The following is a 50,238-nucleotide window of genomic DNA, read 5'->3' as shown; positions in this document are numbered from 1 at the left end:
GACGGCGCTGGCGGGCAATAACCTGGCGGGCGCGCTGGCGAGCGGTGCCTCGCCGTATCTGGCGACGGAAATCAAGAAACGGGTCGGTGAAGACAACATCGCCGCCAACGCAATGGCGCATGCAGTGCTGGGTGCGGTGACGGCGCAGCTGAACAATCAGTCAGCTACCGCAGGGGGGCTGGGTGCGGGCGGGGGGGAACTGGCGGCGCGCTACATTTCGTGGATTTTTGGAGCCTTAAGAATGACTAATAAACATCAATTAAAAATTATTGTATCTAGTGATGTTGATTATGAAAAATTAATAGCTGAAATCTACTGTGATGAAGAGTTTATCGCGCTTTTACAGCAAGAGGATGGTGACAATAACATTAAAGTTGAGTTTTCACCGAATATTGGGGTGGTAGATTTTGATTGGCTTCAACAAGCATTATTGGAAGCCAGAAGAACCTTACTAAATAAGTAGTCGCACAACCCTGACCGCTTAGGGGGGAGACCCTAAATCCTTGCACTTCACGCCGCTACGGTGCGGCGTTGGTAGAATTGTGTAACGGGCTGAAAAATCGTGTCCGGGATAAAAGTTGACGGTGCCTGATCGCATAGGCAAAAATGGTATTTAACCTACTGACTGAACAGGGAAAATAGAGATCGCCACCGGACTGTAGAAAATGCAAAGCAGATTATTGTTAACAGCAGAAAAATAGCGGATGTGGATAATGTTCCAGAACTTATATTGAATGAGATCGGTCGAAGAGGCCTGTTAGGCAGACAAGGGATAACACCGCTGCGGCAGTCCGTTGTACGGTGAGGTGGAGGCGAATGCCGCCGCAAACGCAACGTCTTCTGCTGAGGGGTAACGGCCCAACCCCTTAAGCAGCGCATTGCTCAAGAGGCCGGCCGTTTCTCCTAACGGCGAGACTCAGCCGCGGCCGGTCTCCTCTCGCAGCGCGGCGCTTACCTCGTGCGCCGTCGGGTGTTCGGCACGCAGCGCCCGGCGGATCGCGAAGAAGGCGGCAATCAGCATGGTTACCGCCACCAGCATAAAGAACCCGCACAGCGCGGCGTTGATTTGGTTGCTGAAAACGATGGTTTCCATGTCTTTGAGCGATTTGGCCGGCGCAATGATCGTGCCTTGCTCGATGCCGGTGGAGAATTTCTTCGCCTGCGCCAGGAAACCGATGCTCGGTTTCTCGTGGAAGATCTTCTGCCAGCCGGCGGTCATGGAGGTCACGAACAGCCAGGCGGTCGGCAGGATGGTAACCCAGGCGTAACGCTGTTTTTTCATCTTGAACAGCACCACGGTGCCGAGGATCAGCGCCATCGACGCCAGCATCTGGTTGCCGATGCCGAACAGCGGCCACAGGGTATTGATGCCGCCGAGCGGATCGACCACGCCTTGATACACGAAGAAGCCCCAGCCGGCCACCGCCACCGTGGTGCCGGCGAGGTTGCCGAACCAGGAACGGTTGTTGGCCAGCTGTGGCACCGCCACGCCCACCAGATCCTGCACCATAAAGCGGCAGGCGCGGGTACCGGCGTCGACGGCGGTCAGGATGAACAGCGCTTCGAACAGAATGGCGAAGTGGTACCAGAAGGCCATCATCGCCCGGCTGTTGAACACCTCGCTGATGATGTGCGCCATGCCCACGGCGAAGGTCGGGGCGCCACCGGCGCGCGACAGGATGGAGTTCTCGCCCACCTCTTTGGCGATCAGCGCCAGCGTTTCCGGTGTGACGATAAAGCCCCAGCTGTTGATGACCTGCGAAGCATTTTCCACCGTGGTGCCGATCAGTGCCGCCGGCGAGTTCATGGCGAAGTAAACGCCCGGATCCAGCACCGAGGCGCAGATCAGCGCCATGATGGCGACGAACGACTCCATCAGCATGGCGCCGTAACCGATAAAGCGGATGTGGCTTTCGCGTTCTACCAGCTTGGGCGTGGTGCCGCTGGAGACCAGCGCGTGGAAGCCGGAAATGGCGCCGCAGGCGATGGTGATGAACAGGAACGGGAACAGGGCGCCGGCAAACACCGGGCCGCTGCCGTCGATGAAGCGCGAGACCGCCGGCATTTTCATCTCCGGCATGGCGAAGACGATGCCGATGGCCAGCCCGATGATGACGCCGATTTTCATAAAGGTGGAAAGATAGTCGCGCGGCGCCAGCAGCAGCCACACCGGCAGCACCGAGGCAACGAAGCCGTAGATCACCAGCACCCAGGTCAGGGTGGTGCCGTGCAGCGTGAAGAACGGCCCCCAGTAGGGGTCTTGCGCCACATTGCCGCCGTAAATGATCGCCAGCAGCATCAGCACGAAGCCGATCACCGAGATTTCAGCGATCTTGCCCGGCCGAATAAAGCGCATATAGATGCCCATGAACAGGGCGATCGGGATGGTGGCGGCGATGGTGAACAGCCCCCATGGGCTGTCGGCCAGCGCTTTTACCACCACCAGCGCCAACGCCGACAGGATGATGATCATCACCCCCAGCGCGCCGAGCATGGTGATCACCCCGGCGAATGCCCCCAGCTCTTGCTTGGCCATTTCCCCCAGCGAACGTCCGTCGCGGCGCGTGGAGATGAACAGTACCAGGAAGTCCTGCACCGCGCCGGCCAGCATAACGCCGACCAGGATCCAGATGGTTCCCGGCAGGAAGCCCATCTGCGCGGCCAGAATCGGCCCCACCAGCGGCCCGGCGCCGGCGATGGCGGCAAAGTGGTGGCCGAACAGCACCCATTTGTTGGTGGGCACGTAGTCCAGGCCGTCGTTGTGGCGTTCTGCCGGGGTCAGACGGCGGTCGTCCAGTTCAAAGACCTTGTCGGCAATGAACCGGCTGTAGAAGCGGTAGGCGATGCTGTAGCAGGCGACGGCGGCGACCACCAGCCAGACGGCGTTGACGTGTTCGCCGCGGCTGAGCGCCAGCATGGCGAAGGCGAAGGCGCCGACCAACGCCACCAGCAGCCAGATAAGTCCTGACCTGATGTTTTTCATGAAACAACTCCTTGGCGTACAGAGGTAAAAATCGACGTTGTTATTAGGAATGACGTTTTAACAGTAGAAGTTTTGCCGCCTAACCGCGGCAGGTCGGATGAGAAATGTGAAGCAGGTGGGGTTTTAGTGTAAAAACAACGTGATGAAACTGCATTGGCGCAGGCTGTCGCTCACGCAATCCTCAGCAGTTATTCATTCTGCATTTTCACGGCGCGCACAGCGAATCATCGTCGTTTTTTATTCGGGCACGGCGTCTGGCGAATTATTATTTTATCTGTCGAGGCGTGCCGAAATAAAATCATCCGTGCCGTGTTATACCTTTATTTCAACCCGCAGGTTTAATCATTCATAAAATAAATAATAAAGTCACTAAAGGAATTTAATTATGATAAATAAAATCATCGAAGGGTATTTACCGCAGCTCACGGCCATTCGGCACGATATTCATCAACACCCTGAACTGGGTTTCGAAGAGTTTCGCACCAGCGATCTGGTGGCGGATTATCTGAATTCGTGGGGCTATGAGGTGCACCGCGGATTGGCGGGCACCGGCGTGGTGGGCACGCTGCGGGTGGGCGACGGCGTTAAACGCCTAGGATTGCGTGCCGATATGGACGCCTTGCCGATCGAGGAGAGCAACGGCAAGCCCTGGCGCAGCAGCGTGGCCAACCGCATGCACGCCTGTGGCCATGACGGCCACACCACCATGCTGCTCGGTGCCGCCCGTTACCTGGCGCAAACGCGCAATTTCAACGGCACGCTGCACCTGATTTTCCAACCGGCGGAAGAGATGTTGAACGGCGGTGCGCGCATGGTGGAACAGGGGCTGTTCGAGCGCTTTCCTTGCGACGCCATCTTCGCCATGCACAACATGCCGGGGATGCCGCTCGGCGAATTCTTCTTCCAGCACGGCCCGTTTATGGCCTCGATGGATCAGTTCAACGTGCGGGTGCAGGGGCGTGGCGGCCACGGCGCCATCCCGCAGCTGACGGTCGATCCGGTGCTGGTGGCCTCGCATATCACCGTCGCGCTGCAGAGCATCGTTTCGCGCAATATCGATCCGCTGGAGGCGGCGGTGATCACCGTCGGCAGCATCAAGGCCGGTGAAGCGGCCAACGTGATCCCGGACAGCGCGGAGATGAAGCTCAGCGTGCGCTCGCTGGATCGCCAGGCGCGCGCCACCTTGCTGGCACGTATTCCGGCGCTGATCGAGGCGCAGGCGGCAAGCTTCGGCGCGCATGCGGTGGTGGAACACGTTAACGGCACGCCGGTACTGGTCAACGACGAAGCGATGACCCGTTTCGCCCACCGCGTGGCGGAGCAGCAGTTCGGCGCCGCCCGCGCGCACTACGGTGCCCGGCCGCTGATGGGCAGCGAAGATTTCGCCTTCATGCTCGATGCGCATCCGCGGGGCTGCTACCTGATCGTAGGCAACGGCGATGGCGAAGGCAGCTGCATGGTGCATAACCCGGGATATGACTTTAACGACGGCTGCCTGGCGGCCGGCAGCCAGTATTGGGGAGCGTTGGCGGAAGCGTATTTAAAATAAACGCGAAAAATAATAACAGGGAAGGTCATGATGAGTGAAAATACGGCTGAAACCCAAGCGGAAATAATATCGGCCCCGAAGGTCGGTGGCAAAAAGGTCATATTCGCCGCCTCCTTCGGCAATGCGCTGGAGTTTTTCGATTTCGGTATTTATAACTTCTTCGTTATTTATATCAGCGTATTGTTCTTTCCGCCATCCAGCGATCCGCATCTGGCGTTGCTGTTGGCGTTTGCCACGTTCGGCGTCAGCTTCTTCATGCGGCCGCTGGGCGGCATTCTGATTGGCGCCTATGCCGATCGCCATGGCCGCAAGCCGGCGATGATCCTGACGATTTCCTTGATGAGCCTGGGCACGGCGATGATCGGCTTTGCGCCGACCTACGCCAGCGCCGGCTATTGGGGAACCGTCACGCTGGTGGCGGCGCGCCTGATCCAGGGCGTGGCGGCGGGCGGCGAGGTGGGGGCATCGATGTCGTTGCTGGTGGAGTCGGCGCCGCCCAATCGGCGCGGTTTCTATTCCAGCTGGTCACTGGCGACGCAGGGCATCGCCACCGTGGTTGGCGGCGTCACCGCGCTGGCGCTCAGCGCGGCCTTGCCGGTACTTTCCGGCGAGCCGAACGCTATGGCCGAGTGGGGATGGCGCATTCCTTTCTTTATCGGCGTAGCGCTGGCACCGCTCGGTTGCTGGCTGCGTCTCGGGCTGGAAAGCGATCGGCCGTCGGTATCGCGGGCTCACGAGCCGCCTGCTCAGCTGCGCCAGCACTCGCGGGCGGTGGTGCTCGGCGTGATGCTGACCATTGGCGCCACCGTCGCCACTTACATCTCGATGTATTATCTCGGGACCTACGCGGTGAAATACCTGGGGATGGCGCAGGCCTACGGCTATGCCGCGATGCTGCTGGCGGGGCTCGTCACTTTCGGCGGCAGTCTGCTGGTCGGGCACTGGTGCGATCGTTACGGCCGTCTGCCGCTGATCCGTGGCTCGCGGATCGCGATTCTGATCGTGGCCCTGCCGGCGTTTTGGTGGCTGAGCGCGGTGCCGCATCCGGCGGTGCTGCTGCTGATCGTCGCGGTGCTGGTCGGGTTGACCACGCTCGGGTCGGTGCCGACCATGCTGATGATTTCGGAGCTGTTCCCGCAGCGCATTCGGGCACTGGGGTTCGCCTTGGTCTACAGCCTCGGGGGGGCGATCTTCGGCGGCTTCGCCCAGTACATCGCTTCGCAGTCGATCGCGCTGAGCGGTTCGCTGCTGGCGCCCGCCGTCTATCTGATGCTGGCGACGCTGGCTTCGCTGGCGGTACTGCCATTGCTGCGTGAAACCGGCGGCGAGCCGCTGCGCTAGCGAGCGCCCGCCGAAAAAAAGCGCCGGCGGTTTTCACCGTCGGCGCTTTGCGTTGCGACCGTTTCAGGTTGGCGTTCAGGCCGCCGGACGGGCGATCACGCTGCGGGTTTCCATGCGCACTTCGGCAATGGTGACCTGCAAGGTATCGCTCTGGCGGTAAACCACTTCGCCTTTAATCTGCACGGTGCCGGTTTCTTGGCTGCACTGCATCTCGTCACGCACCGCGTGAATGAACGGTGCCGGGATGAAGGCAACCGCGCCGTTGTCCAGCAGGCGCACACGCAGGCCGCCACGGGTCACGTCGATGATCTCGGCGTTGAAGCGGGTATCGGTACCGGCCTTGTCCTGCAGGAAGCGGGCGTACAGCCAGTCGCCGACGTCGCGCTCCGCCATGCGGTTCAGGCGGCGGCGTTCCGCCAGCTGCACCGTGACGTCATCCTGCGGTTTTTCTGCAGGCTGCTGGTTGATGATCGCCTTCAGCAGACGATGGTTGACCATATCGCCGTATTTACGGATCGGCGATGTCCAGGTGGCGTAAGCCTCCAGACCCAGACCGAAGTGTGGCCCCGGCGTGGTGCTGATCTCGGCGAAGGTCTGGAAGCGGCGGATGCGGCTGTCGAGGAACTGGGTCGGCTGCGCGTCCAGGTGGCGGCGCAGTTCGCAGAAACCGTCGAGGGTCAGCAGCTTGTCGGCTTCGGCTTCCACGCCGTTGGCCTGCAATACGGTGACGGCTTGTTCAACCAGCGCAGGATCGAAACCGGTGTGCACGTTGTACACGCCGAAGCCCAGGCGATCGCGCAGCACGATGGCAGCGCAGACGTTGGCGGCGATCATGCACTCTTCAACGATGCGGTTGGCGCTGCGGCGTTGCTCGGTAACGATCTCCAGCACGTCGCCTTTTTCACCCAGCACGAAGCGGTAGTCCGGGCGATCTTTGAACACCAGCGCATGCTGGTGGCGCCAGGCGTTGCGCGCGTCGCAAACGCGCTTCAGCAGGGTGATTTGTTGCGCGATGGCGTCGCTCGGCGGTTGCCAGCCGGCAATGCCGTCCAGCCAGTCGGAGACTTCGTCGTACACCAGTTTGGCTTTGGATTCGATCTCGGCGGCGAAGAACTGAATATCGTCGCCCAGCGCGCCGTCGGCGGCGATGGTCACGCGGCAAGCCAGCACCTGGCGGCGCTCGTTCGGGCGCAGCGAGCACAGGTTGTCCGACAGATCGCGCGGCAGCATCGGGATGTTGAAGCCCGGCAGGTAGTTGGTGAAGGCGCGCACGCGGGCGATATCGTCCAGCTTGCTGCCTTGTTCGACGTAGGCAGTCGGATCGGCAATGGCGATGGTCAACTGCAGCGAACCGTCACCGTTGTCGGTCACATACAGCGCATCATCCATGTCTTCGGTGCTGGCGCTGTCGATGGTGACGAATTCAAGCGCGGTCAGGTCTTCACGCACCAGCGCAGCGGCCGGTTCGCTGAGCGCCTGCATCTCCGGCGCTTCTTTCTCCAGGTTGTGACGCGCCAGCGTCACCCACCACGGAGCGAAATGGTCTTCGCCTTCGGTGATAAAGTGGGTCAGATCGGCGTTGAAGCCGCGATCGCCTTTCAGCGGGTGACGGCGCATTTCCGCGACTGCCCAGTCGCCGGCCTGGAAGTTGTGGGTCAATTCACGCACCGGGCGGCACGGAATCGCATCTTTCAGCAACGGATGATCGGGCACGATGGACAAACGATCGTCGCGCTTTTGCACGCGGCCGACAAAACGCGACAGGAACGGCTCGACCAGGGTTTCCGGCTCGGCGATTTCGCGCTCTTTCTCGGTGTGCAGGGTGGCGATAATGCGATCCCCGTGCATGACTTTCTTCATGTACGGCGGCGGAATGAAGTAACTTTTTTGACCGTCTACTTCAAGAAAGCCAAAGCCTTTCTCGGTCCCTTTCACGACGCCTTCAACGCGCGGGGTCTGAGAGTGAAGTTGCTGTTTAAGCTGCGCCAGCAGCGGGTTATCTTGAAACATATCGTCCAGTGAATGGGTTGTGAGTGGCAAGATTTGCGGCTGACAGTTTTACGCGAATCACCCGCTGCGAGCAAGCCTAACGTCACGGAACCCCGCGTTGCCACGCGATTTTGCGCAAGAATGGTCAATCGAAGTGCTATCGATGGAAAACCCCGGCGCGAAGGCCGGGGTGAAGGGCGGGGGGCGATCAGTCCTGCAGCGGCGTCGGCTGCAGGATTTCAATCCAGTAATCGTCCGGATCGCGAATGAACGCCACGTAGTTCATGCGGCCTTCGTGCAGGCGTTTCTGGAAGGTAACGCCCAGGCGCTCAAAACGCTCGCAGGCGGCGCGCACGTCCGGCACCGTGACGCACAGGTGGCCAAAGCCGCGCGGCTCGCCGTTGCCGTTGTGGTAGTGAAAATCCGCCTGATTTTCGGTGCCGTGGTTATGGGTCAGTTCGAGAATGCCCGGCTGGCTCAGCGCCCAGCGTTTGCGCTCGTCGTCGTCCTGCGGGATCTGTTCGCGCGGGCTGCGCGTCAGGTAGCAGATGGTGAAGGCGGCTTCTTCGAACGTTTCCAGATAGACCGGGGTAAAACCCAACACGCGGGTGTAGAAATCCAGCGCGGTGGTCAGATCCTTCACGCGGATCATGGTGTGGTTGAACACGTAACCGTCGGTTACCGCGTCCGGTTGGGCTGCCACGCCGGGCAGCGTCAGTAGGTCATTCAGTGGCATCAGAGATCCTCCTCAGGGTGTCGGCAGACTGTAGGTGAAATCAATGCTAATCTAAAGTGATTGTTTTTAACTAAAACACTAACTAAAAGTGAATGATAGATGAAGCTGAGCCAGCTGAAGTTTTTCTGCACCGTGGTGGAGCGCAAAACCATCGCCGCCGCCGCGCGCGAGTTGCACTGCGTGCCTTCCAACGTCACGCTGCGGCTGCGCGAGCTGGAGGAGTCGCTGGGCGGCGAGCTGTTTTTCCGCGACAAGAACCGGCTGTACGTCAATCCCAAAGGGCGGCTGTTCTATCAGCAGGCGCGCGACATCGTGGCGCAGGCGGAGCGCAGCAAGCAGCTGTTCGCCGGCGAACATCAGCATGGGCTGCTGAACCTCGGGGCGCTGGATTTCTCGTTGGTCAGCCATTTACCGGCGCGTATTGCGCGGCTGCGCCGTTTACAGCCTCATCTGCACATCAACGTGCTGAGCCGCGACTCGCTGGTGCTGGAACGCATGCTGATCGACAGCGATCTCGACCTGGCGATCACCGACGGCCCGATTGAGCATCCGTTATTGGCCAGCCAAAAGGCATTCGATGAACGGCTGGTATTGCTGATGCCGGCCGATGCCGGGGAACCCGACGCCGCCACGCTGGCGCCGCTGGAGTTTTACACGTTCAGCCGCGAATGTTCGTTTCGCCTGAAGGTGGATCACTGGCTGGCCTCGCGCGGGCTGAAACCGCGCATGACGCTGGAAATGGAGTCTTATGCCGCGATGGCGGCCTGCGTGCAGGCCGGTTGCGGCGTTGCCTGCGTCCCCGGCTCGTTGCTGCCGCTGATCTTGCCGGCGCCAGGGCTGAAGGTGGTGGAAATGGGCGAGGAGGGGGTGAGCGATCTGTACTTCGTCTGGCGACGGCATCAGCTGTCCGACGAATTACAGACTGTCCTGGAAATATTGGCGCGCCCGGCGTGAACCGGGCGCGCATTTTCAGGCGATGCGCAGCGAAGGTTGCTGCTCGCTGCGGCGGATCGCCACCGGAATCGACTTCGAGGTCGGGGTACCGGTGCCGTCGCCGAAGCTGGCCAGCGGCACCAGCGGGTTAGTTTCCGGATAGTAGGCCGCCAGGTTGCCACGCGGAATGTCGTAACTCACCAGCTTGAACCCGTCCACTTTACGCACCACGCCATCGTTCCACAGGGTTTCAATCTCTACCCGTTCGCCATCCTGCAGGCCCAACGCCGCCAGATCCTCCGGATGGATGAACAGCACTTCGCGTTGGCCGTAAACGCCGCGATAGCGGTCATCCAGACCATAGATGGTGGTGTTGTACTGATCGTGCGAGCGCAGCGTCTGCAGGGTAAACGGCGCTTGCTCGCCGCCCAGCTGCGGGAACAGGGTGGTCGGCAGCGCGGCGGCGCTGAATTCCGCCTTGCCGCTCGGCGTGGCGAAGCGCAGTTCGGCGGCGGCATTACCGAGGTAGAAACCGCCGGGCTGGTCGCAGCGCCGGTTGAAATCCTCGAAGCCGGGAATGGTGGCGGCGATATGATCGCGGATCAGCGAATAGTCGTCGGCCAGTTCCAGCCAGTCCAGCTGTTGCGTGCCCAGCACCGCGTCGGCGATGCCGCAGACGATCGCCGTTTCCGAAAGTTGGGTCTCCGCCAGCGGTTTGCCGATGCCTTCCGAGGCGTGCACCATGCTGAATGAATCCTCGACCGTGATGTACTGCGAGCCGCTGGCCTGCATGTCCAGTTCGGTGCGGCCGAGCGTCGGCAGGATCAGCGCGTCTTTGCCGGTCACCAGATGGCTGCGGTTAAGTTTGGTGCTGATATGCACCGTCAAATCGCAGTTGCGCAGGGCGCGGGCGGTGCGCTCGGTGTCCGGCGCCGCGGCGGCCAGGTTGCCGCCCAGTGCGATCAGCACTTTCACTTCGCCGCGCAGCATCGCCTCAATCGCTTCCACCGTGTTGTGGCCCAGCGCGCGATTGGCGGTGAAGTTAAAGTGACGTTCCAGGCTGTCGAGCAGCGCCTTCGGCGACTTCTCATCGATCCCCATGGTGCGGTTACCCTGGACGTTGCTGTGGCCGCGCACCGGACACAGGCCGGCGCCGGGTTTGCCCAGTTGCCCGAACAGCAGCTGCAGGTTGGTGATTTCACGCACCGTCGCAATAGAGTGTTTATGCTGCGTCACGCCCATCGCCCAGGTGCAGATCACCCGCTCGGCGCCCTGGTAGGTGGCCGCCGCCTGGCGCAATTGCGCTTCGCTCAGGCCCGACTGCGCGGTAATGGTCTGCCACTCGGTCGCGTCCACCTGCGCCAGATAAGCCTCCACGCCGACGCTGTGCTGTTCAATAAATGCCAGGTCGAACAGGGCGGGTTCACCGGCGGCCAGACGCTGGCGATGGGTTTCCAGCAGCGCTTTCACCATGCCGCGCACCGCCGCCATATCGCCGCCCAGATTCGGTTGGTAATAGGAAGAGCTGATCGGTGAGGATTTTGGCGTCAGCATTTGTACCGGATCCTGCGGATCGGCGAACCTTTCCAGCCCACGTTCGCGCAGGGTGTTGAAACTGACGATGCGCGCGCCGCGTCGGGCGGCGTTTTTCAGGCTGTGCAGCATGCGCGGGTGGTTGGTGCCGGGGTTTTGGCCAAACACGAAGATGGCGTCGGCCTTTTCGAAGTCATCGATGCGGATGGTGCCTTTGCCAACGCCGATGCTCTGCTTCAGCCCGACGCCGCTCGCTTCGTGACACATGTTGGAGCAGTCGGGGAAATTGCTGGTGCCGAGCATGCGGCCGAACAGCTGATAAAGGTACGACGCTTCGTTGCTGGCGCGGCCCGAGGTATACAGCTCGATCTGGCTCGGGTTGTCCATGCCGTTGATGTGTTTGGCGATCAGCGCCAGCGCGTCCGGCCAATGGATAGGCTCATAGTGGTCGGTTTCGGCGTTATAGCGCATCGGATGGGTCAGGCGACCCTGATACTCGAGGAAATAGTCGCTCTGCTGCTGCAGGGTGCTGACGCTGTGGGCGGCGAAGAACTCAGGCTCGACGGCGCTGCGCGTCGCTTCCCAACTGACCGCTTTGGCGCCGTTTTCGCAGAAGCTGAAGGTGCTGTGGTTGTCGTCGCCCCAGGCGCAACCGGGGCAGTCGAAGCCGCGTGCCTTGTTGACGCGCATCAGGTTGCGCATGTTTTTTAGCGTTTGTTTGCTGTCGAGGACAAAGCGGGTGGTGGCTTCAAGCGAACCCCAGCCGCCCGCCGGGCCGGTATAAGGCTTGATTGACGGTTTGAATTTCATGGTGACACTTCGCAGGTGGTTGTAGCTAAAAAGTAAACGCTTTTTTATGCGTCTTGCGTATTTATGTCACAAGTTTAGGGGCGCTGCGGGACGGCGTCTAATCGAATGAGGCAATGGCGGCATAGAGCGCATCTATCGCCGGCGGGCAGTGCCGTAAACAAATGGTTGCATAAAGACACCCGCTGCAAAAGAGTAATGGTTTCGTCTGAAAGTGAATTCATGCAGTCTATCCCGCGGATTATATTGGCATTTTATTCAGCCTCCGGGCCTGAGGAACACAGCGTGAAGCGTTCAGTATCAGTGGTGATCGGCGGTATATTACTGCCTTTAGCGGCGCAGGCGGCGGAAACGACGCCCCATTTTCCCACCATGACCCCACCGGCGATAGACGCCGCCTCTTACGTTTTGATGGATTACACCACCGGCCAGGTGTTGGCTGCCGGCAATGCCGACGAACGGCGCAACCCGGCCAGCCTGACCAAACTCATGACCGGGTTGGTGATCGACCACGCGCTCGATCAGCACAAGATAGGCCTCGACGATGTCGTCACCGTGGGGAAAGACGCCTGGGCGCAGGGCAACCCGGTGTTCAAAGGATCTTCGTTGATGTTCCTGAAGCCAGGTGACAGGGTCACGGTACGCGATCTCAGCCGCGGTATCATCATCGATTCCGGCAACGACGCCTGCGTGGCGATGGCGGACTATGTGGCGGGCAGCCAGGCCAACTTCGTCAAGCTGATGAACGAGAAGAGCGCGCAGCTGGGCCTGCAGAACACCCATTTCGAAACGGTACACGGGCTGGATGCGCCGGGGCAGTTTACCACCGCCGGCGATCTGGCGGTGATTGCCCGTGCCATCATCATGAGTGAACCGGCGGAATACCATATGTACAGCGAGAAGTCTCTGACCTGGAATGGCATCACGCAGCAGAATCGCAATGGCCTGCTGTGGGATAAGACGCTGCACGTCGATGGGTTGAAAACCGGGCACACCGCCTCGGCCGGCTTCAACATCATTGCCTCCGCCACCGAAGGGGATCGCCGCCTGATCGCTGTGGTGATGGGCGGCAAAAGCTCGAAAGGGCGTGAGGAGCAGGCGCGTAAGCTGTTGACTTGGGGGCTGCGCGACTTTACTACCGTACATCTGTTCAGCGCCGGCCAAAGCCTGGGGGAAGAGCCAGTCTGGTACGGCGAGAATCATCGGTTACCGGTCGGTAGCGCGCAAGAGCAGTCGCTCAGCCTGCCAAAAAACGAAGCGGACAAGCTGAAGGCGCAGTATGTACTCAACGTCGCGCGGCTGGAAGCGCCGGTGAATAAAGGACAAACCGTTGGTGAGATCCGTATCAGCGACAATGGCCAGGTGGTGAAAACCCTGCCGCTGGTGGCGCTGCAGGCGGTGCCGCAGGGCGGCGCATTCTCGCGCCTGATGGATTACGTGAAGCTCAAACTCTGACTCACCGGGCGGGCGGCGGCGCCCGGTGGTATACTGAGCGCGAATGCCGATCATTGAGCCGCGCTATGGATATTAAACAACTGATTTATTTGTGTAATTTAGAACGGGAACGCCACTTCGGCCGGGCGGCGGAGGCCAGCTTCGTTAGCCAGCCAACGCTGTCCATGCGATTGAAAAACCTGGAAAAAGAGCTGGGCGTTTCGCTGATTAACCGCGGCAACCATTTCGGGGGTTTTACCGCCGAAGGCGAGCGGGTGTTGGCGTGGGCGCGTGAGATCGTCTCGGTTTACCAGGGGCTGAAGCTGGAGGTGGAGTCGCTCAAGCACGGCTTGCACGGCACGTTGCGTCTTGGCGTGGTGCCGCAGTGCAGTATCTCGGTATCGGAAATGCTCAAGGCGGTCAGCGAGCGTTACCCGCATCTCGATTACCGGCTGGCGGTGCTGAGCGCCGATCAGCTGCTGGAGGCGCTGACGGCGCATACCGTCGACATCGGCATCGGCTTTTTCGAGCTGTCGACGTTGAAGGAGCTGCATTTCCAATCGCAACCGCTGGTGGAAACCGGCGTCGAGCTGGTGTTTCATCCGCAGCATTTCCCGAAGCTGGTGGGCGATACGCCGATGCCGCTGGAAGCGGTGGCCGCCTTGCCGCTGTGTCTGGCCGAGCCGACGCGTTATTTCCGTCGTTATCTCGATCAACACTTCCGCGACGCCGGGTTGACGCTGCACACACGGCTTGAGACCGCGTCGATCTTCCAACTGCTGGAAGGGATTTTCGTCGGCCTGGGCTGCGGGCTATTCCCGCGCGGCCAGCTGCAATCCCCGCTGATGCCGGCGTTGCAGCGGCGCCCGGTGGCCATCGGCGCCATGCCGCGTCATGCGGCGGTGGTGGTCGATATGGCGGAGCGCGCCACGCCGTTGGCGCAAAAATTCTTCGACGCCGCCAGCGAGTGGCTGCGTCAGCAGAATGTCTAAAACGCGACGTAATGCGGCCGCTAATAAGGCCGCGTAGCGGTCTTCAGTCGGCGGCGATGAAAGGTTCGGCATCGCCCAGCGTTTGGCGCAGGCGATTTTCCCAGGCATAGAGCGCGGCGGTGAGGATCACTTCCAGCGCCTGTGCCTGATTCAGGCCGCTGTTGAACAATGGCTGCACGCTCTGTGGGGTGAATTTTTCCGGTGCGCGCGTCAGCTCGGCGGCAGTGTGGATTACCGCGCGTTTGACCGTATCCTCGGTAGAGGCCAATCCCTGAGTCAGCCCGGTGAACAGCGTCTGTACCAATCCGTCATCCTGCAATTCATGCGCCACCGTGGCCGCGCAGTAACGGCTGCCGTTGATGCGCGAAACCACCAGCGTCGCCAGCGCCTTCAGGCGGCTCGATAACCCATACCCTTCGGCATTGATGCCATTGAACACCCCGTTGCGCTCGCGCAGGGCGGCGGCATCGTGCGCCAACAGCAGGTAATAAGATTCGGCGCGCGCCTGCGGGTGGCTCTGATCCAGCACGTCAAGCTGTTCGGCGGCGGCGGCTTCCGTGTCGATTGGCGGCAGTCGCGCAGTCCAGCTCAACTCTTCGGCACTGAAAGCGACGCCATCGGCGTCTTCGACGTTCGGGAAACCGGGCACTACCACCGCCGGTCGGCCGGCCAACGCCGCTACGCCCGCCACCACGCGCGCTTGGTAGCTGACAAAACCGATGATTTGCGAAAAGGTGACGATATCCGCTGGGCTCAGCCCGACGTCGCCAAGCTGCTGCAGCGCCCTGCGGCAAATCAGCGTAGGCTGGCTGGCGAGCTGGCGGGCATATTGGGTGATCTGGGCGAGGCGTATATTGCTTTCCCGGGAGGCGTCAGGGCTATGCAGCGGGGCGAGGCGGGCGGCGTAGTGGCTACAGAGCGACTGCACGCCCGTCACCTGAGCGACGGTCAACGCGGTGCTGAGGCGATCGTAGGGTGACAGCGTCACGTATCGTGATAGCGGCACCTGGTCGGGAAACAGGGCATGGTAACCGGCCAACGAGGCGCTGAACACTCCGGAGCGGGCGCTGAGCGCACTGTTTAACGCTTCATCGGCGAAGGCACCCAGCCCCAGCAAAAAACGATCGCGCAGGGTGGCCGCCTGCGGCTCCAAAGGCGTATCACCCCTCACGCTGCTTTGGGTTTCGTGATACCACTGGGCGTTATGTTGTCGACGGAGTCGTTCCATAGGGTCAATCCTTAATCATGATCAGCAGCCACCGCTGCGTACGGCAGCGGCGGCTGGACAAAGAGGCAACATGCCCGCAGGTGGGGCGAAAGGCGGATTTAGCGCAGCTCATCACAGCACAGGGCGTGGCCGTAAACAGAGAAACCGGCTGCCAGGGTGAGCAGAAACTGCGTGAGGCGGCGATGGCGAATGCTGTTCATCAGTGCGATATCCTGTCGTATGAGAAGCGCAACGTAGGGGATATCCTCACCGATCGCCCTGGCGAGATAAAATAATGTTACGGACTAATCAATAACTGAAAGGAATAAAATATAAGGATATATAACAAGAATGTAATTTGTATGTGCGCTTTCTTGCTAAACGGCAGGCGTGTACGGCAATAAAAAACCCGCCGCAGCGGGTGTGTTGCCGGCCAGGATGGGGCTCAAAAACGGCCGCCGTCGCGTCGCCAGGCGTCGGCGGTCAGCGCCTCGCCGAAGTGGCTGGCGATAAGGCGCTTGGTCAATTCGTGCAGCGGCGCCGCCAACACCTCGGCGGTGCTGCCGCGTTCGACGATTTCCCCTTCGTGCATCACCAGCACCTGGTCGCTGATATGCTTCATCATGCCGAGGTGTTGGGTGACATAGATATAGGAAATACCGTGCTTTTCTTGCAGCTCCAGCATCAGGTTGATGATTTGCGAGCGCATCGACATGTCCAGCGAGGCCAGCGCCTCATCGGCGACGATCACTTTCGGCTGCAGGATCAACGCACGGGCCAGCGCGACGCGCTGTTTCTGCCCGGAAGCCAGCATGTGCGGATAGTAGAAGGCGTGATCCGGCAGCATGCCGACCTGGCGCAGCGTCTGGTTGATGCGCTGCTCGCGCTCGGCGGGCTCCAGACTGGTGTTCAGCCGCAGCGGCGCGTCAAGCAGCTGGCCGATGCGCTGGCGTGGGTTGAGCGAGGTGCTCGGATCCTGAAAAATCATGCGAATGCGCTGGCTGCGGTAGCGATAATCGCCGAATTCCAGCGGGTGATCGTCGATCAGCAGTTCGCCGGCGGTCGGTTCCACCATGCCGGAGAGCATCTTCGCCAGCGTGGATTTGCCGGAGCCGTTCTCGCCGATCACCGCCAGCGTCTGGCCTTCGCGCAGGGTAAAGCTGACCGATTTCACCGCCTCGACGTGCTGGCGGCGGAACAGCCCGGTGCGGTAGCGGTAGGTTTTGCTCAGGTTGCGCACTTCCAACAGCGTTTCCATGTTATTGCTCCTCCATGTTCAGCGGGAAGTGGCAGGCGAAGAAGTGGTTTTTGACCGGACGCAGGCGCGGCGTTTCGATGCACTTCTTCTGCGCGTAAGGGCAGCGCGGCCCCAGACGGCAGCCGATCGGCAGGTGTTCCAGCGAAGGAATGGCGCCCGGCAGCGTGTTCAACCGGCTCTTGTGCGGCAGCGAGCGGCCGAAGTCTGGCATGGCGCGGATCAACGCCTGGGTGTAAGGATGGTGCGGCGCCGCCAGCAACTCTTCGCACTGGGCGCTTTCCACCGTTTGCCCGCAGTACAAGACGTTCACCCGGTCGGCCCACTTGCTCATCATCTGCAAATCGTGGCTGATCAGCAAAATGGTGGTGTTGTTGTTCTGATTGAGACGCGCCAACAGGCGGAAAATCTGCGCCTGGGTGGTCGGCTCCATGGCGTTGGTCGGCTCATCGGCGATCAGCAGGCGCGGCTGGTTGGCCAGCGCGATGGCGATCATCACCTTCTGGCACTCGCCCTCGGTCAGCTCGTACGGGAAGCTGCCCATGATGTCGTCGTGATCCTTGATGCCGACGCGGTGCAGCAGTTCGATGGCGCGGCGTTTGCGCCAGTTGAAGCGCTGCCACCAGCGGCCCTTGTAGGTCCAGCCCGGGATGGCCTGCGCCAGCTGGCGGCCGATGCTTTCGGAAGGATCCAGACAGGACTGAGGCTCCTGGAAGATCATCGAAACGTTGTGGCCCACCAGCCTGCGCCGCTCGCGCGGACTCAGCTGTAGCAGATCGATGTCGTCGAAGCGAAAACGATCGGCGGTGACGCGCCAGTTGTCTTTGGTTACCCCGCAGATGGCTTTGGCGATCAGGCTCTTGCCTGAGCCCGATTCACCCACCAGGCCGCGCACCTCGCCCTCGGTCAGCGTCATGCTGACGCGATCGACCGCCTTGACCGGCCCTTCGGCGGTCATAAATTCAATCGTCAGATTGCGGATATCGAGTAACGGCATTATTCCACCCCGGCATTGATTGCGCGGCGCATACCGTCGCCTAACAGGTTAACCAGCAGCACGCTGACGAGGATGGCCGCGCCGGGCAGCATCACCGTCCAGGGCGCGACGTACACCAGCTCGAGCGAATCGCCGAGCATCGCTCCCCATTCCGGCGAAGGCAGCTGCGCGCCGAGATCGAGGAAGCCGAGCGCGGCGATATCCAAAATGGCCATCGACAGCGCGCGGGTGAACTCGGTCACCAGCACCGCCGCAATGTTCGGCATCACTGCGTACCACAGGATCTGCAGCGTGGAAGCGCCGTCGAGCCGCGCCGCCACCACGTATTCTTTTTCCAGCTCGTCGTGCACCGCGCTGTAGATGGTGCGCACCATGCGCGGCAGCAAGGCGAGCCATACCGCCAGCATGGCGTGTTCAAGTTTGGGGCCGATAAACGCCACCACCACGATCGCCAGCAGCAGCGAGGGAATCGACAGCAGGGTATCGAGAATGTGGTTGAGCACCGCCGAGCGCAGCCCGTGGGTGACGCCGGCGAACACGCCGAGGATCACCCCGCAGAACGCCGCGGCCAGCGTCACCGCCAGCGCCGAGCCAAAGGTGGCGGCGGTGCCGGTCAACAGACGGCTGAGGATGTCGCGGCCGAGATCGTCGGTGCCGAGAAAGAACGACACGTTGCCGTAGCGTGACCAGGACGGCGGCAGCAGCTGATAGCCGAGGAACTGTTGATCCAGCGCGTAGGGCGCCAGCAGGCTGCCGAACAGCGACAGCAGCAGCAGGGCGATCACCCCGTAAAAACCGATCATCGCCAGCGCGTCGCCGTAGAAAATCCGCCAGGTGTAGCGCAGCGGACTCGGCATCTTTTTCTCGCGGTATACGTTATCGAAGGGCATACCATTCCTTATGTTTCAGCGGGTTGGTTGCCGCACCCAGAATGTCGGCCAGGACGTTAATGGTGATCACCAGCGTGCCAACCACCATGACGCCGGCGGAGATCGCCGCATAGTCCTGTTGGCGAATGGCGTTGATCAGCCACCGGCCGAGGCCCGGCCAGCTGAACACCACTTCGGTGATCATCGCCAGCGTGAGCATGGTGGAGAACTGCAGCCCCAGCTTGGGCACGATTGGCGGCAGCGCATTGTGCAACACGTGGCGGCGAATGATGGTAAAGCGCGACAGGCCGCGGGTGGCGGCGGCCTTGATGTAGTTTTGACTCAGCACATCGTCGGTGCTGATGCGCATCAGGCGCACCACTTCGGTGGTGGGCGCCACCGCCAGCGCGGCGATCGGCAGGATCATGTGGCGCAGGGCGCTGCCGATCATCTCGGCGCGGTACGGCGAGTCCGACAGCCAGGCGTCGATCAGCGCGAAACCGGTGATCGGCTTCACCTGATACAGCAGGTCGAAACGGCCGGAAACCGGCAGCCAGCCCAGGTGCAGCGAGAAGAACAGCATCAGCAGCAGCGCCAGCCAGAACACCGGCATCGAGAAGCCCAACAGCGCGAAGGTGCTGATGGCGGTGTCCTGCCACTTGCCGCGCAGCACGCCGGCGATGATGCCCAGCGGAATGCCGATAAACAGCGCCAGGGCGAACGCCAGCAGGCATAGCTCCATGGTGGCCGGGAACACTTCGCGCAGTTGTTCGCTGATCGCCTGGCCGTTGATGCTGGAGACGCCGAAGTCCCAATGGAGCAGGCTGACAAAGTAGAACTGATAGGCATCCAACAGGGCGGCGCCGTTCAGCGGCGCGCGCGGCGTGAAATAGCTCAGGCTGAAGCTGACCAGCGTCAGGAAGAACAGCGTGATCAGCAGCAGCAGAATGCGGCGCAGGGTAAAGATAATCACTTGTTCACCTCCGGCGCGGATTCACGGTACACCCCGGCGAACGAGGCGTTGCCGAACGGGCTCAGCACCAATCCCTTGATGTCGTAGCGGTAGGCCTGCAGACGCAAAGAAGAGGCCAGCGGCAGCACCGGCAGTTGCTGCTCGAGGATTTTCTGCGCCTTGCGGTAGTTGTCGATGCGCTGAGACAGCTGCTGCGACAACAGGGCGTTCTGCAGCACCTCGTCAAAGCCCGGGTCACACCAGTGAGCATAGTTGGTTTGCGAACGGATTGCCGCGCAGCTCAGCAGCGGTCGGAAGAAGCTGTCCGGGTCGTTGCTGTCGGTGGCCCAGCCGGTCAGGGTCAGATCGTGGTTCATTTCCATCAGGCGCGCCTCCTGGAAGCGGCCCTCTACCGGCACGATGGTGACGTTGATGCCCACCTGGCCAAGATCGGCCTGGATCAGCTCGGCGGTCTTCAGCGGGCTCGGGTTGTAAGATTGCGAGGCGGTCGGTACCCACAGCTTCAGGTTCAGCTGGCCGACGCCGGCCTGCCGCAGCATTTCGCGCGATTTGGCCGGATCGTATTCGGTAACGTGCGCGTCGTTGTCATAGGCCCAGGAGGCGCGCGGCAGGATCGAAGCAGCGGTTTCCGCCGTGCCGTAATAGATCGACTGCATCAACCGCTGGTTGTTGATCGCCAGCGAGATCGCCTGGCGCACATTGAGGTTGTCGAGCGGCGGTTTGCGGGTGTTGAACGCCAGGTAGGCGATGTTCATCCCCGGGCGCAGCGTCAGGCGCAGGCGCGGATCGTCGCGCAAGATAGACAGCTGGCTGGCCGCCGGATAGGCCAGGACGTCGCACTCGCCGGTCAACAGCTTGGAGAGGCGACCGGTGCCGCCGGCGCCCAGATCGATCACCACCTGCGGCATGCGCGGCAGGCCTTTCCAGTAGGCGGCGTTGCGCGCCAGGCGAATATATTGCCCCGAGCGGTATTCGTTGAGCAGGAACGGGCCGCTGCCGACCGGCTCGCGGTCGATCAACTCCTGATGGCCTTCGCGCGTCAGCGTGTCGGCGTATTCGGCGGACAGCACCGGCGCGTAGTGGGTCGCCAGGTGCCACAGGAACGAGGCGTCCGGCGACTGTAGGCGGATCTCCACCGTGTAGTCGTCGAGCTTTCTCACGCTCTGCACCGAATCGCCGAACTGCAGGCTGTCGAAATAGGGGTATTCGCCGCCGTTGACGTCGTGATACGGGTGTTTTTGGTCGAATACGCGCGCGAAGCTGAACACCACGTCGTCGGCGTTCATCTTGCGGGTGGGCGTAAACCAGGCGGTGGTCTGGAACGGGACGTCCTTGCGCAGGTGGAAGCGGTAGGTAGCGCCGTTGTCCAGCACTTCCCAGCTTTGCGCCAGTTCGGGGATCAGCCGGTAGGTGTACGGATCGACATCGAGCAGGCGATCGTACAGCTGGGCGGCCAGGGTATCCACCGTCAGGCCGCTGCTGGCCATTTGCGGGTTAAAGGTATTGAGTATGCCGCTGACGCAATAGACAAAGCCGCTCTGGCGAATGTCCGGCAGCGGCGCCGCGGTGGGTGCGGGCGGTGTTGTCGCGGCCAGGGCAGAGCCCGTCAGGCACAACGACACTATCCAAAGGGGTAAACCACGCATAGAGGCTCATGGGTTAATCAGCAATAGCATTAGTGTATCGCACTCTGACCAGCAGCCCAATCCATTGAGCAAAATCGCTGAGTTTTCTGCGACTTGATTAATCAGGCCGCTCAACGGCGTGAAAAAAATCTTATTTGATATGTTATAACATAACAAAATCATGTTACCGTTCCCCGGCAAAGTCACAATAACGCAAGGGGATGTATGAACGAAGTTGCACTTCCACCACGCCGTTCGCTGCCGGATGCTCAGGCATGGCGCGGCGAAATGAGTGATGTCGGGCTCGATTGGGTCGGGATGCAAGGGATCGCACTGCCGCTGGAACTGGCCGGCAAGCCACTGATGGCCAAAGTCGACGCCGGCATCAACCTGCGCGCCGAAGCGGCGGGCGAACGCGGTATTCACATGTCGCGCCTGTATCTGGCGCTGGACGAATTGACGCAGGGCGAGCTGACGCCGCAGCGCATCGGCCGAACGCTGCAAGCCTTTCTGGATTCACAGCCGGAACACAGCGATCGCGCCAGCCTGACGCTCAGCGGCGAGCTGCTGTTGTCGCGCGCGGCGTTGCTGTCGCCGCAGCGCGGCTGGAAGGCTTACCCGCTGCGCATCGAGGCCACCCTGACGGACACGCTGACGCTGGCGCTGACCGTCGGCGTACCTTATTCCTCTACCTGCCCGAGTTCTGCGGCGCTCAGCCGCCAACTGGCGCAACAACAGTTCCAGTTTGATTTCGAACAGGCGGCGGAGCGGGTCAGCCAGCGGCAGGTGAGCGAGTGGTTGCTGGAACAGGGGATGCCGGCTACCCCCCACAGCCAGCGCAGCTGGGCCTGGATCACCGTGACGCCCGAGAATGAACGGGCGTTCGAACCGGTGAAATTGATCGACCGCATCGAACACGCGCTGGGCACGCCAGTACAAACGCTGGTGAAACGCCGTGACGAGCAGGCCTTCGCGCTGGCCAACGGTCAGAACCTGATGTTTTGTGAAGATGCGGCACGGCGTCTGTATCGCATGCTGCGCAGCCAGTGCGATTACCGCGCTTTCTCGCTGCGCGTCGAGCATCAGGAGAGCCTGCATGCCCACAATGCGGTGGCGGAGCTGAGCTGGCGGGGAGAGAATCATGCTGCGTAAAAATCCCAGCGGGCATCTGCCGCAGGTCTCGCCGCTGGCCTACATCGATCCCACCGCCATTATTTGCGGCCGGGTGATCGTCGAAGATTTCGTCTACGTCGGTCCGTATGCGGTGATCCGCGCCGACGAGTTGAACGCCGCCGGCGACATGGAGCCGATCGTCATCGGCTCGCATTCCAATATTCAGGACGGCGTGGTGATCCACTCCAAGAGTGGGGCAGCGGTGACTATCGGCCGTTACAGCTCGATCGCCCACCGCGCCATCGTCCACGGCCCATGTCGCATCGACGATCGGGTGTTTATCGGTTTCAACAGCGTGCTGTTCAACTGCCACATCCAGTCCGGCTGCGTGGTGCGTTACAACGCGGTGGTGGACGGCGTGACGCTGCCGGAAAACCGCTATATCCCCTCGACCGAGCGCGTGGGGCCGGACAGCGACCTGTCGCGCTATCGCCAGGTCGATCGCGGTGCGCTGCAGTTTTCAGAAGAAGTGGCCGCCACCAACGTCGAGCTGGTGCGCGGTTATCAGGCATTACGCAATGAATTTTAATGAGGCTCCCATGAAACAACTTCCCGTGACGGTGCTTTCCGGCTTTCTCGGTGCCGGCAAGACCACGGTGCTGAACCACATTCTGAACAACCGGCAGGGCATGCGCGTGGCGGTGATTGTCAATGACATGAGCGAGGTGAACATCGACGCCGCGCTGGTGGAGAATGAAGTGCGCCTCGATCGCCAGCAGGAGAAGCTGGTGGAGATGAGCAACGGCTGCATCTGCTGCACGCTACGCGAAGATCTGCTGGTGTCGGTGCGCGAGCTTGCTCAGGACGGGCGTTTCGATTATCTGCTGATCGAATCGAGCGGCATCTCCGAGCCACTGCCGGTGGCGGAAACCTTTACCTTCGAAGATGAAGAAGGGGAAAGCCTGTCGCAGTTCGCCCGGCTGGATACCCTGGTGACGGTGGTCGACGGGGTGAATTTCATCCAGCAGTACCAGCAGGCACAAAGCCTGCAGGAGGCCGGTCAAAGCCTGGGCGAGGACGATCTGCGCAGCGTGGCGGATCTGCTGATTGAGCAAATTGAATTCTGCGACGTGATCCTGGTCAGCAAGACCGATCTGTTGACGCCAACCCAGCAGGGCGAAGTGATGGCGCTGCTGGGCAGCCTGAACCCCGACGCCCGCATTGTGCCGATCGCGCCGGGCAAACTGCCGCTGGAGGCGGTGCTGAATACCGGCAGCTTCAGCTTTGAAAAGGCGCAGCAGGCGCCCGGCTGGCTGAAAGAGCTGCGCGGCGAACACGTGCCGGAAACGGAAAACTACGGCATCAGCAGCTTCGTCTATCAGGCGCGGCGGCCGTTTGCGCCGGACAAGTTTTACCGCGTGATCAACGGCGACTGGGGCGGCGGCAAACTGCTGCGGTCGAAGGGCTTTTTCTGGTTGGCAACGCGGCCGCGGCAGGCCGGGCAGTGGAGCCAGGCAGGGGGCATCGCCCACTACGGCCTCGCGGGCACCTTTTGGCGCGCCATCCCGCAAGACAACTGGCCGCAGGATCCCGAAACGCGGGCGCATATTCAGGAGAAATGGGTGGAGCCGTTCGGCGACATGCGCCAGGAGCTGGTGTTTATCGGCCAGCATTTGCAGCAGGCGGCGATCACGCGTCTGCTGGACGACTGCCTGCTGAGCGACGATGAAATGGCCGCCGGCGTGGACTATTGGCTGGACATGGCAGACCCGTTCCCTGAGTGGTAATTGCGCAATCTTCGTGTGGTAATGAGAAAAATTCTCAACAAAGTGCTTTACAGACGATACTGATAACTATTATCATCGCCTGGCAGTTCACGGAAGGCCACAGTTTGCGGCTCTGATGTGGAAGGCACGACATTGCTCACATTGCTTCCAGTGTTTTTTAAGCCAGCTCGGGTGCTGGCTTTTTTTTGTCTGTCTCAGACCGGAAACCTCGTCCGGCTAGCCGCCATGATCCGCTCTCTTCTTTTTTTGCCGCGTAACCTGGACGATCTCGACAGAAGTTCGGAGTTTCATGCATTCACAGTCCCGTGACGGAATTTCATACTCCTTCTCATCGACGCGCCGGCTGCGTTTGGCCGGCCACTGTTAACCGTGAGGAGAATGCCTGTGATTACCCAACAAACCCCCATCAAGTCAGGATTCGGGCCCAAAACGACCGCCGGCGAGGTGCTCGCGGGCCAGGATCTGTCAGGCACGTTGGCCATCGTCACCGGTGGCCATTCAGGCCTCGGTCTGGAGACGACGCTGGCGCTGGCCGACGCCGGCGCACGGGTCATCGTCGCTTGCCGGGCACCGGCGGCAGCCAAAGCGGTGTTAGGGCAGAGCGCCGGCGTCGAGATCGCCGAACTCGATCTCGCCGATTTGAACAGCGTGCGTCGTTTCGCCGCAGACTTTACCGCATCGAGTCTACGGGCGGATATCGTCATCAACAACGCCGGGGTGATGGCATGCCCAGAGGCGCGGGTGGGGCACGGTTGGGAAAGGCAGTTCGCCACCAACCATCTCGGCCATTATGCGCTGACCAATTTGCTGTGGCCGAGCATTGCCGATGGCGGGCGGGTGGTCACCGTCTCCTCTGCCGGGCATCACCATTCGGCGATCCGCTGGGAGGATGTGCAGTTCGAACGCGGTTACGACAAGTGGCTGGCGTACGGTCAGTCGAAGACGGCGAATGCCCTGTTCGCCGTCCGGTTGGATCTTCTGGGCCGCTCGCGGGGGATCCGCGCATTTAGCCTGCATCCGGGCAGCATCGCCACGCCGCTGCAGCGGCACATATCGAGAGCAGAGATGATAGCCCTGGGCTGGATGGACGAAGACGGCAATCCGGCCGATCCCGATGCCCTCAAAACGCCTCAACAAGGGGCTGCTACACAGGTGTGGGCCGCCACCTCACCGCAGTTGCAGGGATTGGGGGGCCTCTACTGTGAGGATGGCGATATTGCCGGCATCGCCGCCCACGACAGTCAGGCGCTGGTCGGCGTGAAGGAATACGCGATCGACCCGGAACAGGCGCAGCGTCTGTGGGCGCTTTCGGCATCGCTGACCGGTATTGATGCCTTTGCCTGACCAGGCCGCTAATCGGATAAGGGGGCGCCCATGATGTCGATGATGAAAGAAAAAAACCTGGCGATATCCAGCATGTTTTTCATACTGGGGCTGTGTTTCGGCAGTTTGAGTTCAAGGATGGCGACGATCAAGGGAGGGCTCGCGTTGTCTGACGGCGTATTCGGCACCGTCCTGTTCGCTATGTCGGCCGGAGTGGTCGTGTCGCTGCCGATATCGGGATGGGCGATCGCCAAACTCGGCAGCAGGGTGGTCGGTGTCGCGGCTATTCTGAGCAACGCCACGCTTTTGTTGCTGGTGCCCTTCGCCGCGACGGTCCCTCAACTGGCGGCGTTGCTGTTTTTCTCCGGGTTCGCTTACAGCGCAGTCAATGTTTCGAACAACATGCAGGCCAGTATCGCCGAGGCGGTCAGCGGTAAAACGAGGTTGCCGTTCTTTCACGGCATATGGGGCGTGGCGTGGTTCGTCGGCGCAGGGATCGGGGCGTTAATGATCGGTCGGGATGTCGCCTTGCCGCTGCACTTTGCGGGCATAGCGGCGGTGGCTCTGATGTCCGTCTTGCTGTGTCGGCGGGCATTGTTCGACAAACCGGAGCTGGAACAGACCGGGCGCGTTTTCGCCATCCCGGACCGCTCTCTGTTCAACTATGGCCTGATCGTTTTCTGCTCAATGGCTTGTGAGGGCATCATGTATGACTGGAGCGTCGTTTATTTTCAGGATGTCGTCTCGGTCGATCGAAAATACATCGGCCTGGGTTTTACGGTATTTATGGCTGCCATGACGATCGGCCGGCTCATGTTGAACCGGTTCGTGGATCGGAGTGAGAAGAACGTTGCAGTGGGGCGGGATGCTGGCGTTCACCGGCATGACGCTGACGACCTGGTTACCGGGTTTAGTGACGTCGATAATCGGTTTTTTTCTGGTAGGGCTTGGCATTTGCGCCATTATTCCGCTGGTTGCGGGGGCGGCCGCAAGGTCTTCTTCCATGGCGCCAAGCGCCGCCATCGCGGCGGTGCTGACCATCGGCTTTCTGGGTACGCTGATCGGGCCGCCGTTAATCGGGTTCTTATCCGAAACTGTCGGTCTGCGCTATGCCTTTCTGGTCTGCGTCGCGTTGTCGCTCGGCGTCATTTACCGGGCAGGAAAAATACCGCTGTGATCTTGCATAAAGGTGATTCATCGGCGGGCTATCCGCAGATAGAAGTGACCGTCGGGAAAGGCCGACATCTGCAGGCGGCCGTTCTCAGGCCACATCCCTCAATCTGGGGTTAATAGCTGACGGCCGGGAAAGACCGGCATCCAATCCCTGCGTTGCTAATCCTCATCTTGCTCGCCGCTTTGCAGCAGCGCATGCTTTTTCAGCATACCGCGCAGCTGGTGATAGGTGAGCCCCAGCAGCTGCGCCGCCTTGCGCTGATTGAAGCGCCCCTGCTGCAGCGCCGCTTCGATCAAGACTTTCTCCTGCTCGAGCTGCCAGTGTTTCAAATCCAGCGGCAGCGCCGGTAACGCACCGGCGTCTTCAGGGGCGGACGCAACCGGCGCAGCCTCACGCGGCGCAAACGGGTTGATGACGATGTCGTCCAGCGGGCTGTCGCTGTCCCCGTGGCGATAAACCGAGCGCTCCACCACGTTTTTCAGTTCGCGCACGTTGCCCGGCCAGCCATACTCGAGCAACGTTCGCCTTGCATGCTCGGTAAAGCCGGGAAACAGCGGCAGCCCCAGCTCGCGGCACATTTGGATGGCGAAATGCTCGGCCAGCAGCATGATATCGGGCCGGCGTTGGCGCAGCGGCGGCAGCTGCACCACGTCGAACGCCAGCCGATCCAGCAGATCGGCGCGGAACTTGCCCGCCGCCGCCAGCGCCGGCAGATCGTCGTTGGTGGCGCACACCAGGCGCACATCCACCCGCAGCGGCTGGCTGCCGCCCACGCGCTCCAACTGACCGTATTCGATCACCCGCAGCAATTTCTCCTGCACCAGCATCGGTGCGGTCGCCAGCTCATCGAGGAACAGCGTGCCGCCGTCGGCGCGCTCGAAGCGCCCCAGATGGCGTTTCTGCGCACCGGTAAACGCGCCGGCCTCGTGGCCAAACAGCTCGGAATCCAGCAGGTTTTCATTCAGCGCCGCGCAGTTAAGCGAGATGAACGGCCCTTGCCAGCGGTTGGAGAGGTAGTGCAGGCGGTGGGCGATCAGCTCCTTGCCGGTGCCGCGCTCGCCGATCACCAGCACCGGCTTGTTCAGCTTGGCAACCTGGGAGACTTGCTCCAAGACTTCGACAAAGGCGTTTGCCTCGCCCAACAAATTCTCTGGCTGTTCGTTCATGATGAAATTCGCCAATGTTTGGTGAAAATAATCACTCTACAGCAAGCGCGCAGAGAGTCAAAAATAAAGAGTTGTTGTTTTTCAATGAAATAAAAGTTGGCACGGGTTTTGATTATATCTTTGGGCAAGCTGTACGACTTAACGCGGCGCTTCAGACGCCATCAGAACCAAGAGGAAGTGAATTATGGGTATTTTTTCTCGTTTTGCCGACATCGTGAACGCCAACATCAACACCCTGCTGGACAAGGCGGAAGATCCGCAGAAGCTGGTGCGGTTGATGATCCAAGAGATGGAAGACACGTTGGTTGAAGTTCGCTCTACGTCGGCGCGTGCGCTGGCGGAGAAAAAGCAGTTGCTGCGTCGCATCGAGCAGGGTGAAAACCAGGTCAGTGACTGGCAGGAAAAAGCCGAACTGGCGCTGCGCAAAGATAAAGAAGACTTGGCCCGTGCGGCGCTGATCGAAAAACAAAAGGTGGCCGATCTGATCGTCACGCTGACGCAGGAAGTGGCGACCGTAGAAGAAACGCTGGCGCGCATGAAGAGCGAAATCGGTGAGCTGGAAAACAAGCTGACCGAAACCCGCGCGCGGCAGCAGGCGCTGGCGCTGCGTCATCAGGCCGCGTCTTCTTCGCGCGAAGTGCGCCGCCAGCTCGACAGCGGCAAGCTGGATGAGGCGATGGCGCGTTTCGAACAGTTCGAGCGCCGCATTGACCACATGGAAGCCGAAGCGGAAAGCATCAGCATCGGTAAAAAGAAGTCGCTGGACCAAGAGTTTGCCGAGCTGAAAGCCGACGACGCCATCAGTGAGCAACTGGCGGCGCTGAAAGCTAAAATGAACCGCTCAGAGTAAGGCGAACCGCGGCCACACGCCGGAGGTGGCCGCCTATCCAGGACCCGATAAGAAGGAATAACAATGAGTGCTTTATTACTTGCCATTCCGCTGACAATTTTCGTGCTGTTTGTCGCGCCGATTTGGCTTTGGCTGCATTACAGCAATCGGCAGCAGACCGGCATCCAGCTGAGTCAGCAAGAAATGCAGCGCCTGGCGCAGCTGGCGGAAGACGCCAAACGCATGCGTGAACGCATTCAGGCGCTGGAAGAGATCCTCGATGCGGAACACCCGAACTGGAGACAGTCCTGATGAGCACGACGCTGGGCAGTAAAAAGCTTTATCGCGTTCCCGAAGAAGGCATGGTGAAAGGCGTCTGCGCCGGTTTGGCGCACTATTTCGACGTACCGGTGCGACTGATCCGCGTGATGGTGGTGCTGTCGCTGTTCTTCGGGCTGTTCTTCTTCACGCTGGTGGCCTATATCGCGCTGGTGTTCGTGTTGGATGAAGCGCCGGCCAGCCGTTTCGAAGGCGAGCATCAGAAGACGCCGCGCCAGCTGCTCGATCAGCTGGAGTATGAGTTGGGCAGCGGCGAGCAGCAGCTGCGTCAGGTCGAGCGCTACGTGACGTCCGATACCTTCGGCGTACAGAGCCGTTTCCGCAAGCTGTAACCCTTCTTGCGATACCCGGCCTGCGCAGGCCGGGCATCTTCGCCGCCGTTATCCCGTTGAATGTAACCTTAATCTCTTGTGCCGGAGGGCATTGTCATGAATAAAATCGATGTTGCAAACACCGCCAGAACGGGTGGATTTAAACGAGGAGCGGCGGCAATGTTGAAGACATTGGCTAAAGTCATCATCATAGCGTTATTGAACTATGGCCCGGCGGGCGCCGCCGGCTGGCTGCTGAAAACCGTCGGCCGCAAACCGGTGCGCGTCGTGCTGGCGCTGGTGCTGGAACCGCTGTTCCGTAAAGGCCTGAACAAGGCATTCGGGCGTTACGTCAAGGAGAGCAATGAAACGACTGCAAAATGAGTTAACCTCGCTGGTCAACCGCGGAATGGATCGCCATCTGCGCCTGGCGGTGACCGGCCTGAGCCGCAGCGGAAAAACCGCCTTTATCACCGCCTTCGTCAACCAACTGCTGCATGTGCACAGCGGCGCGCGCATGCCGCTGTTTTCACCGGTGCGCGAAGAGCGCCTGCTGGGCGTCAAACGCATCCCGCAACGCGATCTCGGCATCCAGCGTTTCACCTATGACGAAGGGCTGGCGCAGCTGTACGGCACGCCGCCGGCCTGGCCGACGCCGACGCGCGGCGTCAGCGAAATCCGGCTGGCGCTGCGTTACCGCTCCAACGACTCGCTGCTGCGGCACTTCAAAGACACCTCCACGCTGTACCTGGAGATCGTCGATTATCCGGGCGAATGGTTGCTGGATCTGCCGATGCTCGAACAGGATTACCTGGCCTGGTCGCGCCAGATGACCGGGCTGCTGCAGGGCGAACGCGCCGAATGGGCCAAGCCCTGGCTTGAGCTGTGCAAGGCGTGCGATCCGCTGGCCCCGGCCGACGAAAACCGGCTGGCGGCGATCGCCCAGGCCTACACCGATTATCTGTTGCGTTGCAAAAGCGAAGGGCTGCACTTCATTCAGCCGGGGCGTTTCGTGCTGCCGGGCGACATGGCTGGCGCGCCGGCGCTGCAATTTTTCCCCTGGCCCGACGTGGCCGCGATCGGCGAATCGAAGCTGGCGCAGGCCGACAAACACACCAACATCGGCATGTTGCGCGCTCGCTTCAACTACTACTGCCAGTCGATCGTCAAAAACTTCTACAAAGAGCATTTTGTCCGTTTCGATCGGCAAATCGTGCTGGTCGACTGCCTGCAGCCGCTCAACAGCGGCCCGCAGGCGTTCAACGACATGCGTCTGGCGCTGACCCAACTGATGCAGAGCTTCCATTACGGCAAACGCACGCTGTTTCGCCGCTTGTTCTCGCCGACCATCGACAAACTGATGTTCGCCGCCACCAAGGCGGACCATATCACCGCCGATCAGCACGCCAATCTGGTGTCATTGCTGCAGCAGCTGGTGCAAGAGGCGTGGCAGAACGCGGCGTTCGAGGGCATCAGCATGGATTGCGTTGGCCTGGCCTCGGTGCAGGCGACCGAGAGCGGCATCGTCGATCACCAGGGGCAACGCATTCCGGCATTGAAGGGCAACCGCCTGAGCGACGGCGCGCCGCTGACGGTGTTCCCCGGCGAAGTGCCCGCCCGCCTGCCGGGGCCGGCGTTCTGGCAGAACCAGGGGTTCCGCTTCGATGAGTTTCGTCCGCGCGCCATGAGCGTGGACAGCCCGTTGCCGCACATCCGCCTGGATGCAGTGATGGAGTTTTTATTGGGAGACAAATTGCGATGAGCGAGCCGATCAAACCGCGTATCGATTTTGACGAGCCGCTGCAGCCGCCGCAGGAGCCGGCGTTGCGCGCCGGCGTCGCTTTCGATGCCGAACAGGCAGAAAGCTTCTTTCCGGCGGCGCCGGAGCTGCAGCAGGAAGAGGAAGAAGGGCGCGCCGAAGGCATCATTAATGCCGCGCTGAAACCTAAACGCAGCCTGTGGCGCAAAATGGTCACCGCCGGGCTGGCGCTGTTCGGCGTCAGCGTGGTGGCGCAGGGCGTGCAGTGGGTGCATACCGCCTGGGTGCAGCAGGACTGGATCGCCATGGGCGGCGGCGTGGCCGGCGGCCTGATCGTGTTCGCCGGCGTCGGTTCGGTGGTCACCGAATGGCGGCGTTTGTATCGGCTGCGCCAGCGCGCGGAAGAGCGCGACGTGGCGCGCGAGCTGCTGCACAGCCACGGGCTGGGGCAAGGGCGCGAATTCTGCGAGAAGCTGGCGCGTCAGGCCGGGCTGGATCAGGGACATCCGGCGTTGCAGCGCTGGCAGGCCTCGCTGCATGAAACCCAAAATGACCGTGAAGTGGTGGAGCTGTACGCCAAACTGGTGCAGCCAGTGCTCGACAACCAGGCGCGGCGCGAAATCAGCCGCTCCGCCGCCGAATCGACGCTGATGATAGCCGTCAGTCCGTTGGCGCTGGTGGACATGGCGTTTATCGCCTGGCGCAACATCCGTTTGATTAACCGCATCGCGGCGCTGTACGGCATCGAATTGGGGTACTTCAGCCGCATTCGTCTGTTCCGTCTGGTGCTGTTGAACATCGCCTTCGCCGGCGCCTCTGAACTGGTGCGTGAAGTGGGCATGGACTGGATGTCGCAGGATTTGGCGGCGCGGCTGTCGGCGCGTGCGGCGCAGGGCATCGGCGCCGGGTTATTGACCGCGCGGCTGGGCATCAAGGCGATGGAACTGTGCCGCCCGCTGCCGTGGCTGGAGGGGGAAAAGCCGAAGCTTGGCGATTTCCGCAGCCAACTGATCGGCCAGTTGAAAGACACGCTGAAAAAGAGCGACGGCAAGGCCAAATAACCCCCACGACGGCGCTCTCAGGAGCGCCGTTTTCTCAACGGCGCTGACGCCGGACGTAATCGAGACTTGACGACAGTCGATCCCCCTGTGAGTGCGTGATAAATCTCTGCAAAATTAATTCTGGTTGTGATAACTCTCTGTTTGTAGGCTAAAATGACGCCGATGCTGTTATCCGCTTGCGTTTAAAATCAGCAACCACGGCAATAAATCAGAGTTCTGTCAACTTTTGCTGACAGATCGCTTCTACCGCCCGGTGCGAGGGAGTATCATCATCGTCAACGATCCCCGCACCTGCAGAGATAAGGCCAACACTGATGCGTTTGGAAGTATTTTGCGAAGACCGCCTCGGTCTCACTCGAGAATTACTCGATCTTTTGGTATCGCGCAGCATTGACTTACGTGGCATCGAGATCGATCCCATCGGCCGCATTTACCTCAATTTCTCCCAGCTGGATTTCGATACTTTCCGCGCCCTGATGGCGGAGATCCGCCGCATCGCCGGCGTGACCGACGTGCGCACCGTCAGCTTTATGCCTTCCGAACGCGAACATCGCGCGCTGCGCGCGCTGCTGGAATCGATGCCGGAACCGGTGTTCTCTATCGACATGAAGGGCAAGGTCGAGCTGGCCAACCCGGCGGCGCAGGCGCTGTTCAGCCTGAATGAAGACAAGATCCGCAACCAGACTGCCGGAGCGCTGATCGGCGGCTATAACTTCAGCCGCTGGCTGGAGAGCGAGCATACGGCGCCGCACTCCGAGCGGGTGGTGATCCGCAGCCAGGACTTCCTGATGGACATCACGCCTATCTATCTGGAAGACGAACAGCAGCAGGCGGCCGCGGTCGGCGCGGTGGTGATGCTGAAGTCCACCGCGCGCATGGGCCGCCAGCTGCAAAATCTGTCGGTGAACGACGATACCGAATTCGACCACATCGTGGCGGTGAGCGCCAAGATGCGTCACGTGCTGGAGCAGGCGCGCAAGCTGGCGATGCTCGATGCGCCGCTGCTGATCGTCGGCGATACCGGCACCGGCAAGGATATTCTGGCCCGCGCCTGCCATTTGCGCAGCCCGCGCGGCAAACAGCCGTTCCTGGCGCTGAACTGCGCCGCGCTGCCGGATGACGTGGTGGAGAGCGAACTGTTCGGCCATGCGCCGGGCGCTTATCCCAACGCGCTGGAAGGCAAGAAGGGCTTCTTCGAGCAGGCCAACGGCGGTTCGGTGCTGCTGGATGAGATCGGCGAAATGTCGCCGCGCATGCAGACCAAACTGCTGCGTTTCCTCAACGACGGCACGTTCCGCCGCGTTGGCGAAGAGCATGAGGTGCACGTCGACGTGCGCGTGATCTGCGCCACCCAGAAAAACCTTACCGAGCTGGTGCAGCGCGGCGAATTCCGCGAAGATCTCTATTATCGCCTCAACGTACTGACCATCTCCATCCCGCCGCTGCGCGAACGTCCGCAGGACATCATGCCGCTGACCGAGCTGTTCGTGGCGCGCTTCGCCGATGAACAGGGCGTAGCGCGGCCCAAGCTGGCGAGCGATCTGGGCAGTTTCCTCAGCAAATACGGCTGGCCGGGCAACGTGCGCCAGCTGAAAAACGCCATCTACCGCGCGCTGACGCAAACTGAAGGCTACGAACTGCGGCCGCAGGATATCGTGTTGCCGGAGTTCGAGGTGGAGATGTCGCTGGGCGACGAGGTGCTGGACGGCTCGCTGGACGACATCAGCAAGCGTTTCGAGCGCTCGGTGCTGACGCGCCTGTATCGCACCTATCCCAGCACCCGCAAGCTGGCGAAGCGCCTGGGCGTTTCCCATACTGCCATCGCCAACAAGCTGCGCGAGTATGGCCTGAGCAGCCGCAAAGGCGGCGTTGAGGGCGAGGAATAAAAAAGGCGCCTTGCGGCGCCTTTAATGGGTATCCAAAGCCGGCGTTCGCCGGCTTTGTTATTTCAGCGCAGCCAGCGCCGCGTCGTAGTCCGGCTCGGTGGTGATTTCGTTCACCAGCTCGCTGTACAGCACGTTGTCCTGGCCATCCAGCACCACGACCGCACGCGCGGTCAGGCCTGCCAACGGGCCTTCGGCGATTTCGACGCCGTACGCCTGCTTGAACTCGGCGCCGCGCAGGGTAGACAGGGTAACCACGTTGCTCAGGCCTTCCGCGCCGCAGAAGCGAGACTGCGCGAACGGCAGATCGGCGGAGATGCACAGCACCACGGTGTTATCCAGGCCGCTGGCCAGCTGGTTGAATTTACGCACCGACGTCGCGCAGACGCCGGTATCGATACTTGGGAAGATGTTCAGGACTTTGCGTTTACCCGCGAAGCTGCTCAGCGCCACGTCTGACAGGTCTTTGGCAACCAGCGAGAAGGCCTTGGCCTGTTCGCCCTGCTGTGGCAGTTTGCCTGCTACGCTGACCGGATTGCCTTGAAAATGTACTGTCTGAGTCATTGCTAGATTCCTTTTACAGGTGTTTATACAAAGGGTATGAACCTGATGAAACGGCGCGTCGGCAACGGCATTTAACATCAGGTTCACACCCTGGCGCCAGTTTATGACAACCGGGGCGGATTGGATATCAAAGTTTGCTAAATAGTTGTATATATTAGGCTGTTCTATAAAACATCACCGGCGCATCAGCCTGGCTGAATGCGCAGTTTTCGCTCAGGAGCCGTTATGAGAGACATGCGTTTTTACCCGGAAGCCTGGCCGCTGCATACCGCCTTCGTGATTGCGCGCGGCAGCCGCACCGAAGCCCGGGTGGTGGTGGTCGAAATCGAACAGCAGGGCGTGCGCGGCACCGGTGAATGCACGCCGTACCCGCGTTACGGCGAGAGCGAGGAATCGGTGATGGCACAGCTGGCAGAGATGGCGCCGGCGATCGCACAAGGCATGACCCGCGAACAGCTGCTGGTGCAGATGCCAGCGGGCGCCGCCCGCAACGCGCTGGATTCGGCGCTGTGGGATCTGGAGTGCCGCCTGCACGGGCAGAGCCTGTGGCAGCGCAGCGGCGTGACGGCCCCGGCGCATATCCGTATGGCGCAGACCGTCAGCATTGGCACGCCGGAAGCGATGGCCTTCGCCGCGCGTGAACTGGAGCAGCAGGGCGCCACGCTGTTGAAGATCAAACTCGACGATCACTATATCAGCGAACGATTGGTGGCGATCCGCGCCGCGGTACCGCAGGCGACGCTGATCGTCGACGCCAATGAGTCCTGGCAGGCGGAAGGGCTGGCGGCGCGCTGCCAGCTGCTGGCCGATCTCGGCGTGGCGATGCTGGAGCAGCCGCTGCCGGCCGGTGATGACGCCGCGCTGGAACATTTTATTCATCCGCTGCCGATCTGCGCCGATGAGAGCTGCCACACCCGCGCCGATCTGCCGCGGCTGGCGCAACGCTATCAGATGGTCAATATCAAACTGGACAAAACCGGTGGCTTGACCGAGGCGCTGGCGCTGGCGCAGGCCGCGCGCGAACAAGGGTTCGCCATCATGCTCGGCTGCATGTTGTGCACGTCGCGGGCGATATCCGCTGCCTTGCCGCTGGCGCCGGCGGCGCGCTTCGTCGATCTGGACGGCCCGACCTGGCTGGCGCGGGACGTCGAACCGGGTCTGGCGTTCGAATGCGGGGCGATCGTCGATATCGCCCCGTAGGGATTAATTCGGGTAGGTCAGTAGCTCGGTCATCGCGTCGATGTAGCGCTCGCTGGCGGCATCGGCGGAGATCGGCGGGAATTCGGCGGTGATGCACGGCAGCGACAGATCTGCGCACCAGCTGCCGAACGAACCGGGCGTTTCATAGCCGACGCTGGTCACCAGCGGCAGTTCGAACTTGTGCGACAGCCAAACGCCGAGCCGCGAGCTGGCGGGATCTTCGATGCAGGCCAGCGGTTCGTGGAACGACACCACCCAGTGCGGCTTCAGACGATGGATCAGATGACACAGCGCCTGGGTTTCCGGTTCGGAACCGGGGCGCCCACCGGTGGAGAGCTTGACGTCGCGCACCGGCGCCGCGCTGTTCCAGCGGTAGACGGTATCGCCGGAGCGCCAGTTGGCGGCCGGGAAGTTGCGATTCAGATCGACGCCGTTGGCATTGGCGCGCAGCCCCAGCTGACAGCCGTCGGGGTTGACCGCCAGCACCACGTGATGACGCAACTGCTCGGGGGCGATGCTGCGCAGCGCGCAGGACAGGGTCACGATGGCGGCGCTCTCATCGCCGTGGGTGCCGGCGATGATAAGCCCGGTCTCCGGGCCGCTGACCGCTGCCGGGAAATAGAGCAGCGGCGCGCCCAGCAGCGAGCTGCCGTAGTTTTCTCCTGCGATGGCCAACTGGCCACGTTCACTGCGTGGTCGATGTTCGGTCATGGTGTTGTCCCTGGATTAAAGGTCGAGAGTCATTGTCATTTTATTCAGTGTATTACGCTTTGAGGCATCTTTCCCATCGCAATTGTGCGACGTTTGCGCAATCTGTGACGCCGCGGCGGTGAAAACGCCAATTAAACCGCACCTGGCCTGACGCTGTTGTTATACTAACGGCAGAGCTAAGCCAATCACCCGCAAGAGGATTTAACATGCCAGTAGCCAGAATCATCGCCAGCTATAGCGAAAATGAAAATGACACCATCACGCTGCTGTGCGGCGTGGATGCTGAAAACCAGATCCGTCAGGGGGAATGGTTCGGCGTGGTGAAAAATGACGACGGGCGCGGGGACGAATCGAACTATCCGTTCACCCTGCATATCGATTACCAAAAAGATGTCTTCTACCTCGACTACGGCTATGACGACGCCGACGCGCGTCAGCTGCAAAAAACCGATATTTCGGCCCGTCCGCTGGCTGAGAAAGGCTTTTTCACCGTGTTCGATGAAGAAGAGGGCGAAGAGTTCAGCTACCGCATCAACAGCATCCATCTGTACGACTGACGGTCGCCGCTGCAAACACCGCCCGTGCCGCCCTGCGCCGCACGGGTTTTTTATTGCCTGAATCGCACTTTTTGCAACTTCTCGGCCGTGAGCGCTAGGCCGGACGGATCTTGTGCTATATGATAAAAAATTCAGATGGTTAACGGGGGCAAATCATAATGACAGGAAGAAAAATGCAACGGGGTTTTCGTTTGGCGCTTTGCGCGGCGGCGATCGGCGCCTGTATGAGCAGCGCCATGGCGGCGCAGGTTCCCCCGGGCACCGCGCTGGCGGCCAAACAGGAGATCGTGCGCCACATTAAAGACGAACCGGCCTCGCTCGATCCGATTAAAGCGGTAGGCTTGCCGGAGGCGCAGCTGGCGCGCGATCTGTTCGAAGGGCTGGTCAATCAGGATGCCAACGGGAAAGTGATCCCCGGCGTCGCCACGCGCTGGCAGACCAGCGACAATCAGACTTATATTTTCCATCTGCGCAAAGATGCGCGGTGGTCAAATGGTGACCCTGTCACGGCAAAGGATTTCGTCTACAGCTGGCAGCGGCTGGTCGAGCCGAAAAACCTGTCGCCGTTCGCCTGGTTCGCGCAGTTAGCGGGGATCCAGAACGCCGAGCAGATCATCAGCGGCAAACTGCCGGCCGATCGCTTGGGCGTGTCGGCGCCGGACGACTATACGCTTAAAGTGCAGCTGGACAAGCCGGTGCCGTACTTCGTCAGCCTGACGGCTAACTTCAGCCTGTTCCCGGTGAATAAGGCGGTGGTGGAAAAATACGGCAACGACTGGACCAAGGTCGGCAATCTGGTGGGCAACGGCGCGTTCAAACTGCAGGAGCGGGTGGTGAACGAGAAGCTGGTGCTGACGCCTAACGATCATTACTGGGATCATGCGCAAACCGTGCTGACCAAAGTGACCTTCGTGCCGATCAATCAGGAATCCAACGCCACCAAGCGTTACCTGGCGGGCGATATCGACATCACCGAATCCTTCCCGAAAAACATGTATCAGAAGCTGCTGAAAGATATTCCGGGGCAGGTGTACACGCCGGATCAGCTCGGCACCTATTACTACGCGTTCAACACCCAGCGCGCGCCGACCAACGACGTGCGGGTGCGCCAGGCCTTGTCCTACGCCATCGATCGCAAGATTATCGCGGAAAAAGTGCTGGGCACCGGCGAAAAACCGGCCTATCACTTCACGCCGGACGTGACTGCCGGGTTCAAACCGGAGGCGAGTTTGCTGCAACAGCAATCGCAGGCGGAGCTGGATGCGCAGGCCAAGGCGTTGCTGCAGGCGGCCGGTTACGGCCCGAATAACCCGCTGAAGCTGACGCTGTTGTATAACACTTCGGAAAGCCACCAGAAGATCGCCATTGCCGTGGCCTCAATGTGGAAGAAAAAGCTCGGCATTGACGTCAAGCTGCAAAACCAGGAGTGGAAAACCTATATCGACAGCCGCAATACCGGTAATTTCGACGTGATCCGCGCCTCCTGGGTGGGTGACTATAACGAGGCGTCGACCTTCCTGTCGCTGCTGACCTCGACCCACAGCGGCAACATCGCCAAGTTCAAGAGTGCGGACTACGACAAGCTGCTGGCGCAGGCAGGGCGGGAAACCAATCCGGCGGCGGTGACCGCCGATTATAACAAGATGGAGCAAATCATTGCCGATCAGGCGCCGATCGCGCCGATCTACCAATACACCAACGGCCGCCTGATTAAACCGTGGGTAAAAGGCTACCCGATCACCAATCCGGAAGACGTGGCCTACAGCCAGACGATGTATATCATCAAACACTGAGTCGATTTATGTATCGCCCCCGCCTATAATGCGGGGGCTTTATTTTATCGATGGAAAAACGACGAGGGTAATTAATTTTTTCACGCGACAAACCCCGTTTAATAATAAACAGGGTCGCCATCATCACATTATTTTTCGTTATTTCCGATAGTGGTTACGCTTATAGACAGTCCCGCATGGCATCCACCACCACACGGCCGCTCATGTCGGTTTGGGTGATGCGATAGCTGGTGGGATAAGAGCGGCGAGTGCTGAAACGATCGTGGACCGAGACCGTGCCAATCTGCAGACCGGCGGCGTTTTTTACCACGAATTCACTGATCTCTTCCTGCCCCTGGTTTTGCAAATGGATATTGCTGATTTTTTCCAGCGTATCGCTGGCGTTTATTTTTAAATGGTCGCGTAACATAACTACCTCCTCGTAGTGAGAAAAGTATATGCCCCTAAAATTTGCGCTGAAACAGCTTTATGTTGATTTATTATTATCATTTTGAATTAAAAGTGATAGCAATATGTTAAGTAATAATAATAACGGCATTACCAGTGCTTTATCGGCGATATTGCCTGATTTATCGGCAATGGTTTATTTCATTACCGTTATTATTAGTCTGCATTAATCGGGAAAAGCGCCCGCCTGGCCGCCGGGGCGGGAAAGACGCAGGCGACGTTGTGCCCGCAGCCGGGAACGATCGTTAACCGATGCGGCTTATCCGGCGCCAGGTAACGCCGGTCATAGTCGGCATAGGCCAAGGCTCGCTGCAATCGATAGGGGCCCTGCAGCTGGGCGGCGCAGGATTTGTCGAGTATCCGATAGTAGGCGCCCGGCGCGGTGCCGGTATCCTCGGCGGCGGCCAGGTAGGTGATATCAGCGGCGGCATAGCGCTGACGAGCGGCATCGGCCGTGCGCTGCAGGTGAGCGGGAAGCGCTTCCAGGCCGTATTTCCACTGGCTGGCCCGTGGACACTGGCCGGCGTTCAGCGTCTGCCAACGGAAGCGGCAGGTTGTTTCACTGCCGCAGCTCCCCCCGTTTGCTGGCTGGGGGCGCAGATTATCAAAGTAGAGCCAGCTGCCGGGGTCGGCCACCACATAGCGCAGACGCACTGCGTTTGGCGGATGGGCAAAGCCGACATAATGCTGCACGAACTGAGCACCGGCGGAAAAACCGGCCACGGTTATCGACTGCAGCGATGGCCAGCGCCGTTTCAGATCGGCCAGCAGGTTATCCATGGCATTGAACGAGCCGGTTTTCCCGCTATTATCCAAATCGCCTTCGATCCAGGAGCCGCAGCGCCACAGAGCGTCACCGTCTTGCGGCTGGGGCAAACCGGCGGAATGGCAGCGAGCGGCAAGTTTCTCCGGCACCTGGAACAGCGGGGCGACGAGCAGGGTTTTGCCTCCCGCTCCCGCAGCCTGGGCTGCGCTGATCGCCGCTTGCAACGTTTTAGCGGCATCGCGTGGGTGGCCGTGCATCACCACCAGTGCGGTACGCGGCTGGGCGCTGTGCTCATGGGCGACAAAGTAAGTCACATCGCCCGCCGCCGTCGCGACGCGAAACGGGGTGGCGATGTGCTCCAGCATCGGCTCCGCGTGCAGCGGTTGGCTGGTGAACAGCATTGCCGCGACTGCGCTGCAGAGCAGGCGACGCAGAGTCACCCGGTTAGCTGAACAATGTTCTGCGTTTGCACTTTCCATCATCGTTGCTCTTCACGTCTCCTCAGGTGTTCCTTCGCCTGAAGTATAGAGCAGGCTTTTAGCCCCTGGTGAAAACTGCCGTTACAGCTTGGCCTTTGATCTCCAAGGTGTTAACGCTAGACTCTGCAACATAAGCAAGACTGAGGGGATAAATGAATGGATGTGATTGAGGGGAGCGAGCTGCAGGTCGCCGATGCGGTTTACGCTTATCAGCTGGACGGCAAGGGGGGCGTAACGCCGATTGAGCAGGATGACAAGATCACCTGTGACGCGCCGTGCTGGCTGCATCTCGATTATGCGCACCCGGCCAGCGCCGAATGGTTGAGCACTACGCCGCTGCTGCCAGATTCGGTGCGCGAAGCGCTCTCCGGCGAAAGCTCGCGGCCGCGCGTCAGCCGCCAGGGTGAAGGCACCATGATTACCCTGCGCAGCATCAACTTCAACGCCAATTCCCGGCCGGATCAGCTGGTCACCATCCGTGTGTACATCACCGATAAACTGATTATCTCCACCCGGCACCGCAAGGTGTATTCCATCGATCAGGTGGTGAACGATCTGCAAAGCGGCGCGGGGCCGACCAACAGCGGCAGTTGGCTGGTGGAAATTTCTGATGCGTTGACCGATCACACCAGCGAATTCATCGAGGATCTGCACGACAAGATTATCGATCTGGAGGACGCTTTGCTGGAGCAACAGGTGCCGGAGCGCGGCCAGCTGGCGTTGATCCGTAAGCAGCTGATCGTGCTGCGTCGTTACATGGCGCCGCAGCGTGACGTCTTCGCTCGGCTGGCCAGCGACCGCTTGCCGTGGATGAGCGATGACGATCGCCGCCGCATGCAGGACATCGCGGATCGTCTGGGGCGGGGATTGGACGATCTGGACGGCAGCATCGCGCGCACTGCCATCTTGTCCGATGAGATCACCACGGTGATGGCGGATGCGATGAACCGCCGCACTTACACCATGTCATTGTTGGCGATGGTATTTCTCCCGACCACCTTCCTGACCGGGTTGTTCGGGGTCAACCTTGGCGGCATTCCGGGCGGCGGCAATCCTCTCGGTTTTGCGGCATTTTGCCTGATGTTGGTCGGGCTGGTGCTTGGCGTCGCCTGGTGGTTGAAGCGCAGCCGCTGGCTGTAGGCAAAAATGATGAAAACCCGGTTAACATTGAGCAATATCAACATTTAGCCGGGGGAAATGGGGCATGATCTCTCTCGCAGGTGAATGCAACGTCAAGCGATGGGCGTTGCGCTCCATAATTGTCTTACTTTCTTATTTTTGAATTACTGCATAGCACATTTGATTCGTACAATGCCGGTTTAATCACCGGCATTTTTTTATGCGGTTTTCTCTCATCCTCAGGCCGCGCTTTCATCCCAGAAGCTGGCTTCAATCTTGTGCCCATCCAAATCACGGACAAAACAGCCGTAATAGGCCTCACCATAGTGCGGCCGCGAACCGGGCGCGCCTTCATCGACGGCGCCGGCCAGCAGCGCCTGGCGATGGAATTCATCCACCTGTTGCTTGCTGGTGGCGAAAAAACCGACGTGCGTACCGTTGCCGGGTGAGGCGGATTGACCGTCGATCGGCACCTGCAGCCAAAACTCGGGGTAGTCGCGGCCATACCCGATGGCGCCGGGATGTTCCAGCACGCGTCGGCAACCCAAGGCGGCCAGCGTGCGATCGTAAAAAGCCGCGGCGGCAGCGAAATCGTTGGAGCCTAGCGAGACGTGAGACAGACAGGGGGTGATATTCATTGCGCGATCTCCATATAACTGTATAAATAAACAGTATAGGGTAAAAACGGCATCGCCCAGTAAATTTTGCGCAAACTGTGAACAGGATCGAGATCGTCGAGTGAGGGGAATGTCGCCGCTTGCAGAGGGCAAGCGGCGAGGGGCTTATTTGATTTCCAGCACGCTCAAACGCTCTGGCACAGGTGCTGCGTCGTCCGAGTCTTCCGGTTGCCAACCGACCGGCTGCATCGGAATGTCTTCACGATCGAAGGCCAAATCGCCGCCGTCCACCACGGCGCTACCGTGGTGAATGCCCTTGAAATCGAAAAGATTGATATCGCTAAGGTGCGAAGGCACCACGTTTTGCATGGCGCTGAACATGGTTTCCAATCGGCCTGGGTAACGTTTGTCCCAGTCACGCAGCATATCGCCGATCACCTGGCGTTGCAGATTAGGCTGCGAGCCGCACAGGTTACATGGAATAATCGGGAAGGCTTTGGCGATCGAGAAACGCTCGATGTCTTTCTCGCGGCAATAGGCCAGTGGGCGAATAACCACGTGCTTGCCGTCGTCGCTCATCAGTTTGGGCGGCATGCCTTTCATCTTGCCGCCGTAGAACATGTTGAGGAACAGCGTCTGCAGAATGTCATCGCGGTGATGGCCCAGCGCGATCTTGGTGGCACCCAGTTCGGTGGCGGTGCGGTACAGAATGCCGCGGCGCAGGCGCGAGCACAGTGAACAGGTGGTCTTGCCTTCCGGGATCTTGTCTTTGACGATGCTGTAGGTGTTCTCTTCGACGATCTTGTATTCCACCCCCAGGCTTTCCAGGTAGGCGGGCAGAATATGCTCCGGGAAGCCGGGCTGTTTCTGATCGAGGTTCACCGCGATCAGCGAGAAGTTGATCGGCGCGCTCTGCTGCAGGTTGCGCAGGATCTCCAGCATGGTGTAGCTGTCTTTACCGCCGGACAGGCAGACCATGATGCGGTCGCCTTCTTCAATCATATTGAAATCGGCGATCGCTTCGCCCACGTTGCGGCGCAGGCGCTTTTGCAATTTATTCAGGTTGTACTGCTCTTTTTGGCTAACGGATTGCTTTTCTGACATTTAAATCGTGCTCATTCTCAATAGGGGGCACTAGGGGCATGGCGTTGTAGACCGCGAGTTTACCATTCAACCGGCCGATTTTGATCATTATTCATCATCCAGCAGCCACGCACCCGACGCGAGGTCTGTATGGTACGGATTGTGGCGATGAATACCAGCAGGTTTTTCGGCTCACAGCATTCGCCGTCATTTGAACGACGGCTTCGAGGGAACGTTGTTTCGCGGTGCAGGTCTCATCTCAGTCAGAACTTACACCGAGAGGCACAGAGAGCATGAAAGGAATCACTGTTGTTGGACTTTGCGCATCGTTTTTTGCTTACGCAGAAAACGCACTGGCGTTTGACACGATGCCTGTTGGTCTGAGCGAACCGACCGAAACCGTCGTACTGGTACCGCGAGAGCAAAAAGAGCGTCTTGATGGCAAGGATAAGGGAGATGCACTTTATTGTTACTATGACGGGAAATTATTTTCGCTGGGCGCCACATTCAAAGACAAGGTTTGCGCTTTAGCGGAGATTAAAACGGATAAGCCGTTCTCGACACGCGTCATGGCGCAATGGATAAAAGAAAAAAACGCGGCTCGTTAAGTGTGAAACCCTTGAACATTGAGGCCCATCGCTGATTCAAACGGTATGTGAAAAACAGGGCGCGAATCACTCGCGCCCTGAGGGGGTTACTCAGCGGCGGACTTTTCCGCCTTGCCGGCCAGCAGGCTGAGGAAATCGTATTTCTCCTTCAGCTCTTTCTCGGCGGCCTGATACAGCGCGCTGGCCACCTCCGGCTGCTGCGCGTTCAGGCGGCGGAAACGCTGTTCTTTCAGCAGCGTTTCCGACAGGTTGCTGTTTGGCGGCCGCGAATCCAGCGCCAATGCGGCCTTGCCCTCGGCGCTGCGACGCGGATCGAAGCGGTACAGCGGCCAGAAGCCGGTGGCGGTCAGCTGTTTCATCTGATCGTGGCTGAGCGCCAGATCGTAGCCGTGCTCTTCGCACGGGCTGTAGGCGATGATCAGCGACGGCCCCGGATAGGCCTCGGCCTCCTGAATCGCTTTCACCGTTTGGTTAAGCTGCGCCCCCAGCGAGATCTGCGCGACGTAGACATGGCCGTACATCATCATGCTGACGCCCAAATCTTTGCGCGCCTTGCGCTTGCCGTGTTCGCCGAATTTGGTCACCGCGCCGAGCGGTGTGGCTTTCGACTGCTGGCCGCCGGTGTTGGAGTAGCATTGGGTGTCGAGCACCAGCACGTTGACGTTCTCCGTCAGGCTGAGGACGTGATCCAAACCGCCGAAGCCGATGTCGTAGGCCCAGCCGTCCCCGCCGATCAGCCAGATGGATTTATCGACCAGGTAATCGGCGTCGGCCGCCAGCTGGCGTGCGTCTTCACCTCCAATACTCGCCAGCAGCGTGCGCAGTTCGGCGATTTGCTTACGGCGCGGCTCTGGCGCCACATCTTCCATCTGCAAGGCATTGACCAACTGCTCCGGCAGCTGCGGCGCCAGCGAATTCAGCAGGCGCAGCACCCGTGCGCGATGTTGATCGACCGTCAGACGGAAGCCCAGGCCGAATTCGGCGTTGTCTTCGAACAGCGAGTTGGCCCACGCCGGCCCGCGCCCTTCGGCGTTGGTGGTGTAAGGCGTGGTCGGCAGATTGCCGCCGTAGATCGAGGAACAGCCGGTGGCGTTGGCGATCAGCAAACGGTCGCCATAGAGCTGGGTTAGCAGCTTGATGTACGGCGTTTCGCCGCAGCCGGAGCAGGCACCAGAGTATTCGAACAGCGGCGTGATCAGCTGCGAGGTGCGAATGTCGATACGCTCCAGCTGCGCCGTATCGATTTCCGGCAGTTGCAGGAAGAAGTCGTAGTTGTCTTTTTCCGCCGTCAGATTATCGAGGCGCGAAGCCATGTTGATGGCCTTGATCTCTGGGTTCTGGCGATCTTTCGCCGGGCAGACCTCGACACACAGGTTACAGCCGGTGCAATCTTCCGGCGCCACTTGCAGTACGTATTTCTGGCCGCGCATATCGCGTGATTTGACATCCAGAGATTGCAGGGAAGCGGGGGCGTGTGCCATCTCCGCCGGCTGAACCACTTTGGCGCGAATGGCGGAGTGCGGGCAAGCGGCGACGCAGTGGTTGCACTGGGTGCACAGATCGGGCTGCCAGACCGGGATCTCTTCGGCGATGTTGCGCTTTTCCCACTGGGTGGTGCCCACCGGCCAGGTGCCGTCCGGCGGGAAGGCGGAAACCGGCAGCGCATCGCCCAGCCCGGCCAGCATCGCGGCGGTAACGGTTTTGACGAAGTCCGGCGCGGCGTCCGAAACCACCGGCGGGCGCATTGGGCTGCTGTCGTCGATCGGCTGCAGTGGAATTTCGGTCAGTGCGCCACGGGTGGCGCCCAGCGCTTGCCAGTTGCGCTCAACGATCTCCTGGCCCTTGCTGCTGTAGCTGCGGGCGATGGCATCCTGCAGCTGTTGCAGCGCCACGTCGCTCGGCAGGATCTGCGTCAGGTGGAAGAACGCCATCTGCATTACGGTGTTGATGCGCGCGCCGAGCCGGCATTCGCGCGCCAGCTTGGCGGCGTTGATGATATAGAAACGCGCCTGGCGCTGGTGCAACAGCGCCTGAACCTCCTGCGGCAGGCGCGACCAGACCTCGTCGGCGCCGTAAGGGGTATTGAGCAGGAAGGTGCCGCCGGGCTTCAGGCGTTCGACCATCTGGTACTTATCGATAAACTGCAGCTGGTGGCAGCCGACGAAGTCTGCGTGGCTGACCAGGTAGGCCGAATTGATCGGCTGCTCGCTGACGCGCAGGTGCGACACCGTCAGGCCGCCGGCCTTTTTGGAGTCATAGACGAAATAGCCCTGGGCATATAGCGGCGTGGCGTTGCCGATGATTTTGATGTTGTTCTTGGTGGCCGAGACCGAGCCGTCGCTGCCCAAACCGTAGAACAGCGCTTCCAGCGAGGCGCGCTGCGGCAGGATTTCGTCGCTCAGCGGCAGCGAAAGCCCGGTGACATCATCGAAGATGCCGACGGTAAAGCGCGGGCGCGGCTGCGGCTGGGCCAGCTCGCGGAACACCGCCAGCGCGCAGTCCGGGCCGAACTCTTTCGACGACAGGCCGTAACGGCCGCCGATCACCCGCGGCAGCGTGGCGCGTTCACCCCGGCTGTAGGCTTCCGCCAACGCGGTCATCACGTCCAGATACAGCGGTTCGGCCAGCGCGCCCGGTTCTTTGGTGCGATCGAGCACCGCGACGCTGCGCACGCTGTCCGGCAGGGCGTCGAGCAGGTATTTGGCGGAGAACGGTCGGAACAGCCGCACCTTCAGCACGCCGACTTTCTCGCCGCGGGTCAGCAAGGTGTCAATCACCTCTTCGCAGGTGCCGGCGGCGGAACCCATCACCACCACCACGCGCTCGGCCTGCGGGTGGCCGTAATAGTCGAATGGCCGATAGTGGCGGCCGGTAAGGGCGGCGAAGCCCTCCATTGCGTCGATCACGTGCTGGCCGGTAGCGTCATACCACGGGTTGGTGGCTTCGCGCGACTGGAAATAGGTGTCCGGGTTGGCGGAAGTGCCGCGCACCACCGGATGATCCGGCGACAGCGCTCGGCTGCGGTGAGCGTCGATCGCCGCCTGCGGCAACATTTGCCGCAGCGTATCGTCGCTGAGCGGCACGATCTTGTTGATTTCATGCGAGGTGCGGAAGCCGTCGAAGAAATGGATAAACGGCACGCGCGCGTTGAGGGTGGCGGTCTGCGAGATCAGCGCGAAGTCCTGCGCCTCCTGCACGTTGCCGGCACACAGCATGGCGCAGCCGGTCTGGCGCACCGCCATCACGTCCGAGTGATCGCCGAAGATAGACAGCGCGTGCGTGGCCACGGTGCGCGCGGCGACATGCAGCACGAACGGCGTCAGCTCGCCGGCCAGCTTGTACAGCGTCGGGATCATCAGCAGCAGACCCTGCGATGAAGTGAACGAGGTCGAGAGCGCACCGGTTTGCAAGGCGCCGTGCACGGTGGCGATCGCGCCGCCTTCCGACTGCATTTCCACCACCCGGGGGATGTCGCCCCAGATGTTTTGCCGACCATCGCCGGACCAGGCATCCGCCTGTTCCGCCATGGTGGAACTCGGCGTGATAGGGTAGATGGCAATCACTTCGTTGGTGCGATAGGCCACGGAAGCGACTGCGTTATTACCATCTGTAGTTATCATCGACGTTACCTTTTCATTGCTCACAAAGCCGCGAAAGCGCACTTTCGCAGTAATGGAAAAAAGTCTAACAGAGGGTTTGAACGTGGCTTTATCGTGTTTGTGTGGCGGGTGATAAATCGTCAAGGGCGTATTTCCTCGTCGATTGGGGGCGACGGCAATAAATTGTTTTCGCCGTTTAAAGACAATTTATTGCCGGCGCGTCATAATTGCGCATCGGTAAACTGACAGAAGAAAATCATGAGCGCATTTGTGTATTTGACGATGGCGATTGTCGCGGAAGTGATCGCCACCACCATGTTAAAAGCCTCCGAGGGCTTTACCCGCCTGTGGCCGTCGCTGCTGGTGGTGCTGGGCTACGGCGTGGCATTTTGGGGGCTGTCGATGGTGGTCAAGAGCATGCCCTTGGGTATCGTGTATGCGATTTGGTCGGGCATGGGCATCGTGCTGGTGTCGATCGCGGCGGTATTTGTTTATCAGCAAAAATTGGATTGGCCGGCGATCGTCGGCATGGGATTAATTATTGCCGGCGTGCTGGTGATTAATTTACTGTCCAAAGCCTCGGTGCACTGAGTGTTATTTTAATGTGAAAAAAGGCCGGCGTGACCGTAAGTCGCGCCGGTTGAAGAATTCAGCCATCATTCACTGAAAATAGTGGAATGCTAATTACTTAGCGCCGCCAGCATAGTCGCAAATATCATCCTCTCCGGTAGCAAAAAATGCGCCGTCTCACTGAAAGCACGCGAAGATAATTAAGACCGATTTCGCGGGAGGAAACTTCCTCGGCAGCAGCAGTGACGTTATCACTTTCCGCATGCGGCCGGGGCCGGGCAGCGGGTGGCGCCGTCACGTTTAACGCCTCGCAATAGGGGCGGAAATATTCTGCAAACAAAATAAATGTCCGGCCGGCGCAAAAAAACCACAAATAATGACCGGAATATATTTTCATTATTTATATATCGAGCTAGATTAAACAAGTTTGCATCAAAGATAGCGAAACGTGTCCGCCAAGTGACGCGCGTTATCAGCAATGGCGATTTTACACAGCGCAGTTCCGGGTTCAGGAGTGGGATAATGACGACATCAAAATGGCTGCTTGCCAGCGCCGTGCTGCTTTTAGCCGCCTGCAGCAGCAATAACGAAGAGCCAGTACAGCAGGCTAACAGTGCCAGAATCAATACGTTGCAGACCAGCGCCGGTTGCGCGGCGGTCGGCGGCGTCACCACCATCGCGCACAACCTGAACGGTGAAGCGCTGCGCATGTGCCAGATGCCGAACGGCAAACAGTGTGAGGAACGCACGCTGGGCCTGGGCAGCTGCGCCGGGTAAGCCCGCGGCACCCGGCCTGGCGAGCAGGATCAATACACCCAGTCGCGCAGGGTATAAACCAGCGTGTGGCCGCTGCCGTTGAGCGTCAGCTGCTGTGCGTTTAGCGTCACGTTGGCGCCGTTTTCGAGCACGGTGCCAATCACCCGATCCCAGCGGTTGCGCTGCTCATCAGGGCACAGCTTGCGCGTCGAGGCCAACGGTTTCACCGTCAGCATGCCGTCGCGTAATTGCCCCTCGCCGAAGAAACGGTTGCACATCGCGCCGGAGACATGCAGGTTCTCGCCGAACTCCAGATTGAGCAGGCCGCCGCCCACCGGTGATTTCACCGTTTCGCCATCTACGCTCTGCAACACGAAGTTGTGATGCAACAGATCGCCGGGCGTGACGGCCGTGTGTGGTTTCATGCTGCATCCCCCTAGAACCAGCGCTGCAAAGGCGGCTACCGTGGTTTTTCTCATCGTCGTTCTCTCAAAGAAACAGGGCGCCTCGTGGGCGCCCTGAGATCACGTCAGGCGTGCAACTGATTCGGACAGGTTTCGCCGCGATCCAACTGGCTGATGTTCTGCAGCGTGGTTTGCGAAATGCTGGTCAGCGCCTCTTCGGTCAGGAAAGCCTGATGACCGGTGAACAGCACGTTGTGGCAGGCCGACAGGCGGCGGAACACGTCATCCTGAATCACGTCGTTAGACTTGTCTTCAAAGAACAGGTCGCGTTCGTTCTCGTAGACGTCCATCCCCAGCGCGCCGATTTTCTGTTGCTTCAGTGCGTCGATGGCGGCGGTGGAGTCGATCAGCGCGCCGCGGCTGGTGTTGATCACCATTACCCCGTTTTTCATCATCGCGAAGGCATCGGCATTCAGCAGATGATGGTTTTCCGGCGTCAGCGGGCAGTGCAGGGTGATCACGTCGGACTGCGCGTACAGCGTTTTCAGATCGACATACTCCGCCCCCAGTTCCAGTGCCTGTTCGCTGGGGAAGGGATCGTAAGCCAGCAGCTTCATGCCGAAGCCTTTCAGAATACGCATCGTCGCCACGCCGATTTTACCGGTGCCGATCACCCCTGCGGTGCGGTTATGCATGTTAAAGCCGATCAGCCCTTCCAAAGAGAAGTTGGCATCGCGGGTGCGTTGATAAGCGCGGTGAATACGGCGGTTCAGGCACATCATCATGCCGACGGCGTGTTCCGCCACGGCTTCCGGGGAATAGGCCGGCACGCGCACGACCTTGATGCCCAGTGCGTTAGCGGCGTTCAGATCGACATTATTAAAACCGGCGCAGCGCAGGGCGAGGATTTCAACGCCGAGCGCCGCCAGCTCTTCGAGCACTTCACGGCTGGCGTCGTCGTTGACGAAGATGCACACCGCCTTGCAACCGGCGGCCG

Annotated in this window: 46 protein-coding genes (1 of these 46 running past the window's edge); 26 read left to right on the top strand and 20 right to left on the bottom strand. The window is 60.4% G+C overall.

Annotated features, from left to right (window positions below):
- A partial coding sequence (locus tag FUU19_RS13280; protein ID WP_230507140.1) for a hypothetical protein occupies positions 1 to 463 on the top strand: 463 nt, incomplete at its 5' end.
- Positions 464 to 916: 453 nt separating this feature from the next.
- Here the strand turns inward: FUU19_RS13280 and FUU19_RS13275 are convergent.
- The gene (locus FUU19_RS13275) at positions 917 to 2,983 is read right to left on the bottom strand and encodes a carbon starvation CstA family protein (protein ID WP_230489914.1); all 2,067 of its coding nucleotides are present in this window, start codon (positions 2,981 to 2,983) and stop codon (positions 917 to 919) included.
- Between the two features lie 385 nt (positions 2,984 to 3,368).
- On the opposite strand from FUU19_RS13275, the gene FUU19_RS13270 reads away from it, so the two are divergent.
- Both FUU19_RS13270 and FUU19_RS13265 read left to right on the top strand, forming a co-directional pair.
- Positions 3,369 to 4,532 carry a M20 aminoacylase family protein gene (locus FUU19_RS13270; RefSeq protein ID WP_230489913.1) on the top strand — a complete coding sequence of 388 codons (1,164 nt, stop codon included), beginning with the start codon at positions 3,369 to 3,371 and terminating at the stop codon, positions 4,530 to 4,532.
- A gap of 30 nt (positions 4,533 to 4,562) precedes the next feature.
- Complete coding sequence (locus FUU19_RS13265; protein WP_230489912.1) at positions 4,563 to 5,873, top strand: MFS transporter; 1,311 nt, start codon at positions 4,563 to 4,565, stop codon at positions 5,871 to 5,873.
- A gap of 75 nt (positions 5,874 to 5,948) precedes the next feature.
- Here the strand turns inward: FUU19_RS13265 and FUU19_RS13260 are convergent, their stop codons facing one another.
- Together FUU19_RS13260 and gloA are read right to left on the bottom strand one after the other, a co-directional pair.
- On the bottom strand, positions 5,949 to 7,883 hold the full coding sequence (locus tag FUU19_RS13260) for an exoribonuclease II (RefSeq protein ID WP_230489910.1): 1,935 nt from the start codon (positions 7,881 to 7,883) through the stop codon (positions 5,949 to 5,951).
- Between the two features lie 187 nt (positions 7,884 to 8,070).
- A complete protein-coding gene (gloA, locus tag FUU19_RS13255; protein ID WP_141968526.1) occupies positions 8,071 to 8,598 on the bottom strand; it encodes a lactoylglutathione lyase in 528 nt (175 codons plus the stop codon).
- A 99-nt stretch (positions 8,599 to 8,697) separates the two neighbouring features.
- Here gloA and FUU19_RS13250 point away from each other — a divergent pair, with 99 nt between their 5' ends.
- Positions 8,698 to 9,552: a LysR family transcriptional regulator gene (locus FUU19_RS13250; protein ID WP_197834408.1), complete on the top strand. Its 855-nt coding sequence runs from the start codon at positions 8,698 to 8,700 to the stop codon at positions 9,550 to 9,552.
- Positions 9,553 to 9,567: 15 nt separating this feature from the next.
- Here the strand turns inward: FUU19_RS13250 and FUU19_RS13245 are convergent, their stop codons facing one another.
- Positions 9,568 to 11,874, bottom strand: a complete 2,307-nt coding sequence (locus FUU19_RS13245; protein ID WP_230489908.1) for an FdhF/YdeP family oxidoreductase — start codon at positions 11,872 to 11,874, stop codon at positions 9,568 to 9,570.
- Positions 11,875 to 12,156: 282 nt separating this feature from the next.
- On the opposite strand from FUU19_RS13245, the gene dacD reads away from it, so the two are divergent.
- A complete protein-coding gene (gene dacD, locus FUU19_RS13240) occupies positions 12,157 to 13,326 on the top strand; it encodes a serine-type D-Ala-D-Ala carboxypeptidase DacD (protein WP_230489907.1) in 1,170 nt (389 codons plus the stop codon).
- Between the two features lie 65 nt (positions 13,327 to 13,391).
- Positions 13,392 to 14,297: a LysR family transcriptional regulator gene (locus FUU19_RS13235; RefSeq protein ID WP_141968534.1), complete on the top strand. Its 906-nt coding sequence runs from the start codon at positions 13,392 to 13,394 to the stop codon at positions 14,295 to 14,297.
- A 43-nt stretch (positions 14,298 to 14,340) separates the two neighbouring features.
- On the opposite strand, the gene FUU19_RS13230 is transcribed toward FUU19_RS13235, so the two are convergent.
- Complete coding sequence (locus FUU19_RS13230) at positions 14,341 to 15,525, bottom strand: CMD domain-containing protein (protein WP_197834409.1); 1,185 nt, start codon at positions 15,523 to 15,525, stop codon at positions 14,341 to 14,343.
- 17 nt (positions 15,526 to 15,542) lie between these two features.
- Between FUU19_RS13230 and FUU19_RS13225 the strand changes: the two genes are divergently transcribed.
- Positions 15,543 to 15,800, top strand: coding sequence for a hypothetical protein (locus tag FUU19_RS13225; protein ID WP_197834410.1), 258 nt, complete (start codon positions 15,543 to 15,545; stop codon positions 15,798 to 15,800).
- Between the two features lie 149 nt (positions 15,801 to 15,949).
- Here the strand turns inward: FUU19_RS13225 and sapF are convergent, their stop codons facing one another.
- Genes sapF through sapA form a run of 5 tightly spaced genes read right to left on the bottom strand, consistent with a single transcriptional unit; the run spans position 15,950 to position 21,244 of the window.
- Positions 15,950 to 16,762, bottom strand: coding sequence for a putrescine export ABC transporter ATP-binding protein SapF (gene sapF, locus FUU19_RS13220; protein WP_202669574.1), 813 nt, complete (start codon positions 16,760 to 16,762; stop codon positions 15,950 to 15,952).
- Between the two features lies 1 nt (position 16,763).
- Entirely contained in the window at positions 16,764 to 17,756 is a 993-nt protein-coding gene (gene sapD, locus FUU19_RS13215) for a putrescine export ABC transporter ATP-binding protein SapD (RefSeq protein ID WP_019452674.1), read from the bottom strand.
- Positions 17,756 to 18,646 carry a putrescine export ABC transporter permease SapC gene (gene sapC, locus FUU19_RS13210; protein WP_004930580.1) on the bottom strand — a complete coding sequence of 297 codons (891 nt, stop codon included), beginning with the start codon at positions 18,644 to 18,646 and terminating at the stop codon, positions 17,756 to 17,758. The genes sapD and sapC overlap by 1 nt, the downstream gene beginning before the upstream one ends.
- Positions 18,633 to 19,598 (bottom strand): putrescine export ABC transporter permease SapB, encoded by a 966-nt coding sequence (gene sapB, locus FUU19_RS13205; RefSeq protein ID WP_004930575.1) that lies wholly within the window; start codon positions 19,596 to 19,598, stop codon positions 18,633 to 18,635. The genes sapC and sapB overlap by 14 nt, the downstream gene beginning before the upstream one ends.
- A complete protein-coding gene (sapA, locus tag FUU19_RS13200) occupies positions 19,595 to 21,244 on the bottom strand; it encodes an ABC transporter substrate-binding protein SapA (RefSeq protein ID WP_141968540.1) in 1,650 nt (549 codons plus the stop codon). The genes sapB and sapA overlap by 4 nt, the downstream gene beginning before the upstream one ends.
- A 204-nt stretch (positions 21,245 to 21,448) precedes the next feature.
- On the opposite strand from sapA, the gene folE2 reads away from it, so the two are divergent.
- The 5 genes from folE2 to FUU19_RS13175 all read left to right on the top strand — a co-directional run bounded on the left by folE2 (position 21,449) and on the right by FUU19_RS13175 (position 26,736).
- Entirely contained in the window at positions 21,449 to 22,375 is a 927-nt protein-coding gene (gene folE2, locus FUU19_RS13195) for a GTP cyclohydrolase FolE2 (protein WP_197834412.1), read from the top strand.
- A complete protein-coding gene (locus tag FUU19_RS13190; protein WP_025303003.1) occupies positions 22,365 to 22,925 on the top strand; it encodes an LbetaH domain-containing protein in 561 nt (186 codons plus the stop codon). Before folE2 ends, FUU19_RS13190 begins: the two co-directional genes overlap by 11 nt.
- A gap of 10 nt (positions 22,926 to 22,935) precedes the next feature.
- Positions 22,936 to 24,123: a zinc metallochaperone GTPase ZigA gene (zigA, locus tag FUU19_RS13185; protein ID WP_197834413.1), complete on the top strand. Its 1,188-nt coding sequence runs from the start codon at positions 22,936 to 22,938 to the stop codon at positions 24,121 to 24,123.
- Positions 24,124 to 24,507: 384 nt separating this feature from the next.
- Positions 24,508 to 25,467, top strand: coding sequence for an SDR family NAD(P)-dependent oxidoreductase (locus FUU19_RS13180; RefSeq protein ID WP_202669571.1), 960 nt, complete (start codon positions 24,508 to 24,510; stop codon positions 25,465 to 25,467).
- A gap of 30 nt (positions 25,468 to 25,497) precedes the next feature.
- A complete protein-coding gene (locus tag FUU19_RS13175; RefSeq protein ID WP_202669570.1) occupies positions 25,498 to 26,736 on the top strand; it encodes an MFS transporter in 1,239 nt (412 codons plus the stop codon).
- Positions 26,737 to 26,778: 42 nt separating this feature from the next.
- On the opposite strand, the gene pspF is transcribed toward FUU19_RS13175, so the two are convergent.
- A complete protein-coding gene (gene pspF / locus FUU19_RS13170) occupies positions 26,779 to 27,786 on the bottom strand; it encodes a phage shock protein operon transcriptional activator (RefSeq protein ID WP_202669569.1) in 1,008 nt (335 codons plus the stop codon).
- Positions 27,787 to 27,970: 184 nt separating this feature from the next.
- Here pspF and pspA point away from each other — a divergent pair, with 184 nt between their 5' ends.
- The 7 genes from pspA (at position 27,971) to tyrR (ending at position 33,971) form a co-directional block, all read left to right on the top strand.
- Positions 27,971 to 28,636 (top strand): phage shock protein PspA, encoded by a 666-nt coding sequence (gene pspA / locus FUU19_RS13165; RefSeq protein WP_049277121.1) that lies wholly within the window; start codon positions 27,971 to 27,973, stop codon positions 28,634 to 28,636.
- Between the two features lie 63 nt (positions 28,637 to 28,699).
- The gene (gene pspB, locus FUU19_RS13160) at positions 28,700 to 28,927 is read left to right on the top strand and encodes an envelope stress response membrane protein PspB (protein ID WP_004930553.1); all 228 of its coding nucleotides are present in this window, start codon (positions 28,700 to 28,702) and stop codon (positions 28,925 to 28,927) included.
- Complete coding sequence (pspC, locus tag FUU19_RS13155; protein ID WP_004930552.1) at positions 28,927 to 29,286, top strand: envelope stress response membrane protein PspC; 360 nt, start codon at positions 28,927 to 28,929, stop codon at positions 29,284 to 29,286. Before pspB ends, pspC begins: the two co-directional genes overlap by 1 nt.
- Before the next feature lie 96 nt (positions 29,287 to 29,382).
- On the top strand, positions 29,383 to 29,649 hold the full coding sequence (gene pspD / locus FUU19_RS13150; protein WP_025302999.1) for a phage shock protein PspD: 267 nt from the start codon (positions 29,383 to 29,385) through the stop codon (positions 29,647 to 29,649).
- Positions 29,630 to 31,027, top strand: coding sequence for a YcjX family GTP-binding protein (locus tag FUU19_RS13145; protein ID WP_202669568.1), 1,398 nt, complete (start codon positions 29,630 to 29,632; stop codon positions 31,025 to 31,027). The genes pspD and FUU19_RS13145 overlap by 20 nt, the downstream gene beginning before the upstream one ends.
- On the top strand, positions 31,024 to 32,085 hold the full coding sequence (locus FUU19_RS13140; protein WP_004930545.1) for a YcjF family protein: 1,062 nt from the start codon (positions 31,024 to 31,026) through the stop codon (positions 32,083 to 32,085). Before FUU19_RS13145 ends, FUU19_RS13140 begins: the two co-directional genes overlap by 4 nt.
- Before the next feature lie 314 nt (positions 32,086 to 32,399).
- Positions 32,400 to 33,971, top strand: a complete 1,572-nt coding sequence (tyrR, locus tag FUU19_RS13135) for a transcriptional regulator TyrR (protein ID WP_197834418.1) — start codon at positions 32,400 to 32,402, stop codon at positions 33,969 to 33,971.
- 57 nt (positions 33,972 to 34,028) lie between these two features.
- On the opposite strand, the gene tpx is transcribed toward tyrR, so the two are convergent.
- Complete coding sequence (tpx, locus tag FUU19_RS13130; protein WP_004930536.1) at positions 34,029 to 34,532, bottom strand: thiol peroxidase; 504 nt, start codon at positions 34,530 to 34,532, stop codon at positions 34,029 to 34,031.
- A gap of 225 nt (positions 34,533 to 34,757) precedes the next feature.
- On the opposite strand from tpx, the gene ycjG reads away from it, so the two are divergent.
- Complete coding sequence (ycjG, locus tag FUU19_RS13125) at positions 34,758 to 35,732, top strand: L-Ala-D/L-Glu epimerase (protein WP_043143636.1); 975 nt, start codon at positions 34,758 to 34,760, stop codon at positions 35,730 to 35,732.
- Positions 35,733 to 35,735: 3 nt separating this feature from the next.
- On the opposite strand, the gene mpaA is transcribed toward ycjG, so the two are convergent.
- Entirely contained in the window at positions 35,736 to 36,443 is a 708-nt protein-coding gene (gene mpaA / locus FUU19_RS13120; RefSeq protein ID WP_141968552.1) for a murein tripeptide amidase MpaA, read from the bottom strand.
- Between the two features lie 206 nt (positions 36,444 to 36,649).
- Between mpaA and FUU19_RS13115 the strand changes: the two genes are divergently transcribed.
- Positions 36,650 to 37,000 carry a hypothetical protein gene (locus tag FUU19_RS13115; RefSeq protein WP_025302994.1) on the top strand — a complete coding sequence of 117 codons (351 nt, stop codon included), beginning with the start codon at positions 36,650 to 36,652 and terminating at the stop codon, positions 36,998 to 37,000.
- A 158-nt stretch (positions 37,001 to 37,158) separates the two neighbouring features.
- A complete protein-coding gene (locus FUU19_RS13110) occupies positions 37,159 to 38,793 on the top strand; it encodes a peptide ABC transporter substrate-binding protein (protein WP_230489905.1) in 1,635 nt (544 codons plus the stop codon).
- Between the two features lie 160 nt (positions 38,794 to 38,953).
- On the opposite strand, the gene FUU19_RS13105 is transcribed toward FUU19_RS13110, so the two are convergent.
- On the bottom strand, positions 38,954 to 39,202 hold the full coding sequence (locus FUU19_RS13105; RefSeq protein ID WP_141968556.1) for a hypothetical protein: 249 nt from the start codon (positions 39,200 to 39,202) through the stop codon (positions 38,954 to 38,956).
- Positions 39,203 to 39,396: 194 nt separating this feature from the next.
- A complete protein-coding gene (locus FUU19_RS13100; RefSeq protein ID WP_230489904.1) occupies positions 39,397 to 40,488 on the bottom strand; it encodes a hypothetical protein in 1,092 nt (363 codons plus the stop codon).
- Between the two features lie 153 nt (positions 40,489 to 40,641).
- Between FUU19_RS13100 and zntB the strand changes: the two genes are divergently transcribed.
- On the top strand, positions 40,642 to 41,625 hold the full coding sequence (gene zntB / locus FUU19_RS13095; RefSeq protein WP_063990004.1) for a zinc transporter ZntB: 984 nt from the start codon (positions 40,642 to 40,644) through the stop codon (positions 41,623 to 41,625).
- A 218-nt stretch (positions 41,626 to 41,843) separates the two neighbouring features.
- On the opposite strand, the gene FUU19_RS13090 is transcribed toward zntB, so the two are convergent.
- Positions 41,844 to 42,242 (bottom strand): VOC family protein, encoded by a 399-nt coding sequence (locus FUU19_RS13090; RefSeq protein WP_141968560.1) that lies wholly within the window; start codon positions 42,240 to 42,242, stop codon positions 41,844 to 41,846.
- Positions 42,243 to 42,386: 144 nt separating this feature from the next.
- Positions 42,387 to 43,325: a tRNA 2-thiocytidine(32) synthetase TtcA gene (gene ttcA / locus FUU19_RS13085; RefSeq protein ID WP_141968562.1), complete on the bottom strand. Its 939-nt coding sequence runs from the start codon at positions 43,323 to 43,325 to the stop codon at positions 42,387 to 42,389.
- Between the two features lie 272 nt (positions 43,326 to 43,597).
- Here ttcA and FUU19_RS13080 point away from each other — a divergent pair, with 272 nt between their 5' ends.
- Positions 43,598 to 43,912 carry a hypothetical protein gene (locus FUU19_RS13080; protein ID WP_141968564.1) on the top strand — a complete coding sequence of 105 codons (315 nt, stop codon included), beginning with the start codon at positions 43,598 to 43,600 and terminating at the stop codon, positions 43,910 to 43,912.
- Between the two features lie 86 nt (positions 43,913 to 43,998).
- Here FUU19_RS13080 and nifJ read toward each other — a convergent pair whose 3' ends face one another.
- On the bottom strand, positions 43,999 to 47,532 hold the full coding sequence (gene nifJ, locus FUU19_RS13075; protein WP_230489902.1) for a pyruvate:ferredoxin (flavodoxin) oxidoreductase: 3,534 nt from the start codon (positions 47,530 to 47,532) through the stop codon (positions 43,999 to 44,001).
- A 237-nt stretch (positions 47,533 to 47,769) separates the two neighbouring features.
- Between nifJ and ssmE the strand changes: the two genes are divergently transcribed.
- Both ssmE and FUU19_RS13065 read left to right on the top strand, forming a co-directional pair.
- Positions 47,770 to 48,102: a multidrug efflux SMR transporter SsmE gene (ssmE, locus tag FUU19_RS13070; RefSeq protein ID WP_046687127.1), complete on the top strand. Its 333-nt coding sequence runs from the start codon at positions 47,770 to 47,772 to the stop codon at positions 48,100 to 48,102.
- A gap of 501 nt (positions 48,103 to 48,603) precedes the next feature.
- Positions 48,604 to 48,858, top strand: a complete 255-nt coding sequence (locus FUU19_RS13065) for a DUF333 domain-containing protein (RefSeq protein ID WP_122003871.1) — start codon at positions 48,604 to 48,606, stop codon at positions 48,856 to 48,858.
- 29 nt (positions 48,859 to 48,887) lie between these two features.
- Here FUU19_RS13065 and hslJ read toward each other — a convergent pair whose 3' ends face one another.
- Together hslJ and FUU19_RS13055 are read right to left on the bottom strand one after the other, a co-directional pair.
- Positions 48,888 to 49,316, bottom strand: coding sequence for a heat shock protein HslJ (gene hslJ / locus FUU19_RS13060; protein WP_197834424.1), 429 nt, complete (start codon positions 49,314 to 49,316; stop codon positions 48,888 to 48,890).
- 50 nt (positions 49,317 to 49,366) lie between these two features.
- Positions 49,367 to 50,238: the 3' portion of a 2-hydroxyacid dehydrogenase gene (locus FUU19_RS13055; protein WP_230489900.1), read on the bottom strand. 121 nt of this gene lie beyond the right edge of the window; only the last 872 of its 993 coding nucleotides appear in the window; its start codon lies beyond the right edge, outside the window; the stop codon is at positions 49,367 to 49,369.

This window comes from Serratia montpellierensis (assembly GCF_020858655.1).
GTDB classification, from domain to species: Bacteria; Pseudomonadota; Gammaproteobacteria; order Enterobacterales; family Enterobacteriaceae; genus Serratia; species Serratia montpellierensis.
The sequence above is the reverse complement of the archived record's forward strand: the minus strand, read 5'-3'. Positions and strand labels throughout refer to the sequence as shown.

What these genes read in the sequence shown, in the direction of transcription:
- FUU19_RS13275 (WP_230489914.1), bottom strand. Translation starts at nt 2,983, where the DNA reads ATGAAAAACATCAGGTCAGGACTTATCTGGCTGCTGGTGGCGTTGGTC.
- FUU19_RS13270 (WP_230489913.1), top strand. Translation starts at nt 3,369, where the DNA reads ATGATAAATAAAATCATCGAAGGGTATTTACCGCAGCTCACGGCCATT.
- FUU19_RS13265 (WP_230489912.1), top strand. Translation starts at nt 4,563, where the DNA reads ATGAGTGAAAATACGGCTGAAACCCAAGCGGAAATAATATCGGCCCCG.
- FUU19_RS13260 (WP_230489910.1), bottom strand. Translation starts at nt 7,883, where the DNA reads ATGTTTCAAGATAACCCGCTGCTGGCGCAGCTTAAACAGCAACTTCAC.
- gloA (WP_141968526.1), bottom strand. Translation starts at nt 8,598, where the DNA reads ATGCCACTGAATGACCTACTGACGCTGCCCGGCGTGGCAGCCCAACCG.
- FUU19_RS13250 (WP_197834408.1), top strand. Translation starts at nt 8,698, where the DNA reads ATGAAGCTGAGCCAGCTGAAGTTTTTCTGCACCGTGGTGGAGCGCAAA.
- FUU19_RS13245 (WP_230489908.1), bottom strand. Translation starts at nt 11,874, where the DNA reads ATGAAATTCAAACCGTCAATCAAGCCTTATACCGGCCCGGCGGGCGGC.
- FUU19_RS13235 (WP_141968534.1), top strand. Translation starts at nt 13,392, where the DNA reads ATGGATATTAAACAACTGATTTATTTGTGTAATTTAGAACGGGAACGC.
- FUU19_RS13230 (WP_197834409.1), bottom strand. Translation starts at nt 15,525, where the DNA reads ATGGAACGACTCCGTCGACAACATAACGCCCAGTGGTATCACGAAACC.
- FUU19_RS13225 (WP_197834410.1), top strand. Translation starts at nt 15,543, where the DNA reads ATGATCAGCAGCCACCGCTGCGTACGGCAGCGGCGGCTGGACAAAGAG.
- sapF (WP_202669574.1), bottom strand. Translation starts at nt 16,762, where the DNA reads ATGGAAACGCTGTTGGAAGTGCGCAACCTGAGCAAAACCTACCGCTAC.
- sapD (WP_019452674.1), bottom strand. Translation starts at nt 17,756, where the DNA reads ATGCCGTTACTCGATATCCGCAATCTGACGATTGAATTTATGACCGCC.
- sapC (WP_004930580.1), bottom strand. Translation starts at nt 18,646, where the DNA reads ATGCCCTTCGATAACGTATACCGCGAGAAAAAGATGCCGAGTCCGCTG.
- sapA (WP_141968540.1), bottom strand. Translation starts at nt 21,244, where the DNA reads ATGCGTGGTTTACCCCTTTGGATAGTGTCGTTGTGCCTGACGGGCTCT.
- folE2 (WP_197834412.1), top strand. Translation starts at nt 21,449, where the DNA reads ATGAACGAAGTTGCACTTCCACCACGCCGTTCGCTGCCGGATGCTCAG.
- FUU19_RS13190 (WP_025303003.1), top strand. Translation starts at nt 22,365, where the DNA reads ATGCTGCGTAAAAATCCCAGCGGGCATCTGCCGCAGGTCTCGCCGCTG.
- zigA (WP_197834413.1), top strand. Translation starts at nt 22,936, where the DNA reads ATGAAACAACTTCCCGTGACGGTGCTTTCCGGCTTTCTCGGTGCCGGC.
- FUU19_RS13175 (WP_202669570.1), top strand. Translation starts at nt 25,498, where the DNA reads ATGATGTCGATGATGAAAGAAAAAAACCTGGCGATATCCAGCATGTTT.
- pspF (WP_202669569.1), bottom strand. Translation starts at nt 27,786, where the DNA reads ATGAACGAACAGCCAGAGAATTTGTTGGGCGAGGCAAACGCCTTTGTC.
- pspA (WP_049277121.1), top strand. Translation starts at nt 27,971, where the DNA reads ATGGGTATTTTTTCTCGTTTTGCCGACATCGTGAACGCCAACATCAAC.
- pspB (WP_004930553.1), top strand. Translation starts at nt 28,700, where the DNA reads ATGAGTGCTTTATTACTTGCCATTCCGCTGACAATTTTCGTGCTGTTT.
- pspC (WP_004930552.1), top strand. Translation starts at nt 28,927, where the DNA reads ATGAGCACGACGCTGGGCAGTAAAAAGCTTTATCGCGTTCCCGAAGAA.
- pspD (WP_025302999.1), top strand. Translation starts at nt 29,383, where the DNA reads ATGAATAAAATCGATGTTGCAAACACCGCCAGAACGGGTGGATTTAAA.
- FUU19_RS13145 (WP_202669568.1), top strand. Translation starts at nt 29,630, where the DNA reads ATGAAACGACTGCAAAATGAGTTAACCTCGCTGGTCAACCGCGGAATG.
- FUU19_RS13140 (WP_004930545.1), top strand. Translation starts at nt 31,024, where the DNA reads ATGAGCGAGCCGATCAAACCGCGTATCGATTTTGACGAGCCGCTGCAG.
- tyrR (WP_197834418.1), top strand. Translation starts at nt 32,400, where the DNA reads ATGCGTTTGGAAGTATTTTGCGAAGACCGCCTCGGTCTCACTCGAGAA.
- tpx (WP_004930536.1), bottom strand. Translation starts at nt 34,532, where the DNA reads ATGACTCAGACAGTACATTTTCAAGGCAATCCGGTCAGCGTAGCAGGC.
- ycjG (WP_043143636.1), top strand. Translation starts at nt 34,758, where the DNA reads ATGAGAGACATGCGTTTTTACCCGGAAGCCTGGCCGCTGCATACCGCC.
- mpaA (WP_141968552.1), bottom strand. Translation starts at nt 36,443, where the DNA reads ATGACCGAACATCGACCACGCAGTGAACGTGGCCAGTTGGCCATCGCA.
- FUU19_RS13115 (WP_025302994.1), top strand. Translation starts at nt 36,650, where the DNA reads ATGCCAGTAGCCAGAATCATCGCCAGCTATAGCGAAAATGAAAATGAC.
- FUU19_RS13110 (WP_230489905.1), top strand. Translation starts at nt 37,159, where the DNA reads ATGACAGGAAGAAAAATGCAACGGGGTTTTCGTTTGGCGCTTTGCGCG.
- FUU19_RS13105 (WP_141968556.1), bottom strand. Translation starts at nt 39,202, where the DNA reads ATGTTACGCGACCATTTAAAAATAAACGCCAGCGATACGCTGGAAAAA.
- FUU19_RS13100 (WP_230489904.1), bottom strand. Translation starts at nt 40,488, where the DNA reads ATGATGGAAAGTGCAAACGCAGAACATTGTTCAGCTAACCGGGTGACT.
- zntB (WP_063990004.1), top strand. Translation starts at nt 40,642, where the DNA reads ATGGATGTGATTGAGGGGAGCGAGCTGCAGGTCGCCGATGCGGTTTAC.
- FUU19_RS13090 (WP_141968560.1), bottom strand. Translation starts at nt 42,242, where the DNA reads ATGAATATCACCCCCTGTCTGTCTCACGTCTCGCTAGGCTCCAACGAT.
- ttcA (WP_141968562.1), bottom strand. Translation starts at nt 43,325, where the DNA reads ATGTCAGAAAAGCAATCCGTTAGCCAAAAAGAGCAGTACAACCTGAAT.
- FUU19_RS13080 (WP_141968564.1), top strand. Translation starts at nt 43,598, where the DNA reads ATGAAAGGAATCACTGTTGTTGGACTTTGCGCATCGTTTTTTGCTTAC.
- nifJ (WP_230489902.1), bottom strand. Translation starts at nt 47,532, where the DNA reads ATGATAACTACAGATGGTAATAACGCAGTCGCTTCCGTGGCCTATCGC.
- ssmE (WP_046687127.1), top strand. Translation starts at nt 47,770, where the DNA reads ATGAGCGCATTTGTGTATTTGACGATGGCGATTGTCGCGGAAGTGATC.
- FUU19_RS13065 (WP_122003871.1), top strand. Translation starts at nt 48,604, where the DNA reads ATGACGACATCAAAATGGCTGCTTGCCAGCGCCGTGCTGCTTTTAGCC.
- hslJ (WP_197834424.1), bottom strand. Translation starts at nt 49,316, where the DNA reads ATGAGAAAAACCACGGTAGCCGCCTTTGCAGCGCTGGTTCTAGGGGGA.